Annotated in this window: 37 protein-coding genes and 1 pseudogene; 9 read left to right on the top strand and 29 right to left on the bottom strand. The window is 48.0% G+C overall.

Annotated features, from left to right (window positions below):
- Positions 1–527: 527 nt before the first annotated feature.
- The 9 genes from PSI15_RS08255 to PSI15_RS08215 all read right to left on the bottom strand — a co-directional run bounded on the left by PSI15_RS08255 (position 528) and on the right by PSI15_RS08215 (position 11572).
- Positions 528–989, bottom strand: a complete 462-nt coding sequence (locus tag PSI15_RS08255; protein WP_273583109.1) for a MarR family winged helix-turn-helix transcriptional regulator — start codon at positions 987–989, stop codon at positions 528–530.
- A gap of 91 nt (positions 990–1080) precedes the next feature.
- Positions 1081–1836 carry a maleate cis-trans isomerase family protein gene (locus tag PSI15_RS08250; protein ID WP_273583108.1) on the bottom strand — a complete coding sequence of 252 codons (756 nt, stop codon included), beginning with the start codon at positions 1834–1836 and terminating at the stop codon, positions 1081–1083.
- Positions 1833–2864, bottom strand: a complete 1032-nt coding sequence (locus tag PSI15_RS08245; RefSeq protein WP_273583107.1) for a carbon-nitrogen hydrolase family protein — start codon at positions 2862–2864, stop codon at positions 1833–1835. Before PSI15_RS08245 ends, PSI15_RS08250 begins: the two co-directional genes overlap by 4 nt.
- Positions 2865–2882: 18 nt before the next feature.
- Positions 2883–3794 carry a fumarylacetoacetate hydrolase family protein gene (locus tag PSI15_RS08240; protein WP_273583106.1) on the bottom strand — a complete coding sequence of 304 codons (912 nt, stop codon included), beginning with the start codon at positions 3792–3794 and terminating at the stop codon, positions 2883–2885.
- A gap of 3 nt (positions 3795–3797) precedes the next feature.
- Positions 3798–4952 carry a cupin domain-containing protein gene (locus PSI15_RS08235; protein ID WP_273583105.1) on the bottom strand — a complete coding sequence of 385 codons (1155 nt, stop codon included), beginning with the start codon at positions 4950–4952 and terminating at the stop codon, positions 3798–3800.
- Positions 4906–7302 (bottom strand): bifunctional salicylyl-CoA 5-hydroxylase/oxidoreductase, encoded by a 2397-nt coding sequence (locus tag PSI15_RS08230; protein ID WP_273583104.1) that lies wholly within the window; start codon positions 7300–7302, stop codon positions 4906–4908. Before PSI15_RS08230 ends, PSI15_RS08235 begins: the two co-directional genes overlap by 47 nt.
- Positions 7303–7386: 84 nt before the next feature.
- Complete coding sequence (locus PSI15_RS08225) at positions 7387–7806, bottom strand: acyl-CoA thioesterase (protein ID WP_045968461.1); 420 nt, start codon at positions 7804–7806, stop codon at positions 7387–7389.
- A 16-nt stretch (positions 7807–7822) separates the two neighbouring features.
- On the bottom strand, positions 7823–9379 hold the full coding sequence (locus tag PSI15_RS08220; protein ID WP_273583103.1) for an indolepyruvate oxidoreductase subunit beta family protein: 1557 nt from the start codon (positions 9377–9379) through the stop codon (positions 7823–7825).
- A 15-nt stretch (positions 9380–9394) separates the two neighbouring features.
- Complete coding sequence (locus PSI15_RS08215) at positions 9395–11572, bottom strand: indolepyruvate ferredoxin oxidoreductase subunit alpha (RefSeq protein WP_273583102.1); 2178 nt, start codon at positions 11570–11572, stop codon at positions 9395–9397.
- Positions 11573–11850: 278 nt separating this feature from the next.
- Here PSI15_RS08215 and PSI15_RS08210 point away from each other — a divergent pair, with 278 nt between their 5' ends.
- Positions 11851–12111, top strand: coding sequence for an antitoxin (locus PSI15_RS08210; protein ID WP_273583101.1), 261 nt, complete (start codon positions 11851–11853; stop codon positions 12109–12111).
- Positions 12111–12500 (top strand): type II toxin-antitoxin system VapC family toxin, encoded by a 390-nt coding sequence (locus PSI15_RS08205; RefSeq protein ID WP_273583100.1) that lies wholly within the window; start codon positions 12111–12113, stop codon positions 12498–12500. Before PSI15_RS08210 ends, PSI15_RS08205 begins: the two co-directional genes overlap by 1 nt.
- A 57-nt stretch (positions 12501–12557) precedes the next feature.
- On the opposite strand, the gene PSI15_RS08200 is transcribed toward PSI15_RS08205, so the two are convergent.
- The 5 genes and pseudogenes from PSI15_RS08200 to PSI15_RS08185 all read right to left on the bottom strand — a co-directional run bounded on the left by PSI15_RS08200 (position 12558) and on the right by PSI15_RS08185 (position 19252).
- Positions 12558–13703: a Wadjet anti-phage system protein JetD domain-containing protein gene (locus tag PSI15_RS08200; RefSeq protein ID WP_337928555.1), complete on the bottom strand. Its 1146-nt coding sequence runs from the start codon at positions 13701–13703 to the stop codon at positions 12558–12560.
- Positions 13690–15102: an SbcC/MukB-like Walker B domain-containing protein gene (locus PSI15_RS18475; RefSeq protein ID WP_443256080.1), complete on the bottom strand. Its 1413-nt coding sequence runs from the start codon at positions 15100–15102 to the stop codon at positions 13690–13692. Before PSI15_RS18475 ends, PSI15_RS08200 begins: the two co-directional genes overlap by 14 nt.
- A gap of 1686 nt (positions 15103–16788) precedes the next feature.
- A pseudogene (locus tag PSI15_RS18590) lies at positions 16789–16971 on the bottom strand (ATP-binding protein); the annotation flags it as partial.
- A 17-nt stretch (positions 16972–16988) separates the two neighbouring features.
- Entirely contained in the window at positions 16989–17750 is a 762-nt protein-coding gene (locus tag PSI15_RS08190; RefSeq protein WP_273583097.1) for a DUF4194 domain-containing protein, read from the bottom strand.
- 5 nt (positions 17751–17755) lie between these two features.
- Complete coding sequence (locus PSI15_RS08185) at positions 17756–19252, bottom strand: DUF3375 domain-containing protein (protein WP_273583096.1); 1497 nt, start codon at positions 19250–19252, stop codon at positions 17756–17758.
- Positions 19253–19629: 377 nt separating this feature from the next.
- On the opposite strand from PSI15_RS08185, the gene PSI15_RS08180 reads away from it, so the two are divergent.
- The 3 genes from PSI15_RS08180 to PSI15_RS08170 all read left to right on the top strand — a co-directional run bounded on the left by PSI15_RS08180 (position 19630) and on the right by PSI15_RS08170 (position 22565).
- Positions 19630–20673 (top strand): AraC family transcriptional regulator, encoded by a 1044-nt coding sequence (locus PSI15_RS08180; protein WP_273583095.1) that lies wholly within the window; start codon positions 19630–19632, stop codon positions 20671–20673.
- 189 nt (positions 20674–20862) lie between these two features.
- Positions 20863–22119, top strand: coding sequence for a VWA domain-containing protein (locus tag PSI15_RS08175; RefSeq protein WP_273583094.1), 1257 nt, complete (start codon positions 20863–20865; stop codon positions 22117–22119).
- A gap of 161 nt (positions 22120–22280) precedes the next feature.
- Positions 22281–22565 carry a type II toxin-antitoxin system TacA family antitoxin gene (locus PSI15_RS08170; RefSeq protein ID WP_045968444.1) on the top strand — a complete coding sequence of 95 codons (285 nt, stop codon included), beginning with the start codon at positions 22281–22283 and terminating at the stop codon, positions 22563–22565.
- Between the two features lie 87 nt (positions 22566–22652).
- Here the strand turns inward: PSI15_RS08170 and PSI15_RS08165 are convergent, their stop codons facing one another.
- The 7 genes from PSI15_RS08165 to PSI15_RS08135 all read right to left on the bottom strand — a co-directional run bounded on the left by PSI15_RS08165 (position 22653) and on the right by PSI15_RS08135 (position 30695).
- Complete coding sequence (locus PSI15_RS08165; RefSeq protein ID WP_273583093.1) at positions 22653–24389, bottom strand: ABC-F family ATP-binding cassette domain-containing protein; 1737 nt, start codon at positions 24387–24389, stop codon at positions 22653–22655.
- A gap of 225 nt (positions 24390–24614) precedes the next feature.
- The gene (locus PSI15_RS08160; RefSeq protein ID WP_273583092.1) at positions 24615–25520 is read right to left on the bottom strand and encodes a SphA family protein; all 906 of its coding nucleotides are present in this window, start codon (positions 25518–25520) and stop codon (positions 24615–24617) included.
- Between the two features lie 61 nt (positions 25521–25581).
- A complete protein-coding gene (locus PSI15_RS08155) occupies positions 25582–27189 on the bottom strand; it encodes a phytoene desaturase family protein (protein ID WP_273583091.1) in 1608 nt (535 codons plus the stop codon).
- Between the two features lie 19 nt (positions 27190–27208).
- Entirely contained in the window at positions 27209–27994 is a 786-nt protein-coding gene (locus tag PSI15_RS08150) for a cyclase family protein (protein WP_273583090.1), read from the bottom strand.
- 59 nt (positions 27995–28053) lie between these two features.
- Complete coding sequence (locus tag PSI15_RS08145; protein WP_273583089.1) at positions 28054–28608, bottom strand: flavin reductase family protein; 555 nt, start codon at positions 28606–28608, stop codon at positions 28054–28056.
- Between the two features lie 15 nt (positions 28609–28623).
- Positions 28624–29868: a styrene monooxygenase/indole monooxygenase family protein gene (locus PSI15_RS08140; protein WP_273583088.1), complete on the bottom strand. Its 1245-nt coding sequence runs from the start codon at positions 29866–29868 to the stop codon at positions 28624–28626.
- A gap of 38 nt (positions 29869–29906) precedes the next feature.
- A complete protein-coding gene (locus PSI15_RS08135; protein WP_273583087.1) occupies positions 29907–30695 on the bottom strand; it encodes an SDR family oxidoreductase in 789 nt (262 codons plus the stop codon).
- Between the two features lie 258 nt (positions 30696–30953).
- On the opposite strand from PSI15_RS08135, the gene PSI15_RS08130 reads away from it, so the two are divergent.
- The 3 genes from PSI15_RS08130 (at position 30954) to PSI15_RS08120 (ending at position 32948) form a co-directional block, all read left to right on the top strand.
- Entirely contained in the window at positions 30954–31226 is a 273-nt protein-coding gene (locus tag PSI15_RS08130; RefSeq protein ID WP_273583086.1) for an AbrB/MazE/SpoVT family DNA-binding domain-containing protein, read from the top strand.
- Positions 31226–31600 carry a type II toxin-antitoxin system PemK/MazF family toxin gene (locus tag PSI15_RS08125; protein ID WP_273583085.1) on the top strand — a complete coding sequence of 125 codons (375 nt, stop codon included), beginning with the start codon at positions 31226–31228 and terminating at the stop codon, positions 31598–31600. Before PSI15_RS08130 ends, PSI15_RS08125 begins: the two co-directional genes overlap by 1 nt.
- Positions 31601–32144: 544 nt before the next feature.
- Positions 32145–32948 (top strand): Thoeris anti-defense Tad2 family protein, encoded by an 804-nt coding sequence (locus PSI15_RS08120; RefSeq protein WP_273583084.1) that lies wholly within the window; start codon positions 32145–32147, stop codon positions 32946–32948.
- A gap of 89 nt (positions 32949–33037) precedes the next feature.
- On the opposite strand, the gene PSI15_RS08115 is transcribed toward PSI15_RS08120, so the two are convergent.
- Positions 33038–33610, bottom strand: coding sequence for an Ail/Lom family outer membrane beta-barrel protein (locus PSI15_RS08115; protein WP_273583110.1), 573 nt, complete (start codon positions 33608–33610; stop codon positions 33038–33040).
- 341 nt (positions 33611–33951) lie between these two features.
- Between PSI15_RS08115 and PSI15_RS08110 the strand changes: the two genes are divergently transcribed.
- Positions 33952–35238: a bifunctional O-acetylhomoserine aminocarboxypropyltransferase/cysteine synthase gene (locus PSI15_RS08110; protein ID WP_273583083.1), complete on the top strand. Its 1287-nt coding sequence runs from the start codon at positions 33952–33954 to the stop codon at positions 35236–35238.
- 136 nt (positions 35239–35374) lie between these two features.
- Here PSI15_RS08110 and PSI15_RS08105 read toward each other — a convergent pair whose 3' ends face one another.
- The 7 genes from PSI15_RS08105 to PSI15_RS08075 all read right to left on the bottom strand — a co-directional run.
- Positions 35375–38545: an inverse autotransporter beta domain-containing protein gene (locus PSI15_RS08105; RefSeq protein WP_273583082.1), complete on the bottom strand. Its 3171-nt coding sequence runs from the start codon at positions 38543–38545 to the stop codon at positions 35375–35377.
- 207 nt (positions 38546–38752) lie between these two features.
- Entirely contained in the window at positions 38753–40003 is a 1251-nt protein-coding gene (locus PSI15_RS08100) for an Ig-like domain-containing protein (protein WP_273583081.1), read from the bottom strand.
- Between the two features lie 194 nt (positions 40004–40197).
- On the bottom strand, positions 40198–41460 hold the full coding sequence (locus PSI15_RS08095) for an Ig-like domain-containing protein (protein WP_273583080.1): 1263 nt from the start codon (positions 41458–41460) through the stop codon (positions 40198–40200).
- A gap of 206 nt (positions 41461–41666) precedes the next feature.
- Positions 41667–42938 (bottom strand): Ig-like domain-containing protein, encoded by a 1272-nt coding sequence (locus tag PSI15_RS08090; protein WP_273583079.1) that lies wholly within the window; start codon positions 42936–42938, stop codon positions 41667–41669.
- A gap of 206 nt (positions 42939–43144) precedes the next feature.
- Positions 43145–44416, bottom strand: coding sequence for an Ig-like domain-containing protein (locus PSI15_RS08085; protein ID WP_273583078.1), 1272 nt, complete (start codon positions 44414–44416; stop codon positions 43145–43147).
- 197 nt (positions 44417–44613) lie between these two features.
- Positions 44614–49119: an inverse autotransporter beta domain-containing protein gene (locus PSI15_RS08080; protein WP_273583077.1), complete on the bottom strand. Its 4506-nt coding sequence runs from the start codon at positions 49117–49119 to the stop codon at positions 44614–44616.
- A gap of 301 nt (positions 49120–49420) precedes the next feature.
- A partial coding sequence (locus PSI15_RS08075) for an Ig-like domain-containing protein (RefSeq protein WP_273583076.1) occupies positions 49421–49842 on the bottom strand: 422 nt, incomplete at its 5' end.

Genomic DNA, 49842 nt, shown 5'->3' with positions numbered 1-49842 from the left:
TGTGATTTTGGTCACTAATATCGCATATATAACTTAAGAAAATTACCTATGATAATAATTTTAAATAAAACATTTTACTAATTAAATAATAGAAAAATTCAACTAATAATCTACCATATTGATTGTCAAACTTTGTCGTCAATGACATGGGAATGATAAATATAAAAAACACCTGTAAAATTAGGCATTGTTAAATAATAAATTAAATGCATAATGGTGGGTCACATGTGACTTTCAGTATCTTATGGGAATTAAAATGTTTAAATTTAACCCTACAGAGTTAGATTCATGGATTCTTCTTATAAAAACTTTGCCAATGGCACATTCATCTTTTTCTTTTACACTCGTCATTTTTTTATGCTCAGTTTGAGTAAAACACCGTGCAATGACGATAATACTTGGTATACCTATTGCTATTTTTATTTGTGCAATTATTGCATCATTTATAAGAGGATATTAATAACTTTATTTTATTATTCAAAGGAGACACAAAAAACATGCCTCCTTCAAAACGTGAATTATTTACCTTATTCCCTCAATACGCCACGTATTGGGGTATGTTGTTTAATCAGTTCTTGCAAAATCGCTTTCAGTAGCTGGCTCTTGCCACTACCTAGTGGCGCCAGCACACTTTTTTCATGAGATTCTGCTGCGGCCAGCAATCCTTCGACCAGTTTTTTCCCGGTTTCAGTCAAACGAACCAATGTCACTCTGCGATCATTGCCACCCTTGGAAAAACGCGCCAGATATCCCTGTAATTCCAAACGCTGCAAAACGCGCGTCATAGTCGGTTGTTTACTGACCGTTTTCTGTGCCAGAAAGCTGATGCCAAGCGAACCACTTCCCGCCAGGGTCGATAACACCCGCCACTCCAGCACGGATAATCCTTGCGCTTCAACAATATTATGGAATTCAGAAGAGACCAGCATCCATGCCTGCCCAAGCAGAGCAGGCAGGTAATTGTCAACAAACACTTTTGAATCTGGCATAAGTTGAACAATCCTTTTTATCTCAGGAAGTATTTTGACTTCCGATTTTAAAAGGTTCCCCGTGAAAAACACGCCCACGACAGCGATTCCGTCAATATTTCCCCGATAACAGTGAGCCAAATCGCGGAACGTATGTATTCAGCCCAAGCTGTTTCAATATCATGTAGGTTGTCGCCACCGATGAGGAAATAACCGGCAGCCCCACTCGATCTTCAATCAGTGGTACTGACGCCAGAGAAGGCATTTGTACACAGGCTGAAGCCACAATCACGTCGACATTGCTGTTCAACCGCTTCGTGATTTCCACGGGCGCCAGCGGATCCTGGCGTCCGACATCAAGATTGTCGGGGATCTCCAGCGAAATGCTGTCGATAACTTCAATTCCCTCATTTTCAATGTAATCAATCACTAATTGCGTCAACGGCTTCATGTAGGGCGTCAGTATGGAGATCCGTTTTGCCCCCAAAGCCTGTAACCCATCCACCAGGGCGCCTGCACTGGTCACAATCGGTGCCGGATATCCGTTTTCCAGGGTTCGCAGATGGAGGCGCTTTTCAGCGATCCGATGGTATCCCTTGCCCATGCTCATAATCGCCACTAAACAGGCATATCCAAGCACATCTACCGCGGCATCCGACAATTCAAGCGCACAGCGATCACTGTCTGCATCCATGGCGGCCAGTTCTGCTTTGGTGACTGTTTTCATTCGCATTCGGCTGGAATGAAAGGTAAAACGTTCAGACTCTATTGCTTCACGGGCTCGCAGGATCGCGGGAATTTCGGTCTCCATGGTCGTATTTGAAGAGGGCACAATCAGCCCGACCCGAAAATGCTGTGTGTCATTCATGGCTGATCCTCCCAAGTGGGATCGCCCCAGTCCACACCGGCCTTAGATCGGGTTTGATCAGGCGGTTGATCGGTAAAGCGGATAGCATTCATCGGCCGGCGATTCACGGTGAGATCGAAAATATCAAATCGGTTGTAATGTCCCGTAATATCGTGCATTTGGCGAGGCTGAATACAGCGGTTCAAGTCAATCTCCGCATAAACGATCCCCTCTCTGTCAATCAGGGGCTTGCCAATCACCCGGCCATCCGGCCCAATGATGCCGCTAAATGCGCTGTCAGAGCGCGCCAACAGTTGCTCAGCTTCGGGATGGCTGGCTGACATGGCTTTCACGATTTCCGGCGAAATGGTGGAACAGGAGACGATAGTAAAAACTTTGCCTTCAAAGCAGTGGGCTGCCGCCCGTAAACGGATCGCCTCCGCCATATCATAATCCGGTGGGGCAACAGGCAGGGATATATAACTGGCAACATGCACCAGTTCGCCCTGAGACAACAGAGAAAAACGCGCCAACGTATTGGTATTTTCGCCGCAGGCCAGCACGCCCAGTGGACCGATGCGGGTCTCATGGACTTTCAGCGAACTGGCATCCCCATTGGCCCATGTCAGCTTCTCTGCCCATGTCGGCACCAGCTTGCGGTGACGCCCCAGAATCTGCCCTTCATCAGAAATAGTCACCAAGGTGTTATAGAGCGTTGCCACACCAGTGGGGCTGCGTTCATTGACGCCAATCACCACGTTGATGTGATGGCGCGCCGCCGCCCGTGCAATTTTGTTGATCTCCGGCCCCGGCACTTCAATGGCCGATTTGCACAGTTTTTCAAACCACGGGCTGCCTTGTATTGGCGTCATTACCCAGTTCCAATAGGGATAGCCGGAAACAAACACTTCCGGAAAGGCCACCAAACTGGCTCCGTTGTCTGCCGCTTCTTGGATCAACCGGCAAACCAGATCAACCGTCGCCCCAGTATCCAGAAAGACGGGCGCAGCCTGTACCGCAGCCGCCTTAAACTTGGGAAGTTTCAGCATCTCAGGCTCCTGTTTTATTTACACCGCAATCACGGGGTGACGTAAATCGCCAATCTTTTCAAGGTGCGCTTCAATCACATCCCCCGGCCAGAGCCATTCTTGTGGATCACGCCCCGCCCCGACACCTTCCGGTGTGCCTGTGGCAATGATATCCCCCGGCTCCAGCGTGATGCCTTTGCTGATATCGGCAATCAAGGTAGCGACGTTGAACAACATATGGCGTGTATTGGAATGCTGTTTGGTCACCCCATTGACTTTGAGACTCAGTGCCAGATCCTGTGGGTTAGGAATTTCATCAGCTGTGACAATGCAGGGGCCAAAAGGTGCATAGGTATCCTGCCCCTTGGAGTAGATCCACTGTCCGGCACGGCGGCAATCACGGGCGCTCATGTCGATCATCAGGCTATAGCCAAAAACATATTTCAATGCTTCCGCTTCCGATACCCCTTTGGCGCGGGTGCCGATGATCACCGCCAGCTCCACTTCCCAATCCAGTTGCTGGGTTATCTCACGGTTATGTTCAATCGCGTCACCGGGGCCAATCACCGTGGTTGGCGGTTTAGAAAAAATCACCGGTTCTTTTGGTAGATCTTTGGCCGTATCTAGAGCGCGGCTGGATTCCGCCACATGTTCGACATAATTCAGGCCAATACCGAAGATATTTTTCCGCGGGCGGGGAATGGGCGCCAGAATTTTCACATTCTGCAAGGGCAGTGAAACCCCCGCAGGCCACAATCCGTTGAACGAGCCTAACAGCGCCGTTGTGCTGCCCACCGCCAGGGGACCCAGATCAATAAACGCCAGCATGTTATCCGGCAATTGGCTCCCTGCATAAATCGCCAGCTTTGCCAAATCGACGACGTGATTGTTGACAATCGCGCCTAATCGCGCGGCAGCCGTTACTTCTGAACGGTAAGTGATTAAACGCATCTCTTATCCTCTCACTGGTTGGTGCCCATCGTTATCAGTCAGGGCTTCTTCGTAATACAATCGCAATGCCTGCATGACGGGCAGATCGTTGAAACAGAACAGGCAGGCATCATCCGTTTGTGACGTATTCACATGTTCATGCCATGCCCATGAAGGTACGCAGAAAATATCCCGTTCCTGCCAGTCAAACCGTTGACCATCAATCACGGAATAGCCCCGCCCTTTCGCCACTTGATAGATGAAACTACCGGTATGCCGATGAGCCTTGCCAACAAAACTAGGGCGCAACCGCTGCATACTGGCACCGAGCGTCGGCATCACATGACCGCCCGTGAGCGGATTGATGTAGTGCATCAGGATGTCATCAAACGGTGAACCTTCTGAAACACGAGCGTAACGTTGCAAGGCTTCATAAGTGGGTTCCCATTGGTATCTGAACAACGGGGAATAAGGCTGATTCCAGCCAACATTTTGTGGCCGCAAAGCGGGGGCGCCCCAGAGTGCAATAGAGGAATCCACGGTTTCAGTCACTGCCTGCCCTAAATCAGGGTGCACCTTATAAAAACCCGCCTCCAATACGTTAACCAGCGGAATATCCAGCCCATCCTGCCAAATACATTGTGAACCATCAGATTCAACGCCATGTTCATGCCAGGTGCCATTGGGCGTTAAGACAAAATCATTGGCTGCCAGCGATATTTTCTGCCCATCGACAATGGTGTAAGCGCCGCGTCCTTCCATGATAAAACGCAGGGCAGAAGAGGAGTGGGCATGTGCCGATGCGGCTTCGCCCGGTCGCATGGTCTGGAGACCGGAATAGAGCAAGCCGACCGCGGTAGACATGCCCTGCTCTCCTGAATTGTTCAGGTAGACCACCCGGCGTCCGGCCTGTTCCGGCGTGACCAAATCGGCCGATTTTATCACGTGCTCACGCAGATCACGGTAACGCCAGAGTACCGGCACCGAGGCGGATTTAGGCTGCCAAGGCTCTATTTTATTGGCGATGGTCCAGAGTGCCCCGGCCTTGTACTTCCCTAATTCCTTGTAATACGCCAGCAGTTCAGGGCTGTCGGCAACATTGGCACGGCCGATCATCTCTTCCCGATATTGATCATGCGATTGGGGATTTTCTTGTTGAGGAATAGATTGTTGAGACATAGCTATCTCCTGTACGGATAACAGATAACAATAAGGTGGAAGTTCGTTCTAATTGTTCTTTGCCGTAAAGATACGGTTGTGGCCAGTCGATACCTGTCCAGCCATATCTGGCGCATTCACGCAGCAGCCAAGCCGCATCGGCTAAGAACGGGCGGGATAAGGCGCAAAGATCGGCACGACCCGAAGCAATAATGCTGTTGATTTGATCCGCATCGGTGATCGCACCGACGGCAATCACCGGCACATTGGCCTCATTGCGAATGCGATCCGCCATCGGTGTTTGGTACATGCGCCCGTAAACCGGTTGCTGCTCCACAGACACTTCTCCGCTGGAACAATCCACCATATCCACACCGGCGGCATAGAAACGGCGGGCAATCTCGACCGCTTCATCGACCGTCGTTCCCCCTTCCACCCAATCCGTGGCAGAAATCCGCACGGATATCGGCAAATCGGTCGGCCAGGCATGACGCACCGCTTTGAAGACCGCCAGCGGGAAGCGAAGCCGGTTTTCCAGCGAACCGCCATATTCATCACCGCGCTGGTTCGTCAACGGGGAGATAAAACTGGAAAGCAGATAACCGTGTGCGGCCTGAATCTCCAGCCAGTCAAAACCCGCTTCGATGGCACGGTGCGTTGCTGCGACAAACTGCGCAATAATCTCTTTCATCTGCGCGTGAGTGAGCGCCGCCGGCACTTGGGAAACGCCGGGTAAATAGGGCAACGCCGAGGCGGAAACCAAGAGCCAATTGCCCTCCGGCAAAGGGTGATCCGAACGTTCCCACCCCAGTTGGGTCGATCCCCGCCGCCCGGCATGTCCCAGTTGAATGCCAACCTGCGCGCCAGAATGCTGGTGGACAAAATCGGTGATCGTCTTCCACGCCTGCACATGCTGATCGTTCCACAATCCGGTACAAGCTGGGGTGACACGTGCCTGCGGAGAAATGGCAGTCATTTCGGCGATCAGCAATCCCGCGCCGCCCAATGCTCGGCTGCCAAGATGAACCAGATGGAACGGGCCCGGTGTTCCCTCCACGGCGCTATACAGCAGCGTGGGTGAGACCACGACCCGGTTTTTCAACAGCACGCCCCGTACCCGATACGGTGTCAGCAAAGGTGGGATCAGCGGTGAGAATGGGGTCGATGTTCGGGCAAACCAGCGTTCATAATTCTCCAGCCATGCCCTGTCCCTCAAGCGCAGATTTTCATGGGAAATGCGCTGTGAACGTGTTAACAGTGAATAAGCAAATTGTTCGGGCGGAAGAGCGTCATAGCGCACGACATTTTCGAACCACTCCGTTGAATTGCGGGCGGCATTCTGGATTTTCAGCACTTCCACGTTGCGCGATTGCTGATAATCGGCCAAACCTGCCGACCAATCCCCGTGATGGGCTTGCAGGCGGTTGGCCAGTTCAATCGCATCTTCCAATGCCAGTTTTGTGCCGGAACCAATGGAGAAATGGGCGGTATGGGCGGCATCGCCCATTAACACAATCGGGACAGGCTTGCCGTTATCGCCCTCTGGCGTGATCCAGTGCACCCAATTGCCACAAATGATGCGGGGAAAACGTATCCAAATGGCGGCACCACGCAGATGGGTGGCATTGGAGATTAATGGATGCCCATCCAGCCACGGCGCGAAGATTTTTTCACAATAGGCAATCCCCTCTTCCTGTGACATTTTGTCGATACCCGCCGCCAGCCAGGTCTCTTCCGTCGTTTCGACAATAAACGTCGATAGCCCTGCCTGAAACTGATAGGCGTGAACCTGAAACCAGCCATGCTCTGTTTCAACAAACAGAAAGGTAAACGCATCAAAGATCTTGCGCGTCCCCAGCCAGACAAAACGGCAATGCCGCTGTTCGATATCCGGCTGAAAAAATTCGGCATAACGGGTGCGGATCTGGCTATTGATGCCATCGGAAGCAATCAGCAAATCGGCATGATATTGACGGGCAATCGCCTGCTCATCCTCAACCTGAGTTTCAAACACCAGCTCAACCCCAACCTCAAGGCAGCGATCTTGCAGGATATTCAGCAGCTTTTTACGGCCAATGCCAATAAAACCATGGCCGCCACTGCGATTGACCGTTCCCTTGAAATGGATATCAATATCATCCCAACGACTAAACGCCTTGCCAATCGTTTCAGCCGAAACCGGATCCGCCTGATGCAGGTTTTCCAACGTGGCATCCGAAAACACCACGCCCCAGCCAAATGTGTCATACGGACGATTGCGCTCGATGACCACGACGCGGTTATCAGGGTTTTGCAACTTCATCAGCAGACCGAAATATAATCCTGCCGGTCCACCGCCAATACATACGATATTTTTACCTCTTAAATTCATCTTTCTTCTCCTGCCGCAGGATATTTGTCCCATGCGATATGCGTTCGTCCAACTCAAGATCGTTCAACGAAGCTGCCTGTTTAACTAAGGCATCTGCTCCGTTAGCGCATAGTAAAACTCATCGGGAATGGGGATAGCTTGATGAGTATCCAGTGAAGTCGTGACATAAGTCTGAGTGGCGCTCATCCTCAGCTCACCTGCTTTGCTGACGCAGCGTTGGATCAGCGTCAGGGATTTTTTACCAATTTTCTCAACCTCTAAGTCCAGCCAAACCTGATCGCCCATTCGGCTGATGGCCTTAAACTCCGCCTCCAGATGCACCGTTGGCAACCCAAAGCGATGTTTGGCGATGTAATTGGCATACCCGATTGGCGTTAGCTCATCGAACCAATCTTCCAGCAAGTTATTGAACATCACGAAATATTGGGGATAAAAGACGATCCCCGCCGGATCACACTCAGAAAAGCGAATTTTATGGGGCTGGATAAATCTAAGCAGACTCATTGCAGACTCCTTAGGATTAATATAAAGAGAGGCGCCGTTGGCACGCGCGTAATTGCTCACCCTGCTCATCCGCCAATGCCGCTTCACGCAGTTGGCGCAAATTGTCGGGCGATAAATCATGCAGATGGTGATCAACAATCGCCATCAGGGTTTGAAAATGTCTTAACCCACGTGCGTGAGTCTCGCCATAACCCTTGATTAAGCGCTGGCATTGGGCGATTTCCAAAGCCAGATCGAGATCCCGCTTTGCGGCGACGCCAATGCGCCACAGCCATCCTTCAATGCGCACTGTTTCATGCTGAAAACGCAGCGTGTGACGGCGCATTCGACGCCAATGTGCCAGCATATAAAGCAGCAGGTATCCCGGAATGGCGCTGGTGGTCATCACACGCCCACGGCTGAGTAATTTTGCCAAGATCCGATGGATAAAATGAGGACGGGACAGCCAGCGGCCAAAACGTGCCGGCAAGATGTCACAGATCTCTTCCATGCGGGGATGAAGAAAGTCTTTTATATCAATAAGTTGATCGTCACGCACCCGCATATCTTGCTTAACCCGTTCGAACCGGCCGACACGTGTTTTAAGATCGGCCACCCGAATGGTGTCTTCATAAGCCATCCACAGCGCCAAATGGCGGGCGGTTTCACTCAGTAAGGCTTCATCCTGTCTGACGGCTTGCTGGGTCAGTTTTTGCAAGCGGTCGAGATACAAACGGGCATAAGCCGGATCTTGATAATCAATCTGGCGCCTGATCCCTTCAATCACAATGTCATGGATACAGGACGGGATCTTTTGCCGGATATACAGCAGCAGGGCATTGATTTCGTTGTGGTGAGAAAGATGGGTGTGAGAACGTTGTTTTTTTTCCGGGATCGGGGAGCCTGCCGCCGTTTCTCTGGCGCTGCCTGATTTCGCTTCTGATTGCGCCCGGCTCAATCCCAAACTAAAGGCTTGCAGGCTGGGTTTTATCCCCACTTTCTTCTTGATGATTGCCGCCTCAAACTGCTGACGGCTGAACGGCAAAATCGCCGTACCACAGAGTGCACCAAACAAGACAGCACTGATCACACTGCCGCTCTTTTCTGCCACCCGCGCCATATCAAAATGGATAAAATGCAAAGCCGCTTGCCGGGATTGCCGGATCAACACCCCGCTATCCACCCGCCCGTCGCCCATGGCCGAACGCTCCCCCATCGAAAATACCCGATGGCTTGAGGCGATCAGCGTCGTGCGATCCGGCGTGACAAAACCGCGCTGGACAGCGCGCCCGGCTTCCATCAATTCCGAAGCCAACACAATATCCACATCACCGGCCGTTGGCATCAGTGCCAGCACGGGTGGAGAAACGGCCGGATCATCAGCCGCAGGGAACAACTCAACATAATAAATGGTTGCCCCGGTTCGTTGGGCGACGCCGGGCACAGAAGTCGTTTGGGCGAAATAGCCATTTTCTTCTCCCAAAGTCACGAGCCAATCAGCCAGTACACCGCCTCCTTCGCCTCCCATCGCCAGAATAGCAATTTTGATCGGTTGAGCGGGCAGGTTTGTAAACAGCGAATTGATGGATGGCATAGGTATCACTCCTGCTTAAAAATCATATTGCTTGCGACGCTCAACATCACGACGTTGCAAATAACCGATAAGCCTTTGGCGGATCTGGTGCAGCCATCGTTCCCAACGGGTGGGATTTATAATGATCCGCGCCTTGAAGAAAGAGGGGCACAACACGGCCGCGTGAGAGACTTCCCCGCATAACCCACAGCCGACACAGCTATTCAATACCGTTGCCACCGGATCGGTGCGCAAAGGATCAGGATTCGGCTTAATCGACAAAGAAGGGCAGCCGGACAGGCGGATGCAGGAGTGATCGCCCGTGCAGGTATCGGGGTCGACCCCGAATTGCTCACGGATGACCCGCTTTCCTGCCGCAATCGCCCCTTTGATCCTGGCTTTCTCGCGCCGTTGCTTATTCAACATGCACTCGCTCTGCGCGACCAAAACTTTTGGCCCCGCACCTGTCGCGTGTTTATCTATCGTCAGTGCTGCACGCAAGGTCTTTATCATGGTTTTAAGATCATAGGTTCGCTTAATCGTGCGTACCCATTTCACTCCAACCCCCTTGACGGCTTTTTCGATGTCATGGCCGGTACTGCGATGGGCATTCACTGCCACTGAGGAGGGAATATCCTGCCCGCCGGTGGCGGAGGTGTAGCTGTTATCGACAATAATGGTCAGATTGTCGCTGCGGTTAAAAACACTGTTGGCGATCCCACTGGTTAAACCGTTATGCCAGAATCCCCCGTCTCCCATCACCGAGATTGCCCGCTTGTTCGCCACCGGCGTATTCAGCGCCGCCGCACTGGCGGCACCCAATCCATAACCCATGGTGGTATTGCCCAAATTAAACGGGGGCAAAATGGCAAATAAGTGACACCCAATATCAGCACTGACATGATGTTGCCCCAATTCCCGCTCAACCAGCTTTAGCGCGGTAAAAATCGGTCGTTCGGGACAACCGGTGCAAAAGCCGGGCGGGCGGGCATGAACCGCCTTTTCCAGTGCATGATTTTCCTCAATCGGTAAGGTCACGGCGGGAATGCGCACCTGACCGGCAGACACCGCACTTTCCGCGGCCATTTTGCCGTAACGTTCAAGAAACGCCCGCAGTCCTGATAACACGGTGGCCGTATTGTATTCTCCCGCCATGGGCAGTAAATCCTTGCCATGTAACCGCGTTGCGATCTCACGCTGGCGCAGGATATTGGCAATATTCTGCTCGACAAAATTGGGCTGCCCCTCTTCCAGCACTAAAATTGCCCGTTTACCCTGACAAAAACGGTCAAACTCTTCGTCAATCAGTGGGTAGGCGACATTCATCACATACAGCGGGAGTTGGCTGTTGCCAAAAACATCCGCCAGTCCGAGTAGATTCAGGGCGCGGATCACGGTGTTATAACAGCCACCTTGCAGGGCAAGGCCAATATCATCCGCCTGTTCAGCAAAAAACTCATTCAGTGCGTGCTGTTGGATAAAACGCACGGCAGCCGGCCAGCGATCCTGAACTTTTTCTTTCTCATGCAGAAAACTGGCGGGCGGCAGCACGATGCGGCTGAGATCGCGCGCCGGATTTTCCAGTGCATCCTTGATTGTGAACGCGGACGCGCGATTCTCTTCACACACAAATCGGCCATGCACATGGCAGGCACGAATGCGCATCTGCAACATTACCGGCGTATTGCTGGCTTCCGACAACGCAAATCCCCACTTTACCGCCTGCACAATCGAAGGCAGGTTGGGGCGTGGGTCGAGCAACCAGATCTGCGATTTCATCGCAAAAGCATGGCTGCGCTCCTGCATGATGGATGATCCCTCACCATAATCTTCACCGACAATAATCAGCGCACCGCCCACGACGCCGCCTGATGCCAGATTGGCCAACGCATCTGCGGCCACATTGGTTCCCGCCGTCGATTTAAACGTGATGGCACCACGCAATGGATAATTGACGGAAGCGGCCAGCATCGCCGCCGCAGTAGCTTCACTGGCACTGTTTTCAAAGCGAATGCCATATTCAGACAACACATCCTGCGCATCCAGCAAGACGTCCATCAGATGGGAGATCGGCGCCCCCTGATAGCCCGCCACATAGGCAACACCCGCTTCCAGCAGGGCTTTTGTCACGGCCAGAATACCTTCACCACTGAAAACGTCGCCTTGGCCCAGACGCAATTTTTTCACTTCCTCGACAAATGATCGCTCTGCCATGTTTACCTCACCATGTCCGCTTTACGCCTTTTTGTTATCACTTATGTAATTCGGCGATGCGTTAATGGTCAATGCATGATTTGTCATGTAATTGTGATTTATGCAGGGAGTGGATAAAGCGAGCAGTGGGTGGACAACTATTCTGTAAAAACAGGCAGGAAATGGGTGATGAAACCGTTGACGTTGCGGATATTTCAAATTGGCATATGTGTTGACATATGTCAATTTGAAGCATATGCTTTACCCTATGTTAGAGCAAATTTATTTAGGAGTTAACGATGGAACGAGTTGCAAAGATATTCAAAAATGGCCGTAATCAGGCTGTGAGACTGCCTGTTGCATTTGAATTCGACACTGATCATGTTTATATCCGAAAAAATGAAAACGGGGACGTTATTCTGTCTAAAAACAAATCAACTGATAATTGGGACAGTTTTCTCAATATGTTACACACATTGTCCGTTCCTGATGATTTTTTAAATATAAATGAACGCAATCAGGATATTACACAGCGTGACCCATTTGGAGACATTTTTTAATGTACATGTTGGATACCAATATCGTCAGTTACATTTTTCGCCAACATCCGACAGTCATAGCCAAATTACGCACCATATCACCCTCAGAAATAGGGATATCCTCCATTACTGGGGCCGAGTTGCGTTATGACCTGGCCAGACGCCAAAACAGTCCCCTGGAGCATATCGTAAACACATTTATTGATTCGATTACAGTTTATGATTGGGATCAAAATGCGGCAAAAGTCTATGGGACGTTACGCGCCGGAATGGAAAAAACAGGCAGAACAATGGGAACAATGGAGCAGTTGATTGCAGCTCACGCCCTGAGCCGGGGATTAACTCTCGTTACCAGCGATTCAGCATTTGGAATGGTGGCTGATTTAACTATCGAGGACTGGACAAAATAAGATGGAACCGCGGTCCCACTTATTTTTCAGTCAGGATTCATTCACGAGAAGATAGGCTTAATCCATTCCCCAACGTGTGAGTACTGAAGTGACGACATCTGGCGGGAGGAACTCTTGTTCAAGGCGCCCACGTTGTCGAACAGCTAAATAATGATAAAAATCGGCTTCTTCGTTCAGTAAACCATCTGGAATAGTATCCTGCGCTTTTACCGGTTCGGGAACAGCCTTATCACTGGCATGTTCATCAAATAATTCACGGTGCATCAGCAATGCGGAAAGCGTTGGGTGATGTTTTCTGGCTCTTGCCAGCATCAGAAGCCCCCAAGTATCCATATCTCCCCAGTAGGCAACGGATTTTCCTTCCAGATCAGGGTTAGATAACCATTGCAAATCAAGGCCGGCACCCAAAATGGCGATGGTGTCAGGTAAAGCTGGTAACTGATGCTGGCATTGTTCATTTTCAACAACGAGTAAGCGTGAAGCAGGCAGTTTAACGTCAGCCAGTTCTACTGTGGTGACCTTACTTTTTTTGAAGGGCAATAATCCGGGTGACAGCGGTATGACGAGTACCCAATGGTTGTTTTCATCAAGCGCATCCAGAAAAGTGGTTAATCCTTGTTTACTGGCTTCGCCCGCAAAACGTTCGTCCAAAAGCCGGGTCAGTAATGAGGTATTGTTTTCTATAAATTTTGTATCCACTCCCAGCCCGGACAATAATCTCAATGGCAGTCCGTTTGCACAGCCGGGTGTTAAACGGTTGGCCAGCCCAGCGGCCGTAATAACCTCTTGAGGATTTCGGTTTTGCCAGAGTGAACGGCTTTTAATCAAGAGTGGATGAAAAACCGCATCGACTTGTTCGATAATTTCCTCAAGCAACCTGAACTCGCGGCTGACCCCCCGATCTGCGGCAGCATCAATCCACTCTGAAGGCCCGGCCAGAACCCAGCGCACTGGCATGGGTACCGGCTCACTACTCGCCCGATAATTCACTAATTCCCACTCGACTCGTCCGGTCTGCACACTCCTCCATGCCTTAACATGTTCCAAAACTTGCCGGGCATGTTCAGTAAATTCCCTTGGGGTGGGTTTACCAATGGGCAGCCGCAAGGGCCAGTTACCCGGAGGGAGTAAGCGTTCCGCCCGGCGCTTTGCGCTATCCCATTGGCGGGCAAGTTTTTTTGCGATGTCGTTAGGTGAGTTCATGCTGCTCTTGCGCTCGCCGTTGGTAGTGATTTTCAAGCTCTTCCCAACTCAGGGAGACCATATTTGAATTCTGGCCGCGTCGGTGGACGACGATAGCCGAGCGAGTATGGTGGCGCAACAGTCGCATCTCTTTGTTAGGGGTGATAAATACCGCGTGCAGACCAAACTCCTTGAGTGCAGCAATGATCCTGCCCGCAACCGCATGGGAACTACGGGAGAAAGCTTCATCAAGAATAATGGTGCCAAAAAGCGGATGGCTGCTGCCCTTGGGGCAAAGCGCATAACTGAGCGAGGCGGTCAGTACGTAAGAGGCAATAATCTCCTTTTCCCCACCGCTGCCGCCTTGTGAACCCGTGCGGGACTCAATCACATTACCCGTATGACGATCCATCACCGACACAGCGAACTCCAGACGAAAACGCGGGTCCAGCAACGCCTTTGCTCCCAGCGTTCGATTCCTTTCGCAGGCATCCCGAAGCAACGCAACCAGCGATTGTAAGGCCTTATAATGGCTCTCGCCGTTATCATCAATAAGCCGTGCGGCATTTAACTGACGCCGTGTTTTTTCAAGTGTGCGCAGGCTTTCATGGATCACCTTCTTTGTGACCAGCCGCAGATAGCGATCCGGCTGAAAATCAACCCTGAACATCGTGGCGTTTAGCTCGCTCAGACGCTCTTCGATCATTAACACAGCCTGATCAATATGGCTGAGCAATTGCGTGACGCCATCATCGGACGAGCGGTTCAGGTAGTCCAGAAAGCGCTGGAGTTTTTCAGGCAGGGCTTCTTCGGTCAGCTCCTGCAAACGTTGCAAGTAAGCCGGGATATCGTCCAGATCGGTGCCGACTTCGGCAAGCGCCCCGGTATCCACGTTTTTGGCACCAGACATGCGCCTGGTCAACTCGAGATTCAGGTCGTGCAGTTTTCCTTTCAGCCCTTCGATTTCACGCTGGAGTTTGCCCGCATGCTGGCGTTCAAGATCATAAATATCAGACAGTTGTTCCATTGCCACCGTAGGGAAATGTAAGCCGCTTAGTTGCCGCTCTTCGTCCGTCATGCCCTGTTGTGCAACGCGTTGAGCCTGTCGCTCTGCTCCCAAAGCCCTGTCGAGGCTTTTTTCCAGCCCACCGAGCTCTTTATTGGCCTCCTGAAGCTGCTTTTCAATACTTTCCTCAATCTGTTGTGCCTCGTTTAGCAATATCTTGGCGGCGCTGACATCAGAATCCGGATGGATTAAGTTCTCCCGCCGTTCCCTTAATTCCGCGAGCTTCTTCATCGCGCCCGGAACATCGATATTATTAAAGTCCAGTTGCTGAATTCGTTGAAATAAAGCGTCCCGGAGCTGAAGCTGGTTTACCTCACCTTTTACCGGCTCAAGCTCTTGAGTGGCGACGGTCATCTGTTCCTGAAGCCTGACCATTTCTTTCGCCAGAAAGGTCATTCGGTCCCGGTTATCAAACCCTGTCAGCCAGTCTTCATCAAGGCGTTTCTGATCCTGTTTGTCGTAAAAACGTTGCTTGCCGGACATGAGTCCCTGAGCGGTCATGGCATGAGGGATCGTGCGTAGCTGTTCAGGGCTGTCAACACAGTGGCGATCAATACCCGCCAGTAGCACTTTTACGGCTTCTCTCCAGGGATGATCCTTCCACAGCAGTTTGCGGGTGAAACCATCATCAAAAAAACTGACGGAAGAGGATGGCAATTTAACTTCCATCAATCGCACATGCAGGCGATTATGGCGCTGATTTACCCAATTTAACGCTGCCGGCGCGGATTCCGGTGAGACAAGGATGCGCAACCGATGGCTACCGATAGCGCGTTCAATGGCGCCACGCCATGAAGCCTCTTCCGGCTTAACCTGAACCAGTTCTGCCACGAAAGGAAGCTCCGCCTCATCAATATCCAGAGCCTTTGCCAGCTCACTGCGAAACGCCTGATAATGAGCAGGGAGGTTAGAGTCCGGACGCCGCGCAATCTCGGCGCTTTCCGCCTCTAATTGACGAAGTTGCTCAGCCACGTTGTGCCTGAGTGCCCCTTTTTGATACACCTCATCTCGTTTTAACTTGATCTCGCGGGTGAGCTGCTCTCGCCTGACTTCGGCTTCATGCTGGTTCGCCTCTAGCTGCGATTGAGACAATTCGGAGGGAAGTCCGAGATTATGGGTCAGTTGCCGGTACTGGTGTGCCAATGTTTTTCGTTGATTGAGGGTGTTTTGCCAGTCGTCGATACGGTTGTTCAACTCATCAATATTTGTGCCGCCAACCTGTAGATAACGCTGCAAGCAGTCGGTAACGACCTTTTTCTGCGATTCAAGCTGCGCCCGCAGGTGCGCTGTGCTGGCTTTGGTCTTATCAAGCTCGGTTTCAAGGCGGCTGACTTCTTGTTGCCAGAGATGGCTTGCCTGCTCCGCAAACCAGACAGGTAACAGCGATTCCAACACCCGTTTGTCAGCAAGCTGACTTTGCTGATCTTGGTGCTTCTTCCAGCTAAGGGCGATAGGTTGTAAGGATTGCTGTTGCTTGCGAGCGGTTTCCAGCTCCTGATGTATCTCGGTCAGGTCATCAAAACTGTTGGCGACTTCTGCCGCTCGATCAAAAGCAGAGTGGTCGTCAAGCACCAGCTCGCGGAAAATTTCATCAATACTGTTTAGCTGCTTTAATCCTGCGGCACGGTTTAGCAAGGTAAAGGCGTTTTCGCCTACGTCGAAATAGTCTCTCAGGCGCGCCAGGTATTGTTTTTTATTCGGCCATGCCCAGATCCCGGTCGCCTCTTTTTCCATTTTCTTTAGCAATCGCATGCCGCCGTCGTGATAGACATTCAGCCAGTGTTCAAGCGTCTGCTCTGGGCTATCGCTGAATAACCAAAGCCTTTTCATGTCTGTCACGCTGGAACTGGTGGTGTCAAACCACAGCAGCGCTCCCAGACGTACCACTTGCCCTTTGCGCTCTAGCGTTGCAGCAATACCCGTCACGGTTTTTCCCGGTCTGGCGATATGTGATTGTCCCTCTCCCCCGTCACCGGGGCCGGAGACTCCCCGTACGTAAGAGATCAAATCCCGGTCGCTTTCATGCCCGCCCGTTGAAGCCAGATTGTAGCGGGGATTAGCGCAAAGCAGTGTCATCAGCGCGTCTACCAGCGTGGTTTTGCCGCTTCCGGTCGGGCCAATCACTGCCGTGCCTGCCTGATTGATGGTTGCCTGATGCAGTCCCTGAAAGCCACCCCAGTTAAACAGCTCGATACGGGTGAGAATAAAAGAGTCATCTCTCATCAGGTGTATCTCTTGATTCATGCTTCCTCCTCGCTGTTATCGTTTTTGGATGTGTCATCCGGGGGTATCCGATGTGCGACCTGCTCCCGCAACCAAACCAATAATGCCTGAAGATTTACCGGATCAGCGAGATGGGCAATGACAGGTCGAATCGTGATCCGTTCATGGGCATCCGGCGACGTCACTAATCCGTGGCCTTTCAATTGATCCAACAGATTAATCAACCGGGTTCGTTCTTTTGATTCACTGCCCGGATCGCCAAGGTACAACTGTAATTGTGGAAGCAGGTCGTCTATGGCTATCTGCGCCTGATTAGCGCCGGTTCCACTCTCTTGTTCCCAGGCGATAAAATGCTGGCGCAAAATGGCGACTAACAACGATTGTTCCAGATTGAGCCGCTGCCGCCGCACGAGTGGGTGCGACCATTCATCCTGTTCCTGTACATCATCCAGCTTGACTTTGACATACAGCACACCGCGGATCTCATCGATGCCAATGTCCAGATCGAGGGGTTCCAAAATTCGAGTGACTTCTTCAGGATGGGTTAGTACAGCGCGGTACAAGTTGGGTTTATTGGCCTCTTCCAACAGGCCAAATTTAAGCAGTTCTTGAACGGACTCCCGTATTTTTTTCTGGGTTCGTTTTTCGCTGCCAGTGATGTTTTCTTCTCTATTATCGGTCAAATCATGCTCGGTTAAATCGCTGTTTTGCTGAGCTGAATCACTGTCAGACCCCGCTGCATTATGCTGCTTGATCAGTCGGTCAAAAATTCCCGCCATGCTTGTCACTCCCAGTCAATATCTTTCAGTGCCTTGCTTTCCAGCCCTGTGGTGGGGAGATCGAAGCGCCAGAGGTGATCTTCATCATCACGGAGTTCAACATATTCACGTTGATCATCTCTCACGTCGATACCCGCTTCTTTTGCCATGCCAATCCAGAAGGCAAACGTTTCGAGATCGTGAACAGGCGGCAGCAATATCGCCAGTTCAGCAAGGCTGACGAGCCTATTCTCCTTCGCGAGTACCTGTAATGTCTGACGGAGCAACGCTTCTCGATCCAACCCATTAAACGCATCCCAGAAATCATCACCGATTTGTGCCAGATCGGCAGCATGGTTACTCAGATCAAGGGTTTGCTCTGCTTCATCATCGACCTCTTTGAAACGAAGGCGCTCAATAATAGGGAGCCCCCCTACAGCTACGCCAACCGCAGGAAGCGGCACTTCCTTTTTGCGTACTGCCTGACTCTGCCAGTCAAGGTTTAATGCCAGATTAAAGAATTCATTAAGCAAATGCCCGACGCGATGATGTTCCGCTGCGAGGCCGGTTTTCATAAACCCCCGAACATCGCGTTCGCTGCGGGCCCGCGCCTGAAGTACCGTTTGCGACTCATCGACCAGTCGCTTTACCAGCCAGCGCAGATCATGGCGCTGTATGCGGCTCAACGCGTCAGAAGCGGCAGGGTGACTAAGGATCACACGCAATCGTTCACTCATTGCGGTCAGTTCAGCAGACTGGCGAAGTTGTTGTTGAAAACTGTCAAACACCCTCCCTTCGGGAGTATTGAGCAGCGCCTCCTGATCGTTGAGCAGACGATCAACGATTTCCCCCCGATGATATTGCTCGCCAATAATCGATTGCCGGAGAACACGGTCGGCTTCACGCCAGGAATCTTCAACCCGCCGAAAATCGGCTCTCAGGCTGGTGGCCAGATTGAAGACTTCGCGAATATGTTCAATGGCCTGATGTGGCTCCAGTACCTCAATGTGTCCTGCTTCTGCCTCTTGCAGCTCGCGTTCAAGATCGGCTATTCGGCGACGTAACACAGAAACCCGATTTGCCGGATTAGGATTAAGATGGGTTTCCAGATTTTCGATTTCTCTTTGTACCGTGGACAAACGAGAGGCGGTTGAAGTCATGAACCGGTTATCAAGCGTTTCAACAAACGTGATGGAAATTTCAAGTGCATCGGTTGCAAATAGACGTCCATCACGCTCGACAATTAAACGGCGTTTAATCCATTCCCGTAGTTCACGGCTTGCCTGGAGAGGAAAATTATCCTGATTAATTTCATATTGTTCTTGATTGATATGATCCATAAGGATGTTAGTAAGCTGCACAATCGCCTCTTCAAGAGGAATACCATCGTTTGATTCCTCAAACAAGGTTTTCAGACAGCTCAAAACGAGCGGGGCACGTCGGGTGGCAAGCAGTAACCAAGCAGGATGTTGATTTCTTGCCGAAATATAACTCTCTGTACGTTGCTTGATCCTTTCTTCCATAATCGTAGGGCTTTTATCAATGTTGGGTAAGATGAGTAAGTAGAGATTATTCAGTGTAATATTGTTTTATCAGTGATGTTGATTAATAGAGTGACTCTAATCACGAAATAATCGACAGAATCACGATAAATAATCAAAACACTGCCGAACCGCTGAAAATATTTCAGCTCATATTCTGCAAGTGATGTTTTGGTACTACAAGCTTAGTGCTACATTAGTACTACATTAGTACTACATTAGTACTACAACCCTCATCCCGCAGTGAATCAGGTAATACCCATCATAAATACATTCATAATCATATATATTTCATTTAAGCAATATGTGGATACTGTTAGCAGACAATAGAATAAGACCAATGCTAGAGGTATCTAAATATGGGCAATTCGTGGTCTCGCTACTATTCTGAATCAGAATCGAAATGTTCAGACCCCAAATATGCACTAACAAAAATTACGGCTCATCTCAATTCCCCGGAACACATGCTTTTTTCATCCAACGATCTTGATGAAGTGAAATCGATGGTCGGGCGGGTCATGCAGCCTCATCAACTTCATATAGTGGGCAACAATCAAAAGCTGGACGCCAGAATGCACTATATTCCGCTGGGGGATATTTCCATGAGCCGGCTGCGTTACAGTGCCAGTGTTGAAATCACTCCAGGGGAGTTGAGTTCGTTCTTTCTCGTCCAAATGCCGCTGGCAGGTTGTGCCGGCATTGAAAGCGGTGACCAGTGCCTTGATTCCACCCCCAATATGGCTTCTGTTCTCAGCCCCAACCAGCACACCGCTATGCGCTGGAATGCGGATAACGACCAGTTTATGGTCAGGATCTCCCGCTCCTTGCTGGAGCGAACCCTTGTCGGCCAATTGGGGCATCCTCTGGAACAACCGCTGGTATTTGAGCTGGGATTTGCATGGCAGCGCTGTCAGGCCTGGCGCTGTTTGATGCCTTATCTGCTGGAATGTACCACCCAAGTCCCCGATATCCTGCAACACAAACTGATTACCAGCCAGATAGAACAATTAATTTCGGTTACTCTGCTGTCTACCCATCAGCATAATTACAGTGAAACCCCCGCCAACCACCGTTGTTCCATTCGCCCGCGACATGTCCGGCGAGTACAGGAATATTTGCAGGCGCACGCCCACGAACCCATCACCGTAGAGCAGCTTGCCCAAGTGGCAGGCGTCAGCCTGCGCAGCCTCTACTCCGGTTTCAAAGAGTTTCTGAATATCAGCCCGATGCAGTATTTACGTGACCTGCGCATGGAACATGTCCGCACCGAATTGCTGGCAGGAGAAGCCGCCAGCGTCACCGGCGTTGCCCTGCGTTGGGGATTCGCCCATATGGGTCGCTTTAGCGCAGAATATAAAGCCCGCTACGGTGAGACACCGAGTGAAAGTTTGAGGCGTGGGTGAGAACAGCGCCCAATAAAACAGGCACGGTAAATACCTTGGTTACGATTGCATTCAAGAGTCATTGCGCGTTTTGAGGCTTATTTAAAAGTTTATTAATGTCAATAAGCGGATAATTCTTTATTTAAAATAACATCTGGCAAAGAACATCCACCAAGGATATTCATTACTCACTCAATAAGGACATCACCCATGCAACTTCAAGCAGGGCAGAATATTGTTTTATCCACGACCTCTCTTCGGCTCACTCTCTCTTACCCAACAACCGCCTCTTTTCACAGTGAAATCGATGCCTCCGCTTTTCTGTTAAATGCCAGTGGGAAAGTCAGGGGAGACCGTGATTTTTACTTTTATAATCATCCTGCTGCCGCCGATAACAGTCTGGTTTTAGAGACGTTTCACCAACACAGTGTTATCACGTTGGATCTCAGCAAAATAGAGGCCAATGTAAGCAAAATTGCTATCACGCTGGTCATCGATGGTGCGGATTCAGTTGCCGGCCTCCAGCAACTGAAATTTGAAGCCCAAAATATTGCGACTTTCACCATTGCAACAGCAGGCAGAACTGAAAAGTCTATGATTGTTGTGGAAATTTATCGGCATGCCGGCAACTGGAAACTTCGTGCGCTTGGGCAAGGGTTTAATGGTGGTTTGGAGCCTCTGGCGGTCAATTTTGGTGTCGATGTGGAGCCGCCCGCGCCTGCCAGCGCTTCCCCGAATCCCACTATCAGCCTTGAGAAAAAACTACAGGATAAAGCGCCACGTCTCATCAACCTTGCCAAAAATGCAACGGTTAGCCTGAGCAAGCATAAACTGCAATCCATCAAGGCACGGGTCGCGTTTGTTCTTGATGCGTCAGGATCGATGAAAAGCCAATTCAAAAAGGGCAATGTTCAGGCTGTCCTGGATCGCATTGCGGTACTGGCCGTGCAATTTGACGATGACGGCGCAATGGATGTCTGGGGTTTTGCCGAGAAACACAAAAAATATCAGGATGTCACCCTTGATAACCTTGATAACCTTGATGGCTATATCCATGCCATCCAGACCGCCACAAAACTCACCCGATGGGAAATTCTCCCCGGTCTCGGTGCGGTAAACAATGAACCGCCAGTAATGGAAGAGATTATCGACTTTTTTAAAGACAGTGATCTGCCTGTTTATATCGTATTTATTACCGACGGAGGTATCAGTAAGACCCGCCAAATTAAAGATGCTATCCGGCGTTCAGCCAATTACCCTATTTTCTGGAAGTTTGTTGGCTTGGGGGGATCGAATTATGGCATCCTCGAAAATCTCGATAATTTTACTGATCGTCGTCTGGATAATACCCAATTCTTCGCCATCGACAATTTTGCCACGATGAAAGAAGATGTTTTATACGATCTGTTATTGACCGAGTTTAAAGACTGGCTCGACGCCGCTGCTGCCGAACGTATCTTGTCGTGATAAATCACTGTCAGCGCCCCAAATAAGGGGCGCGATAATTCAACGCTCAATTTACTTATATGACGTCATTTTGACGCATTTATTGAACCTTGTTAAATTTGATGATAAATTAATCAATATCGTATTTAATTCACAACCGCAATGCGGTAGGAGCCAGGGTTATGTCCACATTAGCAAATGAACGCATCACCACACGAGTCAGTTCTGAGACCAAGGAATTACTCGAAATGGCACTATCATTATCAGGCTACACCAGTCTGAATAGTTTTATTACAAATGCTGCTGTAACAGAAGCTAAGCGATTGATTGAACAGGATATGCGCATTAAATTGTGTCGGGACGATGCACTGGCGTTTGTCCATGCGTTGGAAAACCCCATTGAGACAAACGAACGTTTCCTGCGTGCTGCTCGTCGACATAGAGAAACGATAAGCAATGAAGATTGAGCGTCTCGATAAAAACAAACACAATAGAAACCATTTTGATTGTGGTGAACTGTTTATGCCGCTGGCTGTTGCAACAGAGATGCTCAATCACCCCAGCCTGGCATAAAGTTGTTCAATTTCCTTTTTCCAATTCGCCTGATTTTTTGGCTTTTGATGTTTCGGTTTTCTGGCTAAATCTTCTGCCAGATTTTGCTCCAATATCACGATGCGTTGCAGGATCGCTTCCTCATCCGTGAGTATTTCCGCCTTATCAACCGCACCTTCCTGAACTTTAACGATGTCTTTTTGATTCGGGATCACTTTTTGATTAAGCCACTGATAATACCCCTCACTGGAGGTGATTTCTTCCAGCTTGCCATGTTTAATCAGCCAAAAGCGATTGGCGACGTTATCAATAAATGCCCGATCATGCGAAGTGATTAATATCGTCATGTCGTTATTAATCAATTCACTTTCCAATTCCATTTTGCCAAAAATATCCAAGTGGTTTGTCGGTTCATCGAGGATCAGGAAATTGTGTTTATTTAATTTCAAGATCAAAAACATTAATCGGGAGCGCTCGCCGCCACTTAATCGCCCCACTAATTGATTTAAATCCGCATAGTTAAAGCCTGCCGCAATCAATTGCTGTTTACAGGTGATGTCATCGATATTCGGTGTATTATTTCTGACAGCATCGAAGATCGATTCGTTAAGCGGGATTTTTTCCAGTTCCTGATCGAGATACCCCATATTACATTGCGGGGAGAAGGTCATATTTTCGGCCTTGCGATAAATATAAGCCTCAACCAGAGTATGAATAAGCGTCGATTTCCCCACGCCATTATCACCTAACAGGGCGATTCTATCGCCTGGCCGGATATATAAACCATTAATTAAAAATAAAGGATTAAACTGCTCATTGTGTTGATAACCAATCCATTTTTCCCCAATTTGCAGCATATTTTTCGATTTGACCGTGTCGGCATCCAACGATAACCGATAAGTTTCCCCTTCGGTGATTTTGGTCTTACTCTGTTCGAGTTTTTCCGCCTGTTTCGCCATCGATTTGGCTTTTCTGGCCAATTTTTCGTTATCGTAGACTTTCCCCCATATTGCCAAACGCTTGGCACTTTCCTGTATGCGCCGAATGTTCTTTTCTTCTGCTTGCAAGCGCAACGCATCCGCTTCATCTTTTTCTTGCAAGGCAACCAATGCCTGACTGAATGGCAGGGAAAAAGCCGTTAATTGTTGGTCACGCAAGAAAACCGTCTGGTGGGTCACGTTATCCAGAAAGTTGCGGTCATGGGAAACGATAATAAAAGCACTCTTCAGATTTTTATTAAAGAAATCCTCGAAGAATTTCAGGGTATTGGCATCCAAATGGTTACTGGGTTCGTCAAATAAAATAATATCGGGTTCCACGACCGCACTCATGGCAAACATTAATTTGGTCTTTTGCCCGCCGCTGAGATCAGCAACTTTAGTGGTAAAATCCGTCTCCTGAAAGCCAAAATCATCAAGCATGGATACGGCCTTATAAGCGCCATATTCATCAATTTGCTTCACTTTTTGGGCAATGGCATCAAGCAATGTCATTTCAAGCAATCCATCGTCAATAAACTGAGAAACCATTTCCAGTCTCAGGCCATTGGCATATTCAATGACCCCATCATCCGGCTTTTCAATCCCCGCCAATAGCTTAAGTAAATGGGTTTTCCCCGTGCCGTTATAACCAACCAAAGCAATTTTGTCGTTTTCTTTAATCGTGATGGACAGATTATTAAATAGGGGCTTGGCATTAATACTAAAGTTAACTTTGTTACAATGAATCAGCGTTGACATTGATTATGTCCCCATCGTAAGACCTTTATTAATCTCAAAAAGATGATTATTTCAGGTCAAAACTTATATAGACAAAGAAAAATCAAGTCAAGTTATTGGCATAATAAATTCAGGGGTAACAATAAAGCTTTACTGTGTTTTAATGTTATTATTTATCGGATTAATTAAATGATAAAAATAAACGCTACTCATATTGATGAGCAGCGTCTTTTTATCAATATTCTCTCAAAAGGGGATCGCCGCTTTTAAGAAAATCTGTGAACCCGATGGGCGATTATAGACAACAACATCTTTTTGCCATTTTAAGGTCACCAGCCAGCCTTTATCATTGGCATAGCGAACCGAGGGGCCGAAACCCACCGCACTTGCTTTACCGCTTGCGGCATTGGCACCACGATCATGGGTGATCTGCTGGAAGAGATAGCCACCAACGCCCACGACCAAACCGTTGCCAAATCCCCACCCCAGCGCATAATCCGTATGCAGTGCCTGACCCGATTTCGTTTGGGTGGCCCCGTTGCGGAAGTTGACGTCATACATCACTTTTAAATCGGCGTTGATGCCGTAAGCAGGGAAATAGCTCAGCGCCCAGACAGGTTGGGCTGTCCAATAGTTTTTTCCGAGGCTGGAAGGATCTTTGCGATCGTAGTGGCCTGTCGGCACGTTGACATTCAAGCCAACCACATAGGCCAAATCAGGGGCGGGATGGTAACCCAGCGCCGGGCCAACGGTGATGTCCCCTATCCCTTTGCTGTTGTTGTGTTTGCCGGCCGCATTAGCGGTGACATCCAATAACGGCAAAATGGCATGGTAAGCCAATTGGCCGCCCAAAACCGACGTCTCCGTGACCCAAACCAGACGGGGGGCAAGGACGTTGACGTTGACTTTGAAACCCGGAACAGGGATCACATTGCCTTTATCATCCTTAAGTTTGTTATAGTGAATATTGCCGCCATAAAACAGGGCATGAACCCCCGTCGGGGGTAATACACCGGACAAATAATTGTCCAAACCATCAGGATAGGCGCCAACTCCCCCTTCTGTCGCCATTGTCGGCGCACTTAACATCGCTAAAAAACCGGGCAGTGATAACACCGCTGCATAAATGAATTGTCTGAATTTTAACGTCATAAAATTCTCCTCTCTATAAAAGAGATGAATGGATACAGGTTGAAATGATTGGCTAATTTGGTCAGCGCCGCGCCAGCCGGCGGGCAACAAGATAGCCGGAAGTGCCACTTAATCCGGGGCCTGGGTGGGTTGAAGCCCCAATATGAAACACATTACTGACAGGGGTCTGATGCCCCTTTGTTCCCTGTGAAGCAGCAAACGGACGTAGCCAGAAAAATTGATCCGGTGAGCAAATGCCTGAGTAGGGATCTCCCCCTGACAAGTTACTGTTCAATGCCTGCAAATCCGCCGGAGAATAGGCTTTTCGGCCAACAATGGAGGAAGAAAAACCGGGCATCACCGTTTCCAGACGCGCCTGAACCCGATCCGCCATCGCTTCACGCACCGCGTTATTCCATTGACCATCGGCGGGGATCGGGATCTCGCCCAACGCATCCCCTTTCAGATGGGTGGGTAACTCCTGCATCTGCACCCACAAGATCCAACCGCCTTCTGGGGCACGGGAAGGATCAAGAGCGGTTGGCTGCCCGATTGCCAGTGTCGGATGGCTCGGCAGATAGCCGTTGTTGGCCTGCGTCACGGACAGACAGACCTGTTCCATGCTCTCCGTTAAATGGACAAGTGGCACATGGCGCAGTTCAGGCTCACGCCACGGCGGCGGGTGGTTCAAGGCAAAATGCACCTGCATTCCCCCGCGCCCATAACGATAGTTCTGCGCCCGTTGCCGGACAGCATCGGGAACGTTACCCAGCAAATGACCATAAAGCTGTTGCGGGGTCACATTGCAAACCACCGCTTCACTGGCGTGATAAATCTGTTCCGCCACGAGTACGCCAGAAGCGCGGCGCTGTTTTCCCCGTTGGTGAGTGATGATGCGGTCAACGTGGGCATTCGTGATAAGCCGGCCGCCGTGTTGCTCGATGATCCCTTTCAGCGCATCGACAAGGCGAATACTGCCGCCTTTCACCACGGGCATTCCCCCGGCAACCACGGCCGCAAAGGTGAGCTTGCCGATCAGCGCGGAACTGGCATCATCCGGCCCTAATCCGGTATGCAGTACCCACGGTGCGATCAGGGCGCGGCTGAAATCAGACTGTAATTCGCGTTCCGCCCAGCGGCGGAATGTTTCCAGCGAACGGCCGGCAAACGCCGTTAATCCATCCATGCCGCGTTTGCGCCATTCAGAAAATAGCAGCTTGAGTATGCCGAAACCATAAGGATTGTGCCTCAATAAACCGAAGATCAGCGCAGCATCATCATGCAGGATCTGCTGTGCCATGCGCATCAATGCCTCGCCATCATTTGCCCCTGCCGCCACTTCATCAAGCTGTAAGGAAGCGGCCAACATCTCCCGCTTTAAGGCAATGCCTTTGCCATTGGGTTGTACCAATCCGGTTGAATAATCACTGTGCAGAAATTCCACTCCCGCCTTTTCCAATGCCGGCTTGAGTTCTTGATAGGCCGGGCTGCCCAAAAACAGCGGATACCAGCAAGAGAGCACGTCATGGGTGTAACCGGTAAAAAGCGCTTCCGTGCGAATACAACCGCCAAGTACCGCATTACGTTCCAGTACTAAGACGGATTTACCCCATCTCGCCAACAGTGCTGCACAGACCAGTGAATTGATGCCACTGCCAACAATAATCACTTGTGGCTTGGACGCTGTCATGGTGTCGCTCCAAAAAGATTTAACTCGATTCAACTAAGGCCAGAACACGCAGCGGACTGCCCGAACCGCCGCCAATCTTGAGGGGCGCGGCAATAATGACAGCCCCTGTGGGTGGCAACAAATCGAGGTTTTTCAAACACTGCAAGCCATATTTATTCGCTCCGTGCATCAGCGTGTGACAGGGATAAGCCACCGGCCAAGCGTAAGATTGACCGGCATCGGTATTAATAGTTTCGACGCCGAATCCGCGAATATCCCGCTCATGGATCAGCCATTCAACCGCGGCTTGGCTTGGCCCTGGCGTGTGGGCGCCATCATCACGGATATTCAGGAAGCAAGCCGGATCGTCCGCCCGTTTCGACCAGTCTGTCCTCAACAGCAGCCATGCGCCGGCAGGAATGCGTCCATGCTGTTGCTCCCAAGCCTGTAAATACTCAACCGTCAATATCCAGTCGGGATCTTGTGTCACCGGTAAGCTGGCATCGACCACCACTGCGGGGGCGATAAAATTAGGCAAGGGAATGGTATCGACGGTGTTATCGGGATGATCTTTACCGCTGATCCAGTGTACCGGCGCATCAAAATGCGTGCCGGTATGCTCACCACAACTAAAATTGTTCCAATACCAGCCCGGGCCATTTTCGTCATAGTGAGAAATGCGCTCCATGCTAAATGACCAGACTTGTCCAAATTGTGCCGGCAACTGCAAGGCCGGAAAATCGGGGGTTAATGTTTGCGTCAGGTCGATGATGTTTACACTGCCTTGATTTAACGCGACGACCAATGCACTTAACGGACTTTTCATTCATGTTCTCCTGAATGTTTTTTCAACAGAAATCAATCATAAACAAACAGAACGATCTTTTATATTTCATGAACGTCATGCAGTCCGGTAAACATGCCGCTATGAAAAACCAGTGGTTTGCCTTCGATGCTGGCAATTCGCTTTACTTGACCAATCATCAACAAGTGATCACCAAGGTGCGTTTGCTGGTGATTGGCACACACCAGTGTCGCTATCGCTCCGCCAATCGAAGGGATACCTTCCGGCGTTTCCTGCACCGCAATACCCTGAAATTTATTTTCTACCCGCGAACTGGCGAAATGCAGAGCCAGTTCCTGATGGTCACGGCCAAGGATACTGATCGTGAAATATCCACAATCACGGAATACCGACAAATTAGGTGAGTGGTTGACCAGGCTCCAGAGCACTAAAGGCGGCTCCAGCGAAAGTGACGCAAATGAGTTGATAGTCAGCCCTACATTACGCCCGTCAGCGGTACGGGTCGCAACAATGGCAACCCCTGTCGGATACTTTCCCAACAGGGTGCGCAGCGTTCTGGTTTCAAACTCGGTCGCGCCCCATTCATGCTCAAACAGCGGCATTGGGTCATTGATGTTCAGGGTATTTATGCTCATGTTTATTTTCCCCGTTTATGCCCGAATTTCTTCAATAAGCTGTGAATGGATATATGCTTCACACGCCAGGGCATCTTCCCACCACGGGAACAGCACCGGAGGATGGTTGAAAGCATTGGCAATAGTACTGGCAAGGGCTGGCAAGCGTTGAGCTGCCCCTAATAAATCCAGAATGTGTGGCTTTGGCGGAGCCAGCAGGCTGTTGGTCCACTCCACAACGTAATGACCGTATTTCCAGAACTGTTCGAATGTGTGATTCATCCACTCTGCGGTAAACGGTTTATCACCACGGGCAAGGATGGCTTCGTAATAAACTTTGCACGCTTTGGTGGCATTATTCGAGCCTTGCCCGGTCAGCGGATCATTCGTGACCACCGCATCCCCCAGCCCAAAAATTTGCCGGCCAGAAGGCAGTGTCAGCACCGGCTTACGTACTGTCGGCGCAAAACATCCCGCCAGAATGCCATTTTCATCGGTCAGCTCAACGTGATGACAACGTTCAGACTCCCACGGCAGGAACGTGTTGAGGATATGCTTGCTATAGGCCAGATGTTCCTGCGGTGTTCTGGCCTCTTGCCAGCCATCCATTGCGCCACCCGGAATACCTTCAAATACCATGATGTCGCAGGGACCATTCAATGTCAGGGCAGGAAAAACAAAATATTCCCCCACGCCTGGGATCAGATTAAACGAAACACGGGAATATTCCGGCGTTGGCACCATCCCATTCACATAGGTCAATGCCAATGCGCGCCGAGGTGTATCATAGGGGGAGCGTGACGCATCGCGTTCGAGCAATTTCACAATTTTCCCTTTTCCTCCCGCCAAAATAACCAGTTCATGGCTGGCCGCCAGGCGTTCCAGTCCGGCCACATCCACGTCACTTATTTCCAGATGACCACCACGGGAAGCAAACAGCTCCAGCCAAAATGGCATCTTAAGGCGTTGATCGACAGCTTGCGCATATTTGTCGAGTCGGGCGCTCCACTCAATCGCCTTGTCATGGGGAATTTCAGGATGTGGAACGATAAAACCGATGCCTTCAACGGGCGGACATTGGGTTTCCCATTGATTCAATCCCAAATCACGTTCAAATTGCAAAGAAGCATCGAACATACACTGGCTCGACATCACCCGACCATGACGAATATCATCAGGCGTACGGTTGGTGACCACAGTGACTTGATAGCCTTTGTCAAGCAGACCAAGAGCCAGAGGCAACCCAGCCTGGCCACCTCCAACGATAGCGATACGACGCATAGTATTTTCCTCTTTCGGTGCAACTGCTTTCAGGGTGCTTATTCCGTCAAACGCGGAATGGCGGGTTTTGCCTGTTCTGGCCCCATTGCTGAATAGCCTCCATCAACGGCATAATCCGCCCCAGTGACAAAACTGGCTAAATCAGATAAGAGAAAGGCCACAACTTGCGCGATTTCTTCAGGATCGCCGACACGGCCAAGCAGGTGATAATCAGCGGCAACCTGATCGGTTTTCTGTCGATTCCCTTGCGTCAGCTCATCCATGACCCGTGACCAAGTCCACCCTGGTGAAACTGAATTAACGCGAATGTGGTCAGCGGCATAATCCATTGCCATGCTGCGGGTAATTTGCAATAACGTGGCTTTTGAAGCGGGATATAACCAACGGCCGGTCTGGGCAATAGAGGAGGAGATGCTGGTAAAGTTAATAATGGCACCGCCTCCCGCTGCAATCAGATAAGGTCGGGCAAACTGGGCGGCCTGAACGGCACTGACCACGTTGATATTTAACGCGGTCAGCCATGTTTCACGGCCGGAACAGGCACCATCATCCAAATACGTGGCGGCAAGGTTGATCAGGAAGTCCAGGCGACCATAAAAATCAGCAACTTCCTGTATTCCCTGTGAAAGTTGTTTATCGTCCGTAATATCAACCGGCCAGAAGCGGATCAATGCCGGTTGCAGGCCGGCAGCTTTTTTTCCCCCTTCCTGATCAATATCGAAAATAGCAACCTTCACTCCATATTCACTCAATACCTTGGCAACAGTAGCACCAATTTTGGTTGCGCCACCCGTGACAATCGCGACTTTATTATTTAAGCCCTGCATAAGGATCCCCCTCTTGTCATATGCCTACCAGAGTGAAATAACAAATTATGAGGGGGTATAATTACGTGAAATATAGACGTTCAATTAGCCGCTATATGCAGAAAATATCCATTGAGTGCAGATATCCATAATTTCTTAATACATCGCCCAGATAATAGGGAAGCCCTGCTGCGATATCGAAACAAAAAGCGCGACTTTGTGAAACTTACTGATACAATAAATGGGTGAGACAAAGTTGCATATTTATTGGAGGTCATCATGGCAAGAACACGTTTACGTCAACAGGGAGGTGCTGTCGTTGTCACAATCCCTAGTGATATTGCAACAGTAATGGGGTGGTCTGTCGGCATGACATTGGATGTAAGATCGTCAGGCGACACAATAAGCATCAAACCGGCGGGTAGAATTGCCAGAGGCAGGAAATCGCTTTCTGAGCTGTTGCAAGGCATTGATGAAACAGAAGTGCGGGCTTTCAACGAAGCAACAGCCGGCGATCTAGATTCTCCCCATGTTAGCAATGAGGTGATTTAATGGTGCATAGAAAGAACGTCCCACGCAAGGGTGAAATCTGGCACGCTAACGGCGATCTCGTTAGCGGCAGAGAATTTAAAGGGGCGCATTACTATCTGGTTATCTCTGAATTTGCACTGAATCAAAAATTAGGTACTGCACTTTGCGTTCCAATTACTAGCGGGGGAGGAATGGCACGTTCTGAAGCTGTCACCGTATATCTGGATGGCGCAGGTACCGATACCGGAAAAGTTACCGGTGTTGTGCTTTGTTACCAGATCCGATCACTTGATTTGAATAAGTGCCAGGCTACCTATTCGGCACAGGCTGAACCTAATGTTGTTGATGAAATATTATCTAAGGTCATAGATATTTTAGATCCCCAATTAAATTAATTGTGAAAGGCCTGTCACTCAGGCCTGAGCCGTTATTGAAGAAAATCGATGACCGGATAGGGAGCACGACAGAAAACGGTACGACTCTGACGTGTGCTTCCTGTTCGGTCTGATGCCAGATTGGGGCATCATTCAAACAGTTTTCAAATAAACTTTAAAGCTGGAAAGCTTTATCGACGAAAAGAATCCCAATGAATAAAAGTATTATTTAAAAATAATAACCTACCCCAACATTAAATTTATTTAAACCCTAATATTTATTGACTATCGCAATGCCCATAAAATAATTAACCACCAACTCAAAAATCACAAACAGAAATAATCACTTAAAAATTTCAGATATAAAATTCGCATTTACTCCTTAACGGATATTCATGACAGAAAACAGACAGGTTTTATAATAAAAACCCCGATCTTAACCTGTATTAATGGCTTTTATAGCTTATATTATTGAAATAAAAAACCAGACTAAGTAATATTAGCTGGCGGTTTAGCAGTAAGATGAAATCCCCTTGAACTTTAACTCATAATAAGTGAGGAATTTATGTCTGAAATTAATAAGCCCGAAAATAATACTGATATTCAGTGTCTATTAGACCCAGAACAATATAAAGTTAAGGTCAATGATACTGTTGCGCCTGTCGGCTCATACCCTTGGGCAATGATTCAGGTGTACTTAGGAAAGAAAGTGTCTCGTCATCATTGGGACTCCGCTGTAGAGTATATACGTCTTGCCGGCATGCCCGATGACTTACCTTATATCGAAAAGCGCAAACAAAACGGCACAACAAATTGGCAACCGATACAAGACGATATGCTGGCTTGTGATTGGAACTTGCTGGAATCAGATGATAGTAAGCCCAGTGAGCCCAGTAAGCCCAAGCCAGGAAACTGTACGTTATCTTTTGATCTTAAACCAGGGGAGCCCAAACACGAAAATATGGTAAATGGCGCCAATACTCCTCCTGCTGAATATTTACGTTATGGATATAGCATAACTCCCCCTCCTTTCGGTTATTTAAAGGTAATTTCAAATAATACATCTGTTGCCAACATTTCATCCTTCTATTATCAGATTTTTACGGATCCTTTTAAGGATTCTGCCCCTTATTTTTTATTGTCGGTCACCTTTGATAAGAACAATAAAGATTATCCGGAAGTTAAAGAGCTATTCAAAAAATCGGTTTCTATAACTGTTGACAACGTAACTTATCCTTTTAGTGACGGTAAGATTGACGAATCGGACGATACAATCACTCTTACTCATGGTGGGATTGATGTATTAAGTGACATCATGATGCAAACAGATAAAACCACGCGTTTTGAACTCAGCTGGAGTGATAAATAAATAAAATACCCAACGCTATATTTTAAATTCAAGGCCACGTTAACGCGTGGCCTTGCTCTTTATTATCCCACTTAACAAAATAATCTTATTTAAAAATGATAACCCACTCCAACATTAAACCCGTTAATACCATGATCTTTGCCGTTGAATTTCGCGGCGGAACCTTCATAGCCGGCATAAAGGCTTAAGTTTCGAACAGGATTAAATTCTACGCCGGCGCCATAGGCAATATTGGTCGCTTTTTCATGAATATTCCAGAACGAATGCTTCCTTTTACCACTTATTTCTGTGTACTCATTCTCAGTAACATCAATTTTGGTATGGGAAAATCCCAATAAGGCATAAACACTCACTTGATCATCAATTCGATAGGCAGGCCCAACCAGTAATGAATAATATTTTGCATCTGCCTTGGCTTGCCAGAATGCGTTATTTACGCGGTCACTCCCCTCTTTATCGCCCTTCATATAAGTCAATGAGCCAATAATCGTGAGCGGAGAATCCCATTCATAACGGTAGTGAAGATTGACCCCGCGGATATTTTTAAACGCCTGCACTTTACTTTGTGCATAACCGACGGCAACCGTCTGTGAATCGGCATAAGTGACTGAACCCCACATAACACTGGATACGGCTAAAGTGGCAAACAGCGCTTTTTTCATCACCATCAATAATTACCTTTATGTTTATTAAACGTTTTAACCGCTTCAAGTATAGATAGTTTCTGTCAGGCAATCGGATAAAATGCAGCAAATGTGAGTTATATTAGATTATTAATTGATATCTCTCGGTATTTTTTTATGATATTGCTTCCTCACATGGCCATTTTGTAAATTGGCCATACTTTTTTCTGTTCCACTGTTTTTGATTTTATACCCTGTAAAGCTCGCAAGAAGAAAGCAGCTTGTTATCTCCCCCGCGACGCGAGCAGATAACAGAGGCTTCTTGAGGTGCAACGAGTATCGACGTGTCAGTACCATTGACTTATTTAAAGGAAATGACAATGAAATTAGAAACTTTATCTATTCATGCAGGTTATTCACCCGATCCCACGACCAAAGCCGTGGCTGTCCCTATTTACCAGACTACCTCCTACGCTTTCGATGATTCCCAGCATGGTGCTGACCTGTTTGATTTAAAAGTGGAAGGTAATATTTATTCCCGCATCATGAACCCAACCAATGAGGTGTTGGAAAAACGTCTCACCGCTCTGGAAGGTGGTATTGGCGCGCTGGCCGTGGCTTCTGGTATGGCGGCGATCACCTACGCCATACAAACCATTGCTGCTGTCGGGGATAATATCGTCTCCGTGGCAAAACTGTATGGCGGAACATATAACTTGATGGCGCACAGTTTTCCCGCACTGGGGATTGAAACCCGTTTTGTTGATCATGACGATCTCGCTGCTGTTGATGCGCTGATCGACCAGAAAACCAAAGCTGTCTACTGCGAATCCATCACTAACCCCAGCGGAAATATTGTCGATATCCAGGCACTGGCTGAAATTGCCCATCGACACGGCATTCCGCTGATTGTTGATAATACCGTCGCAACGCCCTATTTATGCCGCCCGTTTGAACATGGCGCTGATATTGTTATCCATTCCCTGACCAAATATATTGGCGGGCATGGCACCTCGATTGGCGGGATGATTGTCGATTCAGGCAAATTCCCCTGGGCGGCGCATCAGGCGCGCTTTGCGATTTTAAACAAGCCAGATCCTTCGTATCACGGCATCATCTATAGCGAACATTTTGGGGCGGCGGCCTTTATCGCACGCTGCCGTGTCGGGCCGTTGCGCAGCACCGGTGCCGCTTTGTCACCGTTTAATGCCTTTTTGATCTTACAGGGGCTGGAGACACTGGCGCTACGCATGGAGCGCCATGCTGAAAATGCGCTGAAAATCGCCCAATATCTGGAAAAACACCCTCAAGTCTCCTGGGTTAACTATGCGGGGTTACCTGCCCATCCTGAATATGATTTGGCTGTCCGTTATCTTGGAGGCAAGCCAGCATCAATTCTCTCTTTTGGCATTAAAGGCGGGGAACAAGCCGGTATCCGTTTTATTGATGCTCTGCAACTGATTGTGCGGTTGGTCAATATTGGGGATGCCAAATCGCTCGCTTGTCATCCGGCATCAACCACCCATCGTCAGCTCAATGATAACGAACTGGCAAAAGCGGGGGTTTCACGCGATTTGGTTCGCCTGTCCATTGGCATCGAGCATAGCGATGATATTATTGCCGACCTTGCGCAAGCGCTGGAGGCGGCAAAGGCGCAAGCATTTTGAGGGTCACCCAAGCACAACTTGCCTACTTTGATTAAAAAATCACCTTGCAATGTAGCCACAATATAATTGTAGATACATAAATAAACACAGGTTCAACAATGTTGAACCTGTGTTTCATTACCTGCCTTATTGATTTTTAATTAACATTTGCGTAAGATGCCATCAAGCAAACGACTTGACTATCAACTTCCGATCTGTCAACGATATTGTGGCTATCAATATCAAACCCAACATATCCGTTCTTTTCATCGCTCGCGGGATTCCTGTCATCATACGCCAACATAGCACGTTTGGGGTTTATTTCAGGGGTACCGGTCGCATTACCTATCAGACCCCAATCCATTATATTGGGAAATTCTTCAAGTAGCGTGGTGCCATATTTGACATTGTGGATAGGCGTTGTATTAGGTGCTTGCCAGGATAGTGGCCATAAATCCGTGACCTTCACTGATTGAGTCGGTAAATAACCGTCAGGCGGAAGATTAAGATCTTGAGGATTCCTCCGTCCCTGATGATCACATGACTCTGTTTGCGGGCGTATCATACCGTCTGTAAATACCGCAAAATAGCGCAAGGGTTTTATGGTATAAGTGTATGCACGCATTGCTCCAGTCTGTTTGTTAGTCACAATCGCCCTGAGCTGTGTCGGGATGGTACTTGACCTAAAATCAATCGTACCCTGCCCATTTGGGCCTATTACTGAATTATATTGGCTAACTGACTGACCTGAGACGATTTTATAGTCACCCTCTTCAAGGTTAAAATCAACAATAAGAGGCGTATCTCTATCAATGCGCAGCTCTCCCTGCAAAGAGGGGAAAAGGTTATAAGGCCCATTCTCATCGCTATTGTAGAATTTATCGACTAAAGGAGTATTGCCGGAAATGTTATCGCTATTGTAAATATACAACCCCGCTGGCTGATCTACCGGCACAAAATTCACGGCAGTGTCGGCTGTCTGTTCCTGTTTTCCACTTTCCGTCACAAACTCCAGCTTAGCCTTAACGTTGTTAAGACCGACAGAACTGCTTAACGTTGTGGTTAAGTACCCCTGATCATTCGTGGTTAAGGTTGTATTGGCGAAAACCAGCTTACCTTCTTTTTGCAACTGACCGTAGTCAAACTTGTTGTAATTAACGACGTTCCACATCACCTTATCGTGGTTAAAGGTCAGATGGGGTATGGGATTACCACTGGCAGCATCCGTCACTTGTGCCATATAGATATAAGCCCGTTTGCCGTCGCCATTGAGCACGTGATCAGGCGATTTAACTATCACCTCACCAATCTTAATATCACCCACGAAAGTGACGGGTTTATCAACATAAGTTATGGTGTTACCGCCATCCATTGATGCCCAGACTTTAATATCTGCTGCCGGCCTGGTACTACTTAAGGTCGCAAACAATCGGCCATCATTATTCGTCGTGTCCTGCACTGATGACCACTCAACCCCATTCGGCAAGGTCTCTGGATACCACTTAATATCCACTTTCTGGTTTCTCAGTGGTTTACCCTGCGCATTTTTTACCTCTGCCACAAAGGTATAACCGCTATCTCCGGCGAGAAGTGGCCCTTCGACAAATGGCTTAATCGATTGAATGTTAAAGTCAGAAATCAGTCCACTAAAGCCAATATCCCCAATGTGTTTTTTGGGCATTCCCGGCATTTCCAGAAAAACTTTAACATCTTTCAGTGGCTGGGAGCTGCTTACTGTCGCCTGCAATTGTCCTTTCGCATTGGTTTTACTGGTTTTTTCCCAATCCAGGCTCACGTCATCATCTTGCGGCTCAAGAGACCAGATGACATTCTCAAACTCAGTATCGCGGATAAGATCGGTATCGGCTGCACCATGGGAGAGCGTGGCCAGTAATTGATAACTTTCCTTGCCATCATTAGCTGTGGAAATGATTTTTTCAGCATTAAACTGTTTTACATCCAAAGGCTGTACGGTCACACTCAAAATAGTCGGCTTGGTTAACTTACCACTATTGTCTTCCGCAATGACGTTGATCATATGCGTATTCTGGCCGGCCGGCACGTAGTTAGGCAATACCAGCGCCATCATCTCATTACCGCCAACACCAGAAATACTGCCACCATTTTTGGTAAACGCCTCATCTGCCTGCCAAATGATACGCTTGACACGTGATTTGAGGTTAGCCGTCACGGGAACTGGGGTTGGCCATTTTTGCAAGCTATAACCCACGATCGTGCTTTGCGGCAGTATTAATTGCAATTCGTCTGGCTTCTTCCGTTGATCCAGCACAATATGGTTGTTTCTTTCCACCAGGTCATAGCGGCTGCCCGCCAGTGTACGCATGGAAGCCACACTATCCGGCGAGAACTGCGTACCAAAAGGGACGCCAAACCGATAATTCAGGTTGGCCTGAAACAGCGTTTCACTGTGTCCGCTGCCGCCATATTTGTAATCCACGCCCATAGTGAGGAGCGGAACAGGCGTATAATTCAGGCCAACCCTGCCCAAACTGGGATTTTTTTGTCTGCTGTCACGATTGAATAACGCAACGTTATCACCAATGTATTGTTCAAAGCCTAATTTACCACCCAAATTCGGGTAAACAGGTAAATAGAATTCTCCGCTAAAATCATAACCGTTGGCCGGACGCTCTTCCCAATCCTGTTCTTCCAGTGACTGACGCCATTTAGTCAGACGCCAGTAGGAGTTAGCAGAGAGTTTGACATAATCGGTCCAGGCTTCAGCCCCGACGCCGAGGCGCTGATTTTTGCCGGTGACATCATGGTCAAAGAAGGTGTTCAGCCCATACATCCAACGGGGCGTAAAATAACGCCCGCCCAGGCCAACGTTTAAGGTATGGCGGCTATCTTTATGGCGGTAACCAAACTGAGAGAAGGCCAGCCAGTCGGTTTTATTATCGTAGAGTGGAAACAGCATATCCAGCGAACCATTATCCCATTTCCCTTTTCGATCCAGAGCAAAGTTTATCTTGGCTGTCCCAAACTGGGCTAACCATTTCTGGGTTTCGCTGGATATTACGCCATTGAGTTTTCCCAGCGCGTAGGAGGTCGCGTAGTATTTAGCCTGTTCGGCCAGCTCCGAAGGTGAAGACGCTAATGCCTGAGCCACCGTCTGAATATTTTGTGCAATTAAACCAGCGGTTTCATCTCCCCTCTTATCTAATGGATTTTCACTTGCCACTTTCTGCGTTTGATGTTCAATATTTTTTTCACCTATAGCCAATGCATTCAATGATATAAGTGGCAAAAACAGAGAACTTATATAAGGTAAAAATCGAATGAACTTATTACCAATATATGAACTCATATATAGTACCTCATGGAATATTTGATGTCCCAATACGCAATAAGAATAAAAAATGAATCTTTTTGTGTACTTAAGATACATTAGGAGAGTTATTTACAATATGCGTAATGAAATATTGTTATTGGCTGATAAGGAAAAGTTATCACCTGAATAATAAAAAACAGGCTCAATGATTTTGAGCCTGTTTTTATCACCTTGTCCTATGGCTTATGAATTGAACAGACAGAGAAGTATTGCGTTTGATGGCATTTTTTCATTCTCACTAATGACCGTATTATTCGATATATCAAAACTAATCAAAGCATTTGGGTTCACAGTCTCAGGTGAGTCATTAATCACCTTGATAATGGGTGTGTAAGTTGGGGTGCCAGTCCCATTCTTCTGCCAATGATAGCCGGCAGTGACCAAACTAATTAATTCCCACTGCGTGATATCGGGGTATTCGTCCAATAATGTTTGACCGCTACCTGTCCGCATCACCTGCGACAACATCACTGGGCTATACGTATTGCCTGCTGTATCTTTCGCCGTATTATCCTCACAGTTATCCAGGCTAATATCGAGGCGATTAATGAAACCGCTGGTGACAGCGCTGTTGTTGTGATTTGTCATATTGATAAAAACACGCTGAGGTTTTAGGGTATAAGTGTAGATTGATGTTTCTCCATTTTTGCCAGTCACCGTCGTTTCGAGCGTTGTCGGCTCCTTGACTGAATGATATCCAGTCATCAACCGGTACTTATTGGCATTGGTGATAGTGGCGGCCTTTCCGGTTACCACTCTGCTGACTGCGGTTTCATTGCGAGGATCAAAAAGACCTGTATTGAACTCATTTCGCAGCTCTGCCACTGCTGAGTCGGGGATATTATACGGCCCATTCTCAGTATCCTGATAAAAACGGTGGAGTGTTGTTCCAGGCTCCGGTATCTTTGTCGTTCTTGTTTTATATTCGGCATTCCAATAATCGTAAACAAACAAGCCGGCAGGCTGCGGTATTGATGTAAATTTCACGACCGTATTAGCCTCCGATTCCTGTTTGCCCGTTTCGGTCACAAGCGCCAGTCTGGCCAGAACATCGTCAAGCCCCACCGAACTGCTTAATGTCGCGGTCAAGTAACCCTGCTCATCCGTGGTCAGGCTTGGGTCACCGAAAGCCAGCTTACCCTCCTTGATTAACTGGCCATAGTCAAACTTGCCGCCGGCGTGAACCGCCTGCCAGATAACCTTATCGCGGTCAAAGGTCAGGCCGGGCATGGCATTACCACTGGCTGCATCGGTCACTTTTACCCGGTAAGTATAAGCCTGTTCGCCGTCGCTATTAACCTTCGGAGTGGTCGAAGTGATTTCGACCCCACCAATCTTAACGGCAGCAGAAACGTTTATTGATATCAACGGTACAAAAAGAAAACTGAGATAAGTCAAAAATCGAATGACCTTATTATTCCTATAAGCGTCCATATAAAATTCCTCATGTAATATTTTATATTCCAATGCCTGAGAAAGAATAAATATTTATCTTTGCAGACACTTGACACACATTAAATGACTTATTGCCAACAAAGTAATGAAATATTGTTATTGGCTGATAAGGAAAAACTATCATCTTAATAATAAAAAACAGGCTCAATGACTTTGGGCCTGTTTTTATGACCTTACTCTGTTGGATTGAACTCGCAGAGAAGCATCGCGTTTTGGGGTATTTCATCACCATCAAATTTTGTATTACTCGATATATCAAACCCAATCAATTTTCCCCGGTTTTTAGAATCGCGTATGTCATCAATCACCTTGATAATGGGTGTGCGAGTTGGGGCGACAGTCCCATTCTCCTGCCAATGATGGCCGCCAGTGACCGAACGAATCAACCCCCACTGCGTGATATCAAGGTATTCGTCCAATAATGTTTGACCGCGGCCTGTTCGCATCACATCCGACAACATCGCTGATCTATATGTATTACCTGCTGTATCTTTCGCCGTATTATCCTCACAGTTATCCTGGTTAATATCGTGGCGATTAATAAAACCGCTGGTGACTGCGCTGTTGTTGCGATTTGTCATATCGATAAAAACACGCTGAGGGTTTAGGGTATAAGTGTAATTTATTGATCCGCCATTAATATTGTGAGTCACCGTCATCTCGAGTGTTGTCGGCTCTATGACTGGATTCTTATATCTGCTCCCCACCCAGTATTTATTGCCATATCCGCTGGGAGCGGCGGCCTTTCCGGTTACGACTTTCGTCACTGCGGTTTCAGTGCGAGGATCAAAAAGACCTGTATTGGGATCATTCCGCAGCTCTGCCACTGCTGAGTCGGGGATATTATACGGCCCATGCTCATTACTCTGATAAAAACGATGGAGTGTTGTCACTGGCTCCGGTTTATGTGTATCTCTCGTGTCATAGGTGGAATTCCAATAACTGTAAACAAACAAGCCAGCTGGCAGCGTTGGCGTTGTAAATTTCACAGCCATGTCAGTCTTCGATTCCTGTTTGCCCGTTTCGGTCACAAGCGCCAGTCTGGCCTGAACATCGTCAAGCCCCACCGAACTGCTTAATGTTGCGGTCAAGTAACCCTGCTCATCCGTGGTCAGGCTTGGGTTACCAAAAGCCAGCTTACCCTCCTGGATTAACTGACCATAGTCAAACCTGCCGCCGGCGTGAGCCACCTGCCAGATAACCTTATCGCGGTCAAAGGTCAGGCCGGGCATGGCATTACCACTGGCTGCATCGGTCACTTTTACCCGGTAAGTATGGGTTTGTTTGCCGTCGCCATTAACTTCCGGAGTGGCCGAGGTGATTTCAACCCCGCCAATCTTAACGGCAGCAGAAACGTCCATTGATATCAACGGTACAAAAAGAAAACTGAGATAAGGCAAAAATCGAATAACCTTATTATTTCTATAAGCGTCCATATAAAATTCCTCATGTAATATTTTATATTCCAATACCCGGGAAAGAATAAATATTTATCTTTGCAGGCACTTGACACACATTCAATGACTTATTACCAACAAAGTAATGAAATATTGTTATTGGCTGATAAGGAAAAGTTATCACCTGAATAATAAAAAACAGCCTCAATGATTTTGAGCCTGTTTTTATCACCTTGTCCTATGGTCTATGAATTGAACCGACAGAGGAGCATCGCGTTTGGTGGCATTGTTTCATTCTCACCAAGTACTGTATTACTCGATATATCAAACCCAATCATCTTGCCCAGATATCCTGAATTTTTTCTGTCATCAATCACCTTGACAATGGGTTTACGAGTTGGGGTGCCATATCCATTCTCATCCCAATTATGGCCAGCAGTGACCAAACGAATTAATCCCCACTGCGCGATATCAGGATATTCGTCCAATAGTGTTTGATCGCTGCCTGTTTGCAGGCCTGTTCGCATCACATCCGACAACATCACTGGGCTATACGTATTGCCTCCTGTATCTTTCGCTGTATTATCCTGACAGTTATCCAGACTAATAACGTGACGATCAATAAAACTGTAGAGGACTGCGCTGTTGTTGCGATTTGTCATATTGATAAAAACACGCTGAGGGTTTAGGGTATAAGTGTAACTTGTTGATCCGCCATTAATATTGTGAGTCACCGTCATCTCGAGCGTTGTCGGCTCCATGACTGGATTCTTATATCTGCTCCCCACCCAGTATTTATTGCCAAATCCGCTGGGAGCGGCGGCCTTTCCGGTTACGACTCTCGTCACTGCGGTTTCAGTGCGAGGATTAAAAAGACCTGTATTCGGCTCAACCCGCAGCTCTGCCACTGCTGAGTCTGGGATATTATACGGCCCATTCTCAGTATCCTGATAAAAACGATGGAGTGTTTTCATTGGCTCCGGTTTATGTGTATCTCTCGTGTCATAGGCGGAATCCCAATAACTGTAAACAAACAAGCCAGCCGGCAGCGTTGGCGTTGTAAATTTCACAGCCATGTCAGTCTTCGATTCCTGTTTGCCCGTTTCGGTCACAAGCGCCAGTCTGGCCTGAACATCGTCAAGCCCCACCGAACTGCTTAATGTTGCGGTCAAGTAACCCTGCTCATCCGTGGTCAGGCTTGGGTTACCAAAAGCCAGCTTACCCTCCTTGATTAACTGACCATAGTCAAACCTGCCGCCGGCGTGAACCGCCTGCCAGATAACCTTATCGCGGTCAAAGGTCAGGCCGGGCATGGCATTACCACTGGCTGCATCGGTCACTTTTACCCGGTAAGTATGGGTTTGTTTGCCGTCGCCATTAACCTCCGGAGTGGCCGAGGTGATTTCAACCCCGCCAATCTTAACGGCAGCAGAAACGTCCATTGATATCAACGGTACAAAAAGAAAACTGAGATAAGGCAAAAATCGAATAACCTTATTATTTCTATAAGCGTCCATATAAAATCCCTCATGTAATATTTTATATTCCAATGCCTGAGAAAGAATAAATATTTATCTTTGCAGGCACTTGACACACATTCAATGACTTATTACCAGCAAGGTAATGAAATATTATTATTGGCTGATAAAGAAAAGTTATCACCTGAATAATAAAAAACAGCCTCAATGATTTTGATCCTGTTTTTATCACCTTATCCTATGGTCTATGAATTGAACAGACAGAGGAGCATCGCGTCTGGTGGCATTTTTTCATTCTCACCAAGTATTGTATTACTCGATATATCAAACCCAATCATGTCGCCCAGATTTTCTAAATTTCTTTGATCCTGAATCACCTTGATAATGGGTGTGCGAGTTGGGGTGCCATACCCATTCTCATCCCAATTATGGCCGGCAGTGACTGAACTAATTAAGTGCCACTGCGTGATATCGAGGTATTCGTCCAATAGTGTTTGATCGCTGCCTGTTTGCAGGCCTGTTCGCATCACCTGCGACAACATCACTGGGCTATACGTATTGCCTCCTGTGTCTTTCGCTGTATTATCCTCACAGTTATCCAGACTAATGACGTGACGATTAATGAAACTGTAGAGGACTGCGCTGTTGTTGCGATTTGTCATATCGATAAAAACACGCTGAGGGTTTAGGGTATAAGTGTAACCTGTTGATCCGCCATTAATATTGTGAGTCACCGTCATCTCGAGTGTTGTCGGCTCTATGACTGGATTCTTATATCTGCTCCCCACCCAGTATTTATTGCCATATCCGCTGGGAGCGGCGGCCTTTCCGGTTACGACTCTCGTCACTGCGGTTTCAGTGCGAGGATCAAAAAGACCTGTATTCGGCTCAACCCGCAGCTCTGCCACTGCTGAGTCTGGGATATTATACGGCCCCTGCTCAGTATTCCTATAAAAACGATGGAGTGTTTTCACTGGCTCCGGTTTATGTGTATCTCTCGTGTCATAGGTGGAATTCCAATAACTGTAAACAAACAAGCCAGCCGGCAGCGTTGGCGTTGTAAATTTCACAGCCGTATTAGCCTTCGATTCCTGTTTGCCCGTTTCGGTCACAAGCGCCAGTCTGGCCTGAACATCGTCAAGCCCCACCGAACTGCTTAATGTTGCGGTCAAGTAACCCTGCTCATCCGTGGTCAGGCTTGGGTTACCAAAAGCCAGCTTACCCTCCTTGATTAACTGGCCATAGTCAAACTTGCCGCCGGCGTGAACCGCCTGCCAGATAACCTTATCGCGGTCAAAGGTCAGGCCGGGCATGGCATTACCACTGGCTGCATCGGTCACTTTTACCCGGTAGGCGTGAACCTGTTTGCCGTCGCCATTAACCTCCGGAGTGGCCGAGGTGATTTCAACCCCGCCAATCTTAACGGCAGCAGAAACGTTCATTGATATCAACGGTACAAAAAGAAAACTGAGATAAGGCAAAAATCGAATAACCTTATTATTTCTATAAGCGTCCATATAAAATTCCTCATGTAATATTTTATATTCCAATACCCTGGCAAACATAAATATTTATCGTTGCGGGCACTTCGGACACGTTAGCTGACTTATTGCCAACAGGATAATGAAATATTGTTATTGGCTGATAAGGAAAAGTTATCACCTGAATAATAAAAAAACAGGCTCAATTATGAGCCTGTTTTTTTAGTTTAATATTATTTAGTTAACCGGCAGAGGAATGCATCTTGTACCTTATTAATATCCCCAACCTTACCATCATCATATACACTAGTCTGACCATTATCAAGATCAAGGCTATAAACACCGACAGCACCTGTTACGCTACCAAGCACCCTCACATTTGTCGCTCCCTCCATGATTGTCCATTTTGATAAATCGGGATACTGACTCACTAACGTGGCCGGATTAACACCAGGAGCACTCCATACATCCGATAACAGTGGGTCTATTAAAGAAGCCCCCCCCCGATTTACATCATTACAGTAGTTCCACGGCGAGGGGGTGGTTGACGATAAATTATAAACTTCGCGCAAATTCACAAAAATTTGCGCAGGCTTCATCGTATAAGTGTAGAGACGTTTTGCTCCTGTATCATTGTTAATCACAGTCATATTGAGATTTGTAGGATCTAGTGTCATAAATGGACTATTGGTAGCGTTGGGAGCAGGAATAGCAACAAACTGGAATTGCTCGTTCGTTGTCTTTATCACATCCTGAGTATTCTTCTGTCCTGCCGGAAGTGCCGCCGTAGCGGTTTCCTTTTGTGCATCAAACAGACTCGTTCTATTCCCAACATCCCATAGCTCTGCAAGCATCTGGTCCAGGATAATATCAGGTTGCCCCTGACCATGTAGCTGCGGTTTTGCTTGACCGTTCCGATCGAAAACACGTATTCCCACAACCTGAGTCTTATCCGTATTAGGTAGTGGCTTAAAGTTCTTTGCCTGCTTAGGTTGTGCCGAAACAGTCCGTGGAACCAGATTGCTACCTGATTTCGGCGTAAGCGTCAGAGTGGGCAGCACATCATCAAGACCAACTAAACTGGTTAATGTTGCCGTTAACGTTCCCTTCGTTCCCGTGCTAGTGGTAATGCTATTCGTCCCGTTGAATTTAAGCTCATTACCGACCAACTTCTCATAGTGATACGGTCTATTGGTTCCGCTACCGCTATCCTTCACGCCCCACGTTATCTCATAGTCGTTAGCCAGATTCAGATCATCCACGGCCGTATTATTGCCACCTGTCGTCACTATAGTCTGATACTGATAGCCACTACTTCCGTTGCCATCGAGATCGCCTGTAGGCGGATTCACCACTGTAATATCGTCCAAATTAATATCACCGATGAAACTCACCGCCTGAGATTCCACGGAAGCACCGTTCATTGTCACTTTGACTTTCACGTTGTCTGCGGCTTTGCTACTGGTTAAGGTCGCAAATAAATACCCTTTCTCATTCGTCTTGTACTGCCCAGTTTGACTTGACGACAACTGCATGCCTGTCTTATCCGTCGTGTCGATATCCCATTGAATCTTAGTGGGATCGATGGACTGGTTTTTCAACGGCTGCTTTGACTTATCGGTGAGATATACCTGAAAAGTATAACCTTTCCCTCCGGCTAACACCTTCCCGTCGACTAACGACGTGACAGATTCAACACTAACTTCACCCAAGAAAGCCATAGGATTCTGATTGAAGGAGACTTTTTGTTCAGGCCCATAGACTGACGCAGCGACGTTAATATCCTGTGCCTCTTTAGTACTGCTTAAGACCGCCGTCAATTCGCCGTTCGCCCCCGTCGTCTCATTCACTGACCACGTCACGCCAGCGGGTAAGTCCTTCTGCTCAGGATACCACTGAATATCCACTTTCTGGCCTGCTGGCAGTGGCTTACTCGTCTTATTGTCGTAGGCCACTACTGTAAAGGTATAACTATTATCTTTACCGCCGAGCATAATTGGCGATGGCAGTGACGACGTCATATTCTTAAGTATCATGGCAGGCTCGAAAGCTACAGCGCCAAAGGAAGTACTGTTCTTACCATTATCCACTGACACACTGACGTTAATATCGCTGAGTGTTGGCAAGGTACTGGTTAAGGTCGCCGTCAAGTTCCCGTCTGTACTCGTCGTGTCATTCACGGCTGACCACGTCATGCCATCCGGCAAGTCTTTCTGTTCAGGAAGCCACTTAACATCCACTTTCTGGTTTGGCAGTTTCTGACCCAGCTTATCTTTGACTACTGCTGTAAAGGTATAACTCTCGCCAACGAAAAGTGGTGATTTTTGTGACGAGGTGACCGAGTCAACTTCAGGATCTTTGGCTTTAACCGCATCCACGAAAGTCACGGGTATATCAATGGATTTTTTGGTCTTGCCACCATCCACTGACACATCGGTAAGCGCAAAATTTGCCACCTTGCTACTGATTAAGGTCGCAAACACTTGCCCCAGATCATCCGTCGTATTTTTCACGGGTAACCATTGAACGCCATCCGGTAACTGCTCTGGATAAAACTTAATATCCACAGGTTGGTTTTGCAGTGGCTTATTCTTCTTATCCGTGATCACGGTCGTGAAGGTATAACCACTATTTCCGGTGAAAAACAGCCCTTGTACTGGTGGCTTGACAGAAGCAACCTGCATCTCGCCAGCATTAATGTTATTTATGAACGTTATGGGGTTATCAACATAGGTTATGGTCTGACCACCATCGATTGATACACCGACTTTAATATCTTTTGCCGGCTTGGTACTGGTCAGGGTTGCAAACAGTTGCCCCTGATCATTCGTCGTATCCTGCGTTGATGACAAAATCACGCCATCCGGCAAGGACGAGGCCACAGGGTACCACTTAACATCCACTTTCTGGTTTTTCAGGGGTTCACCCTGCTTATTGGTGACCAATGCGGTAAAGATATAACCACTATTTCCGGTGAACAATGACCCTCGTACCGGCGACTTGACAGACTGGACGTTAAAGTCAGACAGGAGACGGCCAAAGCTCACATCACCAAGATGTTTTTTAGCCATGCCCGGCAGTTCCAGGAAAACGTTGATATCTTTCAGTGGCTGGGCACTGCTGATAGTGGCCTGCAATTGTCCATTATCATTGGTTTTACTGGGGTTTTCCCACACCAGACTCACACCGTTATTTTGCGGTTCAAAAGACCATATGGCATCCTTAAACAGGGCATTGCGGATAGGATCGGTTCCGGCGGCACCCTGTACAAGTGTGGCCAGTAATCTATAACTCTCCTTGCCATCAGCCGAGGCGGGGATAGTTTCAGTCTTAAACTGTTTTATATCTAAAGGTTGTACGGTCACATTCAACATAACGGGCTTGGTCAACTTACCGTTATTGTCTTCCGCAAGGATATTGACTGCATGAGTATTCTGCCCATTCGGCACATAATGAGGTAATAACAGTTCCATCTGCTTATTATCGCTGGTAATGCTGCCGCCATTTTGGGTAAATGGCTCATCGGCCTGCCAGATGATGCGCTTGATGCGTGATTCTATGTTCGCCGCCACAGGGATTGGGGTTGGCCAGTGTTGCTGGCTATAACCTACGATAGTGCCTTGCGGCAGTGTCAATTGCAGTTCTTTTTCTACTTCTTTCTTCCGGTGATCCAGCACAATATGATTGTTTCTTTCGACTAAATCATAGCGGCTGCCTGCCAGTGTCCGTGCGGAGGCCACGCTATCTGGCGAGAACTGCGCACCAAACGGGACGCCAAATCGATAATTCAGGTTGGCCTGGAACAGGGTTTCACTGCGTCCGCTACCGCCATATTTGTAATCCACCCCCATGGTGAGGAGCGGAACCGGCGTATAATTCAGGCCGACCCTGCCAAGACTGGGGTCTTTCTGTTTGCTGTCACGGTTGAACAGCACAACATTGTCACCATAGTATTGTTCAAAGCCTAATTTACCGCCCAAATTCGGGTAAGCGGGTAAATAGAATTCACCGAGAAGATCAAAACCGCTGGCTGGGCGCTCTTCCCAATCATGAGCATCCTGTGACTGACGCCACTTACTCAGACGCCAGTAGGTATTCGTGGAAAGTTTGACATAATCGGTCCAGGCTTCGCCCCCTACACCGAGGCGCTGGTTTTTACCGGTGATATCATGGTCAAAGAAGGTGTTCAGCCCGTACATCCAATCCGGGGTAAAATAACGCCCACCCAAACCGACGTTTAAGGTATGGCGGCTGTCTTTATGACGGTAACCAAACTGAGAGAAAGTCAGCCAGTCAGCTTTATTGTCGTAGAGCGGAAGCAACAGATCCAGTGAGCCATTATCCAGCTTGCCTTTTCGGTCGAGGGCAAAGTTAATTTTGGCTGTCCCAAACTGGGATAACCATTTCTGGGTTTCGCCGGATAGCACGCCATTGATTTTTCCCAGCGCGTAGGACGTCGCGTAGGATTTAGCCTGTTCGGTCAACTCCGAAGGTGAAGACGATAATACCTGAGCCACCGTCTGAATATTTTGCGCAATGAAGCCGGCGGTTTCATCGGCTCTATTATTTTCTCCCCGATTGTCTGATTTATTTAACCATTTTTCATTTGCCACGTTCTGCGTTTTCTGTTCCGTGTTCTTTTCACCTATAGCCAAAGTATTGATAGCTACAAATGGCAAAAACAGAGAACCGATATAAGGTAAAAATCGAATGAACTTCTTACCAATATATGGACTCATATATAGCACCTCATAGAATATTTGATGTCCCAACTTTCAATAAGAATAAAAATTAATACTTTTGTGCACTTAAGTTACATTAGGTGATTTATTTGTAATGCGCTTAATGAAATATTGTTATTAGCTGATAAGAAAAAGTTATCGCTTCTTCCATAAAAAAACAGGCTCAATGATTTTGAGCCTGTTTTTTGTTATTTTATCCTATTTAACAATATTCAAATGTGTTGGTTCCTGAGAGAATTATGGTTCCAGTGTTTCCACCTTTACTGAACAAAGTTCATGTCGTCTGTAGCTGTCACGTTTAAGGTGGATTGGGTAATTTCAGTCCTTCAGGCAACGGAAGATTCGTACCTTTATCTATCAGTTTTGCCTTAAAGGTAAGACGTTGAATACCATCGGCGAAAATTGCCGTTCTTTCCATTGGGAAAGATTCAACTTTAATGTCATACTCGAACATCATAACATTATGTGAGGGGATTTTGGTCTTGCCATCATCCAGGGAGATTTCGACTCTGAACGCATCGGTTACCTGCTTGGTACTGCTTAAGGTCGCAAACAATTGCCCCTGCTCATCCGTTTTGTCTGTCACTGATGACCACTTCACGCCATCCGGCAAGGTCTCTGGATACCATTTAATATTCACAAACTGGTTTTTCAGTGGGTGACCCTGCTTATCACTGATCACAACCGTAATGGTATAACCCTTATCTCCAACGGAAGTTG

This window comes from Xenorhabdus sp. PR6a (assembly GCF_028599065.1).
Classification (GTDB): domain Bacteria; phylum Pseudomonadota; class Gammaproteobacteria; order Enterobacterales; family Enterobacteriaceae; genus Xenorhabdus; species Xenorhabdus doucetiae.
This window is presented reverse-complemented; position numbering and strand designations above follow the sequence as displayed.

What these genes read in the sequence shown, in the direction of transcription:
- PSI15_RS08215 (WP_273583102.1), bottom strand. Translation starts at nt 11,572, where the DNA reads ATGGCAGAGCGATCATTTGTCGAGGAAGTGAAAAAATTGCGTCTGGGC.
- PSI15_RS08210 (WP_273583101.1), top strand. Translation starts at nt 11,851, where the DNA reads ATGGAACGAGTTGCAAAGATATTCAAAAATGGCCGTAATCAGGCTGTG.
- PSI15_RS08220 (WP_273583103.1), bottom strand. Translation starts at nt 9,379, where the DNA reads ATGCCATCCATCAATTCGCTGTTTACAAACCTGCCCGCTCAACCGATC.
- PSI15_RS08125 (WP_273583085.1), top strand. Translation starts at nt 31,226, where the DNA reads ATGGTGCATAGAAAGAACGTCCCACGCAAGGGTGAAATCTGGCACGCT.
- PSI15_RS08110 (WP_273583083.1), top strand. Translation starts at nt 33,952, where the DNA reads ATGAAATTAGAAACTTTATCTATTCATGCAGGTTATTCACCCGATCCC.
- PSI15_RS08145 (WP_273583089.1), bottom strand. Translation starts at nt 28,608, where the DNA reads ATGAGCATAAATACCCTGAACATCAATGACCCAATGCCGCTGTTTGAG.
- PSI15_RS08175 (WP_273583094.1), top strand. Translation starts at nt 20,863, where the DNA reads ATGCAACTTCAAGCAGGGCAGAATATTGTTTTATCCACGACCTCTCTT.
- PSI15_RS18475 (WP_443256080.1), bottom strand. Translation starts at nt 15,102, where the DNA reads ATGACCGTCGCCACTCAAGAGCTTGAGCCGGTAAAAGGTGAGGTAAAC.
- PSI15_RS08245 (WP_273583107.1), bottom strand. Translation starts at nt 2,864, where the DNA reads ATGCTGAAACTTCCCAAGTTTAAGGCGGCTGCGGTACAGGCTGCGCCC.
- PSI15_RS08160 (WP_273583092.1), bottom strand. Translation starts at nt 25,520, where the DNA reads ATGACGTTAAAATTCAGACAATTCATTTATGCAGCGGTGTTATCACTG.
- PSI15_RS08230 (WP_273583104.1), bottom strand. Translation starts at nt 7,302, where the DNA reads ATGAATTTAAGAGGTAAAAATATCGTATGTATTGGCGGTGGACCGGCA.
- PSI15_RS08240 (WP_273583106.1), bottom strand. Translation starts at nt 3,794, where the DNA reads ATGCGTTTAATCACTTACCGTTCAGAAGTAACGGCTGCCGCGCGATTA.
- PSI15_RS08150 (WP_273583090.1), bottom strand. Translation starts at nt 27,994, where the DNA reads ATGAAAAGTCCGTTAAGTGCATTGGTCGTCGCGTTAAATCAAGGCAGT.
- PSI15_RS08080 (WP_273583077.1), bottom strand. Translation starts at nt 49,119, where the DNA reads ATGAGTCCATATATTGGTAAGAAGTTCATTCGATTTTTACCTTATATC.
- PSI15_RS08130 (WP_273583086.1), top strand. Translation starts at nt 30,954, where the DNA reads ATGGCAAGAACACGTTTACGTCAACAGGGAGGTGCTGTCGTTGTCACA.
- PSI15_RS08135 (WP_273583087.1), bottom strand. Translation starts at nt 30,695, where the DNA reads ATGCAGGGCTTAAATAATAAAGTCGCGATTGTCACGGGTGGCGCAACC.
- PSI15_RS08105 (WP_273583082.1), bottom strand. Translation starts at nt 38,545, where the DNA reads ATGAGTTCATATATTGGTAATAAGTTCATTCGATTTTTACCTTATATA.
- PSI15_RS08120 (WP_273583084.1), top strand. Translation starts at nt 32,145, where the DNA reads ATGTCTGAAATTAATAAGCCCGAAAATAATACTGATATTCAGTGTCTA.
- PSI15_RS08095 (WP_273583080.1), bottom strand. Translation starts at nt 41,460, where the DNA reads ATGGACGCTTATAGAAATAATAAGGTTATTCGATTTTTGCCTTATCTC.
- PSI15_RS08180 (WP_273583095.1), top strand. Translation starts at nt 19,630, where the DNA reads ATGGGCAATTCGTGGTCTCGCTACTATTCTGAATCAGAATCGAAATGT.
- PSI15_RS08165 (WP_273583093.1), bottom strand. Translation starts at nt 24,389, where the DNA reads ATGTCAACGCTGATTCATTGTAACAAAGTTAACTTTAGTATTAATGCC.
- PSI15_RS08085 (WP_273583078.1), bottom strand. Translation starts at nt 44,416, where the DNA reads ATGGACGCTTATAGAAATAATAAGGTTATTCGATTTTTGCCTTATCTC.
- PSI15_RS08200 (WP_337928555.1), bottom strand. Translation starts at nt 13,703, where the DNA reads ATGAACTCACCTAACGACATCGCAAAAAAACTTGCCCGCCAATGGGAT.
- PSI15_RS08185 (WP_273583096.1), bottom strand. Translation starts at nt 19,252, where the DNA reads ATGGAAGAAAGGATCAAGCAACGTACAGAGAGTTATATTTCGGCAAGA.
- PSI15_RS08170 (WP_045968444.1), top strand. Translation starts at nt 22,281, where the DNA reads ATGTCCACATTAGCAAATGAACGCATCACCACACGAGTCAGTTCTGAG.
- PSI15_RS08255 (WP_273583109.1), bottom strand. Translation starts at nt 989, where the DNA reads ATGCCAGATTCAAAAGTGTTTGTTGACAATTACCTGCCTGCTCTGCTT.
- PSI15_RS08225 (WP_045968461.1), bottom strand. Translation starts at nt 7,806, where the DNA reads ATGAGTCTGCTTAGATTTATCCAGCCCCATAAAATTCGCTTTTCTGAG.
- PSI15_RS08205 (WP_273583100.1), top strand. Translation starts at nt 12,111, where the DNA reads ATGTACATGTTGGATACCAATATCGTCAGTTACATTTTTCGCCAACAT.
- PSI15_RS08090 (WP_273583079.1), bottom strand. Translation starts at nt 42,938, where the DNA reads ATGGACGCTTATAGAAATAATAAGGTTATTCGATTTTTGCCTTATCTC.
- PSI15_RS08155 (WP_273583091.1), bottom strand. Translation starts at nt 27,189, where the DNA reads ATGACAGCGTCCAAGCCACAAGTGATTATTGTTGGCAGTGGCATCAAT.
- PSI15_RS08235 (WP_273583105.1), bottom strand. Translation starts at nt 4,952, where the DNA reads ATGTCTCAACAATCTATTCCTCAACAAGAAAATCCCCAATCGCATGAT.
- PSI15_RS08190 (WP_273583097.1), bottom strand. Translation starts at nt 17,750, where the DNA reads ATGGCGGGAATTTTTGACCGACTGATCAAGCAGCATAATGCAGCGGGG.
- PSI15_RS08140 (WP_273583088.1), bottom strand. Translation starts at nt 29,868, where the DNA reads ATGCGTCGTATCGCTATCGTTGGAGGTGGCCAGGCTGGGTTGCCTCTG.
- PSI15_RS08115 (WP_273583110.1), bottom strand. Translation starts at nt 33,610, where the DNA reads ATGAAAAAAGCGCTGTTTGCCACTTTAGCCGTATCCAGTGTTATGTGG.
- PSI15_RS08100 (WP_273583081.1), bottom strand. Translation starts at nt 40,003, where the DNA reads ATGGACGCTTATAGGAATAATAAGGTCATTCGATTTTTGACTTATCTC.
- PSI15_RS08250 (WP_273583108.1), bottom strand. Translation starts at nt 1,836, where the DNA reads ATGAATGACACACAGCATTTTCGGGTCGGGCTGATTGTGCCCTCTTCA.